31 protein-coding genes, 2 rRNA genes and 1 riboswitch (1 of these 34 running past the window's edge) are annotated in these 48,622 nt (G+C 60.2%); of the genes, 16 read left to right on the top strand and 17 right to left on the bottom strand.

Features of this window, described 5'->3' with window-relative positions:
* From VXJ24_RS03285 to VXJ24_RS03275, 3 genes are all read left to right on the top strand, one after another.
* Positions 1-2,865 (top strand): 23S ribosomal RNA (locus VXJ24_RS03285); it begins 64 nt to the left of the window's first position.
* 91 nt (positions 2,866-2,956) lie between these two features.
* Positions 2,957-3,072: ribosomal RNA gene (gene rrf / locus VXJ24_RS03280) — 5S ribosomal RNA — on the top strand.
* A 201-nt stretch (positions 3,073-3,273) separates the two neighbouring features.
* The gene (locus VXJ24_RS03275; RefSeq protein WP_330971494.1) at positions 3,274-3,759 is read left to right on the top strand and encodes a YbaK/EbsC family protein; all 486 of its coding nucleotides are present in this window, start codon (positions 3,274-3,276) and stop codon (positions 3,757-3,759) included.
* A gap of 64 nt (positions 3,760-3,823) precedes the next feature.
* On the opposite strand, the gene VXJ24_RS03270 is transcribed toward VXJ24_RS03275, so the two are convergent.
* From VXJ24_RS03270 to VXJ24_RS03245, 6 genes are all read right to left on the bottom strand, one after another.
* Entirely contained in the window at positions 3,824-4,753 is a 930-nt protein-coding gene (locus VXJ24_RS03270) for an aldo/keto reductase (RefSeq protein WP_330971493.1), read from the bottom strand.
* Positions 4,754-4,922: 169 nt separating this feature from the next.
* On the bottom strand, positions 4,923-6,539 hold the full coding sequence (locus VXJ24_RS03265) for a peptide chain release factor 3 (protein WP_330971492.1): 1,617 nt from the start codon (positions 6,537-6,539) through the stop codon (positions 4,923-4,925).
* Positions 6,540-6,655: 116 nt separating this feature from the next.
* Positions 6,656-7,456 (bottom strand): energy-coupling factor transporter transmembrane component T family protein, encoded by an 801-nt coding sequence (locus VXJ24_RS03260; RefSeq protein ID WP_330971491.1) that lies wholly within the window; start codon positions 7,454-7,456, stop codon positions 6,656-6,658.
* A 1-nt stretch (position 7,457) separates the two neighbouring features.
* Positions 7,458-9,239 (bottom strand): ABC transporter ATP-binding protein, encoded by a 1,782-nt coding sequence (locus VXJ24_RS03255; protein WP_330971490.1) that lies wholly within the window; start codon positions 9,237-9,239, stop codon positions 7,458-7,460.
* Positions 9,240-9,241: 2 nt separating this feature from the next.
* Complete coding sequence (locus tag VXJ24_RS03250; protein WP_330971489.1) at positions 9,242-9,823, bottom strand: ECF transporter S component; 582 nt, start codon at positions 9,821-9,823, stop codon at positions 9,242-9,244.
* A 7-nt stretch (positions 9,824-9,830) separates the two neighbouring features.
* Positions 9,831-9,974, bottom strand: a riboswitch (FMN riboswitch).
* A gap of 139 nt (positions 9,975-10,113) precedes the next feature.
* Positions 10,114-11,085, bottom strand: a complete 972-nt coding sequence (locus VXJ24_RS03245) for a hypothetical protein (protein WP_330971488.1) — start codon at positions 11,083-11,085, stop codon at positions 10,114-10,116.
* Positions 11,086-11,423: 338 nt separating this feature from the next.
* Between VXJ24_RS03245 and murB the strand changes: the two genes are divergently transcribed.
* Entirely contained in the window at positions 11,424-12,338 is a 915-nt protein-coding gene (murB, locus tag VXJ24_RS03240) for a UDP-N-acetylmuramate dehydrogenase (protein WP_330971487.1), read from the top strand.
* A 76-nt stretch (positions 12,339-12,414) separates the two neighbouring features.
* On the opposite strand, the gene VXJ24_RS03235 is transcribed toward murB, so the two are convergent.
* Together VXJ24_RS03235 and VXJ24_RS03230 are read right to left on the bottom strand one after the other, a co-directional pair.
* Positions 12,415-12,789, bottom strand: coding sequence for a P-II family nitrogen regulator (locus VXJ24_RS03235; RefSeq protein ID WP_330971486.1), 375 nt, complete (start codon positions 12,787-12,789; stop codon positions 12,415-12,417).
* A 15-nt stretch (positions 12,790-12,804) separates the two neighbouring features.
* Positions 12,805-14,052 carry an ammonium transporter gene (locus VXJ24_RS03230; RefSeq protein WP_330971485.1) on the bottom strand — a complete coding sequence of 416 codons (1,248 nt, stop codon included), beginning with the start codon at positions 14,050-14,052 and terminating at the stop codon, positions 12,805-12,807.
* 360 nt (positions 14,053-14,412) lie between these two features.
* Between VXJ24_RS03230 and VXJ24_RS03225 the strand changes: the two genes are divergently transcribed.
* The gene (locus VXJ24_RS03225) at positions 14,413-15,693 is read left to right on the top strand and encodes a coiled-coil domain-containing protein (protein ID WP_330971484.1); all 1,281 of its coding nucleotides are present in this window, start codon (positions 14,413-14,415) and stop codon (positions 15,691-15,693) included.
* A gap of 101 nt (positions 15,694-15,794) precedes the next feature.
* Here VXJ24_RS03225 and VXJ24_RS03220 read toward each other — a convergent pair whose 3' ends face one another.
* Positions 15,795-17,033, bottom strand: a complete 1,239-nt coding sequence (locus VXJ24_RS03220; RefSeq protein WP_330971483.1) for an SPFH domain-containing protein — start codon at positions 17,031-17,033, stop codon at positions 15,795-15,797.
* Between the two features lie 195 nt (positions 17,034-17,228).
* On the opposite strand from VXJ24_RS03220, the gene VXJ24_RS03215 reads away from it, so the two are divergent.
* The 5 genes from VXJ24_RS03215 to VXJ24_RS03195 all read left to right on the top strand — a co-directional run bounded on the left by VXJ24_RS03215 (position 17,229) and on the right by VXJ24_RS03195 (position 22,969).
* Positions 17,229-19,052: a hypothetical protein gene (locus VXJ24_RS03215; RefSeq protein ID WP_330971482.1), complete on the top strand. Its 1,824-nt coding sequence runs from the start codon at positions 17,229-17,231 to the stop codon at positions 19,050-19,052.
* The gene (locus VXJ24_RS03210) at positions 19,049-20,533 is read left to right on the top strand and encodes a sensor histidine kinase (protein ID WP_330971481.1); all 1,485 of its coding nucleotides are present in this window, start codon (positions 19,049-19,051) and stop codon (positions 20,531-20,533) included. Before VXJ24_RS03215 ends, VXJ24_RS03210 begins: the two co-directional genes overlap by 4 nt.
* Positions 20,530-21,171, top strand: coding sequence for a response regulator transcription factor (locus VXJ24_RS03205; RefSeq protein ID WP_330971480.1), 642 nt, complete (start codon positions 20,530-20,532; stop codon positions 21,169-21,171). The genes VXJ24_RS03210 and VXJ24_RS03205 overlap by 4 nt, the downstream gene beginning before the upstream one ends.
* Positions 21,172-21,337: 166 nt before the next feature.
* Positions 21,338-22,072 (top strand): DUF4428 domain-containing protein, encoded by a 735-nt coding sequence (locus VXJ24_RS03200; RefSeq protein WP_330971479.1) that lies wholly within the window; start codon positions 21,338-21,340, stop codon positions 22,070-22,072.
* A gap of 69 nt (positions 22,073-22,141) precedes the next feature.
* Complete coding sequence (locus VXJ24_RS03195; protein WP_330971478.1) at positions 22,142-22,969, top strand: hypothetical protein; 828 nt, start codon at positions 22,142-22,144, stop codon at positions 22,967-22,969.
* A 187-nt stretch (positions 22,970-23,156) separates the two neighbouring features.
* On the opposite strand, the gene VXJ24_RS03190 is transcribed toward VXJ24_RS03195, so the two are convergent.
* From VXJ24_RS03190 to VXJ24_RS03180, 3 genes are all read right to left on the bottom strand, one after another.
* On the bottom strand, positions 23,157-24,521 hold the full coding sequence (locus tag VXJ24_RS03190; protein ID WP_330971477.1) for a PFL family protein: 1,365 nt from the start codon (positions 24,519-24,521) through the stop codon (positions 23,157-23,159).
* 90 nt (positions 24,522-24,611) lie between these two features.
* Positions 24,612-25,265, bottom strand: coding sequence for a hypothetical protein (locus VXJ24_RS03185; protein WP_330971476.1), 654 nt, complete (start codon positions 25,263-25,265; stop codon positions 24,612-24,614).
* A gap of 179 nt (positions 25,266-25,444) precedes the next feature.
* The gene (locus VXJ24_RS03180) at positions 25,445-29,200 is read right to left on the bottom strand and encodes a phosphoribosylformylglycinamidine synthase (RefSeq protein ID WP_330971475.1); all 3,756 of its coding nucleotides are present in this window, start codon (positions 29,198-29,200) and stop codon (positions 25,445-25,447) included.
* A 377-nt stretch (positions 29,201-29,577) separates the two neighbouring features.
* Here VXJ24_RS03180 and VXJ24_RS03175 point away from each other — a divergent pair, with 377 nt between their 5' ends.
* A complete protein-coding gene (locus VXJ24_RS03175) occupies positions 29,578-31,110 on the top strand; it encodes an aminotransferase class I/II-fold pyridoxal phosphate-dependent enzyme (protein WP_330971474.1) in 1,533 nt (510 codons plus the stop codon).
* Between the two features lie 164 nt (positions 31,111-31,274).
* Here VXJ24_RS03175 and VXJ24_RS03170 read toward each other — a convergent pair whose 3' ends face one another.
* The gene (locus VXJ24_RS03170) at positions 31,275-31,856 is read right to left on the bottom strand and encodes a GNAT family N-acetyltransferase (RefSeq protein ID WP_330971473.1); all 582 of its coding nucleotides are present in this window, start codon (positions 31,854-31,856) and stop codon (positions 31,275-31,277) included.
* Positions 31,857-32,040: 184 nt separating this feature from the next.
* Here VXJ24_RS03170 and VXJ24_RS03165 point away from each other — a divergent pair, with 184 nt between their 5' ends.
* Complete coding sequence (locus tag VXJ24_RS03165) at positions 32,041-33,270, top strand: alpha/beta hydrolase-fold protein (protein WP_330971472.1); 1,230 nt, start codon at positions 32,041-32,043, stop codon at positions 33,268-33,270.
* A gap of 103 nt (positions 33,271-33,373) precedes the next feature.
* On the opposite strand, the gene VXJ24_RS03160 is transcribed toward VXJ24_RS03165, so the two are convergent.
* The 3 genes from VXJ24_RS03160 to VXJ24_RS03150 form a co-directional block, all read right to left on the bottom strand.
* Positions 33,374-34,249, bottom strand: a complete 876-nt coding sequence (locus VXJ24_RS03160) for an AraC family transcriptional regulator (RefSeq protein ID WP_330971471.1) — start codon at positions 34,247-34,249, stop codon at positions 33,374-33,376.
* Between the two features lie 1,597 nt (positions 34,250-35,846).
* The gene (locus VXJ24_RS03155) at positions 35,847-37,475 is read right to left on the bottom strand and encodes an Mbeg1-like protein (RefSeq protein ID WP_330971470.1); all 1,629 of its coding nucleotides are present in this window, start codon (positions 37,473-37,475) and stop codon (positions 35,847-35,849) included.
* A gap of 540 nt (positions 37,476-38,015) precedes the next feature.
* A complete protein-coding gene (locus tag VXJ24_RS03150) occupies positions 38,016-38,798 on the bottom strand; it encodes an SDR family NAD(P)-dependent oxidoreductase (protein ID WP_330971469.1) in 783 nt (260 codons plus the stop codon).
* A 1,014-nt stretch (positions 38,799-39,812) separates the two neighbouring features.
* Between VXJ24_RS03150 and VXJ24_RS03145 the strand changes: the two genes are divergently transcribed.
* The 4 genes from VXJ24_RS03145 (at position 39,813) to VXJ24_RS03130 (ending at position 47,160) form a co-directional block, all read left to right on the top strand.
* Entirely contained in the window at positions 39,813-42,632 is a 2,820-nt protein-coding gene (locus tag VXJ24_RS03145) for a Spy0128 family protein (RefSeq protein ID WP_330971468.1), read from the top strand.
* Entirely contained in the window at positions 42,629-44,227 is a 1,599-nt protein-coding gene (locus VXJ24_RS03140; RefSeq protein WP_330971467.1) for an isopeptide-forming domain-containing fimbrial protein, read from the top strand. Before VXJ24_RS03145 ends, VXJ24_RS03140 begins: the two co-directional genes overlap by 4 nt.
* 184 nt (positions 44,228-44,411) lie before the next feature.
* Positions 44,412-46,118: a SpaA isopeptide-forming pilin-related protein gene (locus VXJ24_RS03135; protein ID WP_330971466.1), complete on the top strand. Its 1,707-nt coding sequence runs from the start codon at positions 44,412-44,414 to the stop codon at positions 46,116-46,118.
* 130 nt (positions 46,119-46,248) lie between these two features.
* Entirely contained in the window at positions 46,249-47,160 is a 912-nt protein-coding gene (locus VXJ24_RS03130) for a class C sortase (RefSeq protein WP_330971465.1), read from the top strand.
* 83 nt (positions 47,161-47,243) lie between these two features.
* On the opposite strand, the gene VXJ24_RS03125 is transcribed toward VXJ24_RS03130, so the two are convergent.
* Positions 47,244-48,563 carry a prolyl oligopeptidase family serine peptidase gene (locus VXJ24_RS03125; RefSeq protein ID WP_330971464.1) on the bottom strand — a complete coding sequence of 440 codons (1,320 nt, stop codon included), beginning with the start codon at positions 48,561-48,563 and terminating at the stop codon, positions 47,244-47,246.
* Positions 48,564-48,622: the final 59 nt, after the last annotated feature.

Genomic DNA, 48,622 nt, shown 5'->3' with positions numbered 1-48,622 from the left:
TGCGATAAGCTGCGGCGAGAGGCACATGCTCTTCGACCCGCAGATCTCCGAATGGGCGAACCCGCGGGGGCCCATACCCCCGCACCTCCGGCAGAACGCATATGCCGGAAGGAGGCAACCCGGAGAACTGAAACATCTCAGTACCCGGAGGAAGAGAAATCAAACGAGATTCCCCCAGTAGCGGCGAGCGAACGGGGACGAGGCCAAACCGCGGAGCGCACTGCGCCCGCGGGGTTGAAGGGCCTGCACATATGTCCATGGATGCACGAGCGGAACGGCATGGGAAGGCCGGCGAGACAGGGCTAGAGCCCCGTACGCGTACATCCATCCATGGGCGGCAGGTGCCTGAGTACCGCCGGACACGTGAAACCCGGTGGGAAGCAGGGGGGACCACCCTCCAAGCCTGAACACTCTCCTGTGACCGATAGCGGACAAGTACCGTGAGGGAAAGGTGAAAAGCACCCCGGGAGGGGAGTGAAACAGTACCTGAAACCGTGCGCCTACAAGCAGCCGGAGCGGACAGGATCCGTGACGGCGTGCCTTTTGTAGAATGAGCCAGCGAGTTGCGGTGCGCGGCGAGGCGAAGCACAGGAGCCAGCCGCAGCGACAGCGAGTCCGAACAGGGCGACACGAGTCGCGCGCCGCAGACGCGAAGCCAGGTGATCTATCCATGGGCAGGCTGAAGCGGGGGTAAGACCCCGTGGAGGGCCGAACCCACTTAGGTTGAAAACTGAGGGGATGACCTGTGGATAGGAGTGAAAGGCTAACCAAACCTGGAGATATCTCGTTCTCCCCGAAATAGCTTTAGGGCTAGCCCCAGGCATTTACCGCTGGAGGTAGAGCACTGAATGGTCGCGGGGGCCTCACCGCCTACCAACACCAATCAAACTCCGAATGCCAGCGGTCCAGAGCCTGGGAGTCAGAATATGTGGGCTAAGCCGTGTATTCGAGAGGGAAACAGCCCAGACCGCCCGCCAAGGTCCCCAAGTCCATGCCAAGTGGCAAAGGATGTGCGTCTGCCCAGACAACCAGGATGTTGGCTCAGAAGCAGCCACCCATTCAAAGAGTGCGTAACAGCTCACTGGTCGAGTGGACATGCGCCGACAATATACGGGGCTAAGCATGGCACCGAAGCGGCGGGCTGCGCCACAGGGCGCAGCGGTAGGGGAGCATCCCGTCAGGGGCGAAGCCGGAGGACGACCTCCGGTGGACCTGCCGGGAGGGAGAATGCTGGCATGAGTAGCGAGAGCGGCGTGGGAAACGCCGCCGCCGCAAACCCAAGGTTTCCTGGGCAAGGCTAATCCTCCCAGGGTCAGTCGGGAGCTAAGGCGAGGCCGGAAGGCGTAGCCGATGCACAGCAGGCAGACATTCCTGCACCCCCGAAGGGGCGCTATTACCGATGGGGTGACGGAGAAGGGCAGCTCGGCGGGGTTCTGGACGTCCCCGTGATGCCGCGTAGGCCGGAAGGCAGGGAAATCCGCCTTCCAGGGAGGCCGAGGCGGCTGACGAAGCCACAAGGCGAAGCGAGTCATCCCATGCTTCCGAGAAAAGCCTCTAGGGAGCCCCGAGGGGCCCGTACCGCAGACCGACACAGGTGGGTGGGTAGAACATACCAAGGCGATCGGGAGAACCATGGTTAAGGAACTCGGCAAAATCACCCCGCAACTTCGGGAGAAGGGGTGCCGCTTCGGGTGATGGGGCATGCCCCCGGAGCCTGGAGCGGCCGCAGTGGAAAGGTCCAAGCGACTGTTTATCAAAAACACAGGACTCTGCTGAAGCCGCAAGGCGACGTATAGGGTCTGACGCCTGCCCGGTGCCGGAAGGTCACGAGGAGCTGTCAGCGCGAGCGAAGCAGCGAATCCAAGCCCCGGTAAACGGCGGCCGTAACTATAACGGTCCTAAGGTAGCGAAATTCCTTGTCGGGTAAGTTCCGACCTGCACGAAAGGCGTAACGATTTGGACACTGTCTCGACCATGGGCCCGGCGAAATTGCACTAGTCGTGAAGATGCGACTTACCCGCGGAAGGACGGAAAGACCCCGTGAACCTTTACTGCAGCTAGACATTGGCTGCCGGTTCGCCGTGTAGAGGATAGGTGGGAGACTTCGAACCAGGGGCGCCAGCCTCTGGGGAGTCGCCCTTGGAATACCACCCTCGGCGCTCTGGCATCCTAACCCCTCGCCGTGATCCGGGAGGGGGACCGTGTCTGGTGGGTAGTTTGACTGGGGCGGTCGCCTCCTAAAGAGTAACGGAGGCGCGCGCAAGGTCTGCTCGGGATGGTCGGCAACCATCCTCATGAGTGCAAGAGCATAAGCAGGCCTGACTGCGAGGCAGACAAGCCGAGCAGACGGGAAACCGGGCTCTAGCGATCCGGCGGCACAGAGTGGAATGGCCGTCGCTCAACGGATAAAAGGTACTCCGGGGATAACAGGCTGATCTTCCCCAAGAGTCCACATCGACGGGAAGGTTTGGCACCTCGATGTCGGCTCATCGCATCCTGGGGCTGGAGCAGGTCCCAAGGGTATGGCTGTTCGCCATTCAAAGCGGTACGCGAGCTGGGTTCAGAACGTCGTGAGACAGTTCGGTCCCTATCCTCCGTGGGCGCAGGAAGACTGAGGGAGGCTGCCCCTAGTACGAGAGGACCGGGGTGGACGGACCTCCGGTGTGCGGGCTGTCGGCCAACGGCACTGCCCGGTAGCTGAGTCCGGTCGGGATAACCGCTGAAAGCATCTAAGCGGGAAGCCCATCCCGAGATGAGTCTTCCTTCTGGTAAGGCCCCATGCAGACCACATGGTAGATAGGCAGCAGGTGCAAGCGCCGCGAGGCGCTCAGCCGAGCTGCACTAATCGGCCGAGCTCTTCATCTCCGATGCCCGGAGCGTGAGGATGCTGGATGGATGGTTGCCGAGCGCTGTGCGGCCCCCAGGGCACGGATGGACATATGAATGCCCTGTGCCGGCCAGCGGCCATGGCAGGGGAGGCACACCTGGTCCCATTCCGAACCCAGAAGTTAAGCCCCCGAGCGCCGATGGTACTGCGGAGCGAGTCCGTGGGAGAGCAGGACGCCGCTGGCCAGCAGAGGGCATTCGTGCCGGAGAGGGAGGGGAGCGCATCCGCGCTTCCCTCCCTCTGCCTCTATATGCGCAGCCTGGCAGAGGGGCCCCTGCATCATGCGGGGGCCCTTCCTGCATATATCTGCACTTCTGTGCTGGTAACAGCCTAGCAACTCTTCAAAGCTATGCTGTGCTCCGGCAAACTTCAAGAAGGAGAAGCATATGTCTGTCGAAGCAGTCAGGAACTATCTCAAGCCGTTTGGCATAGCGGACCACATCATCGAGTTCGATGCATCGTCAGCTACCGTAGAAGAGGCAGCCGAAGATCTGGGATGCAAGCCGGCTCTGATTGCAAAGACCATGGCATGCATGGTGGGAGAGAAGGCGGTGCTTGTCGTCTGTGCGGGCGATGCAAAGCTCTGGAGCTCTGCCTTCAAGAAGGAGTTTGGCACGAAGCCGAAGTTCGTTCCTGCCGATGAGCTCACAGATATCGTCGGCCACCCTATGGGCGGCGTCTGCCCCTTCGCGGTGAAGGACGGCGTCGAGACCTATCTCGACTGCTCGCTCAAGCGCTTTGATACGATATTCCCTGCTGCTGGCAGTGCGAACTCTGCGGTGGAGATCACGCTTTCTGAGCTTGAGGAGTGTTCGCAGGCTGAAGGCTGGGTCGATGTGTGCAAGGGCTGGCGCGACGAAGCTGCTGAATAGAAGACAAGCATGAATGGGGGACGCAGATGCGGCCCCCATTTCATATGCACAGGAGATGCATCTATCAGGGAAGCTGCCTTCCTGCTGCCATGTAGAGCTCATACCATTCCCTGCGTGTGAGCTCGATATCGGCACCCTTCGCCAGGTCGGCAAGATGCTGCTCATTTGTCGTGCCGACGATGGCCTGCATCTTGCCGGGATAGCGGAGGTTCCAGGCAATGGCTATGGCGGCAGGCGTCACGCCGTGCTCCTCGGCAATGCGCTTCAGGACCTTATTGAGCTCTGGGAACTTCGGATTGTCCAGGAACGTGCCTTCGAAGTAGCCATACTGGAGGCTCGACCAGGTCTGGATGACCTGGTCGTGGGCGAGGGCGTATTCGAAGATGCCGCCGTCACGCATGGTGGCATCATTGCACTCCATGTTCGCATTGAGGACGGTCTCGAAGGCAGGGGCAAAAGCGATAGAGAGCTGTACCTGGTTGGCGGCAAGCGGGAAGGGGCAGGCAGCCTGCAGGCGCTTCATGGTGGCCGGGTTCTCGTTCGAGACGCCGGAGTCCTTCACGAGCCCTTCCTTGCGGAGCTCTGAGAGGGCTTCTGAGACCTCGTTGGCATCCATCAGGATATCGGGACGATGGAGAAGAAGAGCGTCCACCTGATTGACTCCCAGGCGCTTCAGAGAGGCATGCGTGGCATCCAGGAGATACTGCTTCGAGAAGTCATAGTAGGTAAGGCCGTTGTCCCTATGGATGCCGACCTTCGTCTGCAGGAACAGCTTGTCGCGAAGGCCTGGCTCCTTTGCAAAGACCACTCCCAGAAGGCGCTCTGAGTCGCCTCCTGCATAGATGTCTGCGGTATCGATTGCATTGATTCCAAGTTCGAGGGAGGTGTGGAGGAGATGGGAGAGAGCCTTTGCATCCATCTTGTCCACACGCATGAGGCCAAGCATGACAGAGGAGACCTTCGTTTTGCCTGGTCCGAATTCCGTATAGCGCATAGATTTCCTTTCAAAGCGGAATTGCTTCCATCAAGCATAGTGGAGTTGGGCTCGAGAGAAGAAGATGCACCAGCAAGCGGCGGACATCGCCTTTCAATAAGAGAGGAACCAGAAAGCTTCTGCCATCTGGTTCCTCAGACATTCTTTGTATCTATTGCCTATTCATTGCCTATTCGAAGGCGATATTGCCAAACTCGGAGAGCTTCAGGGTCTTGTTGTTCTCTTCTGCCCAGTTCAGGTTCCACTGGCTTGTGAAGAGCAGGAGCCTGCCGCCTCGCATATCTTCGACGCGGCAGGTGTCGCGCGTGAGGTTCAGGGTCTTGAGGTCGAGCTCGTCAGGCGAGTTCTGGATCCACCGGATGATCGAGTAGGGAAGAGGGGTCCTGCGCACGGCGACATGGTATTCGCTCTGGAGACGCTGCTCCAGGACATCGAACTGGAGGACGCCGACGGCACCGACGATCACGGACTCCATGCCGGAGCCGATTTCGCGGAAGATCTGGATGGCGCCTTCCTGGGCAAGCTCCTCCATGCCCTTCACGAATTGCTTGCGCTTGAGCGTATCGACCTGCGTGATGCGGGCGAAGTGCTCGGGAGCGAATGTCGGGATAGGCGGATACTTGACAGGCGTCTTGCCGGCGCAGACCGTATCTCCGATCGAGAAGATGCCCGGATCGAAGAGGCCGACGATATCGCCTGCATAGGCCTCGTCCACGGTTGCGCGGTCGTCTGCCATCATTGCGGTGCCGGTCGCGAGCTTGATATGGCGGTCGCCCTGCACATGATAGGCATCCATGCCGCGCTCGAACTTGCCGGAGCAGATGCGCACGAAGGCGATGCGGTCGCGGTGCCTCGGGTCCATGTTTGCCTGGATCTTGAAGATGAATCCGCTGAACGGATTCGTGGCAGGATCGATGGTCTCGCCGGAGATCGTGTCCTTGTAGGCAAGAGGGGCAGGGGCAAGGCGCAGAAAGTCCTTGAGGAACGGCTCGACGCCGAAGTTCGTGAGGGCGCTGCCGAAGAAGACCGGCGTGAGCTTGCCGTGGCGCACGGCATCGAGGTCGAACTCGTTGTCGGCTCCGTCGAGGAGCTCGATATCATCGATCAGGTTCTTGTGGTTCTCTTCGCCGACGAGATCGTCGAGCGCCGGGTCGCCGAGCTCCGCCTCGATCTCTCCGACCTTCTTCGTCGCATTGGCGCGGCCGTTGCCCTCGAAGGCAATGACATGGCGGGAATTGCGGTCGAAGACGCCCTTGAAGTTCCTGCCCGATCCGATTGGCCATGTCATCGGATAGGTCCCTATCCCAAGCACGTCCTCGATCTCCTCCATAAGGTCGAAGGGGTCGCGGGTGTCGTGGTCGAGCTTGTTCACGAACGTGAAGATCGGGATATGGCGGAGGGTGCAGACCTTGAAGAGCTTGATCGTCTGCGCCTCGACGCCCTTGGCGCCGTCGATGACCATGACAGCAGCATCGGCAGCCATGAGGGTACGGTAGGTATCCTCGGAGAAGTCCTGGTGGCCCGGGGTATCGAGGATGTTGATGCAGTGGCCCTCATACGTGAACTGGAGGACGGAGGACGTGACGGAGATGCCGCGCTCCTTCTCGATGTCCATCCAGTCGGATACGGCATGCTTCGAGCTCGACTTGCCCTTGACGGAACCGGCAGTCTGGATGGAGCCGGTATAGAGGAGGAGCTTCTCGGTCAGGGTCGTCTTGCCCGCATCCGGGTGGGAAATGATCGCGAAGGTGCGGCGCTTCGAGATCTCGTCAGACACATTGCTCATGCTTTGCCTTTGGGTATGCCGATGCAGAGGCATCGGAACTAGATTCTTGAACCCATACATTCTAAAGGCGCAGGGGGCCTGCAGGGGCAACTGCACAAGAAGAGCAGGTGATTGGGCTAGATGAGGCCTACAAGGAAGAGGCCTAAAAGGGCCGCAGCACAGACGGCAAGCGCTGCCCAATCCTTCTGCTCCATATGGAGCGAGTGCCACTGCGTGCGGCCCGCTCCGCCCTCATAGCAGCGGGCATCGAGGGCGCGTCCCACATTGTGGGCATGGCGGACAGAGCTTGCAAGGAGGGCTATGACAACAGGGCCGATGCCGTGGATGCGCCGGGAGATGGAGCCCGAGTCCCAGCCGCCGCCACGAGCACGCTGCGCATCGATGATGGCAGAGGCCTCATCAGCAATCGTCGGGATGAAGCGGAGCATGAGGGAAAAGACCATCGCAAGCTCATGCCCCGGAAGGCCAAAGCGGCTCAGGGGCGCAAGCACGCCGTCGAAGGCATCGGTAAGCTCCGTCGGTGTTGTCGTCATGAGCAGAAGCGCTCCTGCAAGGATCGCGACCGTGAAGCGCAGGGGGTAGAGCACGGCGTCCCAGAGGCCGGCCGAGGTGATCTCGATGGGTCCGAGCGTGAAGACAGGCGTGCCTGTACGCACGAAGAACAGGTTGAAGATGCCGAGGAAGACAAGGATGAGGACAAGCGGCTTTATGGACTCGGCAATCTTCTTCGCAGGGATCCTGCTTGCAGCGATGAGGGCGCCTGCAAGCACATAGACATAGAGGAGCTGGAGCGGCGTCTGGATGAAGAAGATGACAAGCATGACCGCAAGGGCGCAGCCTGCCTTCACGCGGGGGTCGAGCCTGTGGAGGAAGGAGGGGTGCGGATAGTACTGGCCAATGCCTATCCTCATTGTCATGCTATTCCCCTCCTTCCGAGAGCATTGAAAGGATGGCCTCAGCAAGGGCATCGATCGTGAGCGGGTTTCCTGCCGAGGAAGCTATGCAGCCGTCTTGGCCGAGGCGCTCTTCGAGTGCGAGCGCGAACGTCAGGGCAGAAGGAAGGCCGAGCCCCCGCTCGTGCAGGAGCTGGGCATTCTGTCCGCAGAAGATATCTTCGGGCGTGCCGGACATGAGGAGCTCAGACTCGTCGAGCACAAAGATATGGTCGGCACGTGCGGCATCGTCCATCGAGTGCGTGATCTCGATGGTCGCAGTACCTTCTGCATGCACGGCATCGAGGATATGTGAGAGCTCATGCCTGCCTGAGGGGTCGAGGCCGGCTGTCGGCTCGTCGAGTACGAGGATCTCAGGTCCCATTGCGATGACACCGGCAAGGGCGCACTTCCTTTTCTGGCCGCCGGAAAGCTCGAACGGGGAGACATCCCTCTTCTCTTCGAGGCCGACGAGGGCAAGGGCATGTTCGACGCGGCGGGAGACTTCCGTATCGGAGAGCCCCAGGTTCTTCGGCCCATAGGCGACATCTTCTGCGACCGTCTGGGCAAAGAGCTGGCGCTCGGGATGCTGCATCACGTAGCCGATCTTTCCATGGAGAAGGCGGCGGCCGCGCCTTTTTGCCGTCGAGATGCCGAGGACGGAGATCTCTCCTTCATCCGGCACGCCGAGGGCACAGATGAGGCGGGCCAGGGTCGACTTGCCCGATCCGGTCTGGCCGACGATCGCACAGGACTCGCCTGCCGAGACAGCAAGGCTCACGTCCTTGAGGGCGGGCACCGTCTGCGCGGAAGAGTCCGTGTAGCGAAAGGTCACATGGGAGACGGAAAGTGCGGGTGCACCATTTGCGGGGATGTCTGCACGCTTCTGTGGCAGGGGACAGATGCCTGCCGAAGATGCCGGGATGCACGCCGCCAGCTCGTCCAGGAGCTCCGTCTCGGACGGGGTCCAGACGATATCGGATCCGCCCGCGCGCAGACGGCGGGAAAGCCTTCCGGCAAAAGGCTCTTCGAGGCCCAGTGCCGCTATCTCATCCTCGTGGGAGAAGACCTCGGCAGGTGTGCCGTCGAGCGCGATTCTGCCGCGGGAGAGGACGATGACGCGGTCTGCCGCGAGGGCCTCTTCCATGAAATGGGTGATATGGATCACAGTCCTGCCGGCATCCCTGAGGGCAGAGATGACCTTCATGATGGAGCGTCGGCCGCGGACATCGAGAAGCGCTCCTGGCTCGTCGAAGACGAAGAGCTCGGGGTCCATAGCAAGGGTGGCGGCAATCGCGACACGCTGCTGCTGTCCTCCGGACATGCGGGTAGGGTCGCGCCTTGCATAGTCTTCGAGCGCGACCTTGTGGAGCGAGCGCTTCACGCGCCGGTCGATCTCATCGGGCGCAAGTCCCAAGTTCTCGGGACCGAAGGCGACATCGTCCTCGACGACCGTCGTCACGATCTGGTCGCCGGGATTCTGGAAGACAAGGCCACACTTCCGCCTGGCTTCGCGGTAGGCTTCGAAATCGGCCGTTCCGTCCTCGAAGACACGCTTGCCTGCAATCTCGACCGTGCCCTCATCGGGCGCAAGAAGGCCGGAGATGACGGCAGCAAGGGTCGACTTGCCTGAACCGTTCGCGCCGAGGATGCAGAGATGCTGACCTAAGGGAACATCGAGCGAGAGATCATCGAGTGCCTGTATGCCATGCTCGAATCTGAGCGTGACGCCGTCGAGGCGAATTTCGGAAGTGCGGCTTTCCTGCATCGCTACTCGCTATCTGCAAGCGCCTTCGTGACGGGCTTGTAGATGAGGCCGCACACGACGCAGTTGATGAGGACCTTTGCAGCATTGAAGGGAAGAAGGGCAGGAACGATGAGCGCTGCCACCTGCTCTGTCGTCATGCCTGCATAGATCGGCGTGACGATCAGGTTGCCGACGATGCAGCAGAGGACAGAGACGACGGCACCTACGACCATTCCTGCGATGGCGCCCTTCATCGTCGTGTGCTTCTGGTAGATGAGGCTGGCGGGCATCACGAGCGAGAAGGTTGCAAGCATTGCCATGACCATGCCCCAGAAGCCGGAGGCCGTCGCGATATGCGGCAGGTAGGAGATGATGGAGACCGTGGCGCCGACGGCAGGGCCGAAGGCGAAGCCTGCGACGAGCGCGACGATGCCGGAAGGATCGTACTGGAGCCAGGGCACACCCGGCAGGAGAGGAATCTCGATGAAGAGCGTGCAGACAGCAGCAAGCGCGCAGAAGAGTGCCGTGACGGCAATCCTCTTCGTGCTCCAGCCTCCCTGGGCTGTCGTCGAATGCGTGTCATGGTGAGAAGTGGCTTTGGCCATAATAGGCCCTCCGTTTCTTCCATCCGGACTGTAACCGTTGGTCCTGGATTCTCACCAGATCAGCCGCTCTTTTCTTCGCGGCGCGCGGACTTGGGAGCACGCATGCTCCGTCACCACCAGTGGGGAATTGCACCCCGCCCTGAAACTGACACTCGAACAGTAGCACTCCAAGGAAGAAAAGGGAAACATATCTTCGCTGAGAGCCATTCCCGTCATGCAATCGTTACAGGAAGGCCCTCCTGGCAGTCTGGCGTGCCAGGAGGGCCTGATGTGCAGATCTCTGCCTGCCCTTATGCATGCTCCTCGATGACGCGCTCCTCGTGCGTCTCACGGGAGGGACGGATGCCATCGAATCCCCAGATAGCCACAGCGACCCAGACGGCAGCGCCCGCCGCAGCCTCGAGGCCATACATGAGAGGTCCATGGTAGGGGACGAGGAAGGCAAGCAGCAGCCCTGCCCCTGCAGGAGGAAGCCAGCACCTGAGGCCGTTCCAGATGAGGATGAGGCCCACGAAGGCAAGGGCGAGGGCAAGCTCGAGCGGAAGCACTCCTGCCTCGACGGCAGCACGGGCAAGCGAGCCTGTCATGGCAGCGCCCGCAAGGGCGCACCAGCCCTTCCAGGGGCGCAGGCGCAGCGTGAAGTCAGGACGTGTGAGCTCCGTGTAGGCAACGAGCAGGGGCGGCACGGCGAAGAATGGCTGGTTCAGGAAATAGGCAGGGGCAGAGATTGCGGCAAAGACAGCGAGGCGCTTCATCCAGCTCGTGAATGCCTGGTCCTTCGGAAGCCGGAAGGGATGGTAGTCAAGAGGCTCCCTGAGCCCTGCGCGCTCGAGCGCTATCTGGCCCAGGCAGACCAGCGAGACGAGCACGATCACGGCGACAGGATAGACCCACTCCCTCGTGCCGAGAAGCACGGGCAGGATTGCAGCCGAGAGCATCGGCGTCATGTCCGCTGCCACGATGTTCATCATGAGGGCACAGAAGGCATAGCCGAGGACGGCACGCGCCCACATCGGTCCCGGCATGAAGAGGTTCAGGAGCACTCCGAAGACAGCACCCGATCCCATGAGGAGGAGCATGCGGGGACGGTCGATGTTCCAGGCCTGGTGAGGCTGGATCCAGGCGCCGCAGACGATAGCGGTGATCTCCGGGAAGAGGATCTCCGAGCAGGAGGTGATGTCGGAGACGGCTGCCATTGCGACGACGAAGATGCCGCTCAGAAGAATCGGAAGCCATCTCTGCCTCAGTGTCATGCTTGCCATGCTCTATCTTGCCTTCCTGCCGGTAGTCTGCGCAAAGAGACATTCTAGGCCGTACAGGGCGCATCTTGGCGGGTGAAAGCGCAGGAAAAGACAGGCATTGCAGAGACCATTGCATGAAAGGCAGGATGTGGCGGAAAAAACGGGGGCGCATTCCGCCCATGCGGGATGCGCCCCTGCAAACCCGAAGGCTTTTCATCCAGACACATGCGCCAGCTCGGTGCATATGCCGAATGCGTGCTTCACAGCAAGACTATCTGCTGCTGGGAGGCGCTCCGTTATACTCGGGAATGATAAACAGGTGGCGCATCAGGCTTCCGCCGGAGCGGAAGGGAGACCATATGGGACAGAACAGCGATGCACAGAAGCTGGCAGAAGAGCTCGAGTCGGTGGTGGGAAAGGGCAATATCGTCACGGACGAGCCGATGAGCGAGCATACGACCTTCAAGATCGGCGGTCCTGCCGATCTCTTCGTGCTGCCAGGAAACGCCGATGAGGTGAAGAAGACGCTTGAGGTCCTGAAGACGGCTGGCATGCCGTACTTCATTCTGGGCAAAGGTTCCGATCTCCTCGTCGACGATGCGGGATACCGTGGCGCCATCGTCTCGCTCGAGCGCTTCTGCGAAATTCATGTCGAGGGAACGAAGCTTCGCTGCGGGGCAGGGGCGACCTTGAAGGATGTATGCGCTGCGGCTGAGGCAGCAGGCCTTTCGGGCCTCGAGTTTGCCTGCGGCATCCCTGGCTCTGTCGGAGGCGCTGCCTTCATGAACGCAGGAGCCTATGACGGGGTGACGGCCGATGTGCTCGAGTCGCTTGCGGCGCTCGATGCAGACGGCAATATGCGTACCTACCAGAACGCTGAGCTCGATTTCGGCTACCGCAGGAGCCGCGTCCGCACGGAGGGCCTCATCGTGCTCGAGGTCACCTATGCGCTCAAGCGGGGTGACAAGGCAGAGATCCAGGCGAAGATGGACGATCTCACGCGCAGGCGCGAGGAGAAGCAGCCGCTCGAGTATGGCAGTGCAGGCTCCACGTTCAAGCGCCCTGAGGGCTTCTTTGCCGGCAAGCTCATCACCGATGCCGGGCTCAAGGGCTACCGTGTCGGCGATGCAGCCGTCTCCACGAAGCATGCCGGCTTTGTCGTGAACCTGGGCCATGCGACAGCGAAAGATGTCCATGCGGTCATCGGGCATGTGCAGGATGAGGTGCTGAAGCAGTTTGGCGTCTTCCTCGAGCCTGAGGTGCGCTTCCTCTAGAACAGGCAGTACAAAGACAAGAAAAGAGCGGGCAGAAGCTGTCTTCTGTCCGCTCTTCTGCTGGAGAGGCTCTGCCTCAGAGGGCTTCGAACTTAGCGTTGGGGCTCGGGGTGATGGCCTCGGTATCGCGCTCGCCAGTCCTGATGCGTATTGCATGGTCAATGTCATACCAGAAGACCTTGCCGTCGCCTGGCTCGCCGGTGTGTGCCGCCTTCACGATCGCATTGACGGTCTTCTCTGCCCAGTCCTCGTTCGAGACGACGATCTCGAACTTCGCCTTCGGCAGCATGTTCATAGCGACCTTGTTGCCACGGACCATGTGGGTGTAGCCGAGCTGGGTGCCGCAGCCCATGACCTGGGAGACCGTGATGCCACGAACATCTATGGCACGCAGGGCTTCCTTCACGTCCTCGAGGCGCTCTTCACGCACGATTGCTTCTACCTTGATCATATTGCTGCCTCCTGGCTAATCGTCGAGACCGGTGAAGGACGGATAGGCACGCTCGCCGTGCTGCGTGAGGTCGAGGCCGATGTGCTCCTCGTGCTCTGTGACACGCAGAGATCCGCAGATTGCCTTCGTGAGGGCAATGCAGATGAGCGAGCCCACGATAGCAAGCGCTATCGTCACCAGCATGGCAATGATCTGGGCGCAGATGAGGCCCGTATCGCCGAAGAAGAGGCCATTCCACTGGAGAGCAGGGTTTACGGCCTTGCTTGCAAAGAGGCCTGTTGCAATGCCTCCCCAGATGCCTCCGATGCCATGGCACCCGAAGGCATCGAGTGCATCGTCGTAGCCGAAATGCGCCTTCATGCGGGAGCACGTGAAGTAGCAGATGACAGCACCGATGAAGCCGATGGGAAGCGCTGCAGCAAGAGGCACGAAGCCGCAGCCTGGCGTGATCGCCACAAGGCCGATCACGAGGCCGGTGCAGGCACCGACAAGCGTCGGCTTGCGGTCGAAGAGCACATCCATGAGCATCCAGCCAAGCTCCGCTGCAGCTGCAGAGAGCGCCGTCGTCGCGAAGGCATGGACCGCGAGGCCGTCAGCAGCAAGGGCAGATCCTGCATTGAAGCCGAACCAGCCAAAGAGGAGGATCGTCGCGCCGATCGCGACAAGCGGGATGTTGTGGACGCGGTAGTTCACATCCGAATAGCCGCTCCTCTTGCCGAGCGCGAGGCAGAGCACGAGCGCCGAGATGCCGGAACTGATATGGACGACATTGCCGCCGGCAAAGTCGACTGAGCCGATTGAGGCAAGAAGGCCGCCCTGGCCCCAGACCATGTGGGCGATGGGGTAGTAGACGACGAAGGACCAGAGCAGGATGAAGACAAAGAGCGCCTTGAAGCGCATGCGTCCTGCAACCGAGCCCGTGATGAGGGCAGGGGTGATGACAGAGAACATCATCTGGAAGAGCGCATAGGCAAGGAATGGGATTGTCGCTGCATAGGGGCCTGCCGCATCGGCAGAGACGCCCTGCATCATGAGGTAGTCGAAGCCGCCGATGATGCCTGCGTGGTCGGACCCGAACGAGAGCGAGAAGCCGACGCAGATCCACAGGACGATCTCGAGGCCGATCGTGAAGAGCGATGCCAGGATGTTGTTCACGACATTCTTCCTGCGCCCCAGCCCGCCATAGAAGAAGGCGAGTCCTGGTGTCATGAAGAGCACCAGCGCGGCCGAGAGCAGCACGAAGGCTGTATCCGCATTGTTCATATGAAAGCTCCTTCCCTGAAGCATGCACACTGAAGACGGTACGGGGCGTCTGTTGCGGGGCCGTGACAGGGCGATTTCAGGAGCGCAGTATTGGTATTACGATATGCGGACCACAAGACCAGAGGACACTATCGAACCAGAGGCAGACAACTGCGAACAGATGCATGATTTCATTCAGGCGCGGCTCAGTGCGGTCTCAGGGACAAGCAAGCTCCATAAAGGCTGTTCAAGGCTTCTTAAGGGAGCGGCTGTTTCTGTGGAGTGTCGATGAGTCCTTCTGTTAGGCGTATAGTGTTGAATGCGCTATCTGTACTCACTTGCAGTTATTGCAAAACGTAGCATGCCCCGTAAGGAGTGAACGTGACACCTATAGATCAGAATACCGACGAGACGAGGCGCACGCCCTCCCTCTCACGCCGCAGCGCATTGAAGATGATGCTGAGCGCTGCTGGCGCCCTTGCCGTGCTTGGCAGCCCGCTTCGCGCTTTCGCAGACGATGTGGCCGATGCAACGGCTGCCGCCAATGATGCAGCGAACCAGCTTGCGGAGACGCAGTCCCAGCTCGATGCTGCCCAGTCTGAATACGATTCGATCTCAGCCCAGCTTACGCAGATTCAGAACGACTATGAGGGCCTTGCAAAGCAGCAGGCAAACACCCTCTCCCAGATCGAGGATGTCCAGAAGCAGATCGATGCGACGCAGGAGGACATCGACGAGAAGCAGGCCGATCTCGACCAGAAGCGCCAGGTGCTTGGTGCACGCATGGCATCGTCGTACAAGGCAGGAAACGACAACCTGATCTCGATTGTCCTGAATTCCGATTCGTTCGAGGACCTGTTCCAGAACGTCTACTACCTCGACAAGATCACGGCAGCAGACAATGCGATGATCCAGGAGGTCAAGGCCGCGAAGGATGAGCTCGATGCGCAGAAGGCTGCGCTCGAGGACCAGAAGTCCCAGCTCGATGCCCTGAACCAGCAGCAGACCGAGCAGATGAACCAGATGGCCCAGAAGCAGCAGGAAGTCGCAGACCTCCTCGCGAATGCAGACTCTGCCGTCCAGCAGCTCCTTGCCCAGAAGGATGCCGACCTCGTTGCCTACAACAACGCCGAGCAGGCACGCCAGCAGGCAGAGGCGGCAGCAGAGGCCGAGCGCCAGCGCCAGGCAGCAGCTGCAGCAGCTGCCGCAGCAGCGTCGTCAGGCTCGTATTCCGGCTCCTATGCCGCTTCCGGCGCGGGTGCCATCAGCACGGGCGGCGGCAACGGTTCGCTCTCGTCGGTGCTGTCTGCCTGCAGCAGCACGCCATCACCGGGCTATGGCTACTGCGCTGCCTGGGTCACGAACGTGTTCCAGAATGCCGGTGTCGGCTACTTCGGTGGCAATGCCTGCGACATGTATGCCTCATGGTGCGGCAGCTCGAACAGGGGCGACCTCCAGCCGGGCATGATTATCGCTGTCTCCTCGCACAACCTCGACGCCGCAGGCAGGATCTACGGCCACATCGGCATCTACGTCGGCAACGGCACCGTGATGGACAACATCGGCTATATCAGGAGCACGAGCGTCGATTCCTGGATTTCTACGTTCTCGGGCGTCGTCCCGGCACGCTGGGGCTGGCTCGGCGGTGTTGTGCTCGCCTAGGTTCATCATTCAGATCCGGCAGCCCAAGGGCCGGGAGGAGCAATCCTCCCGGCCCTTCTGCACCAGAGGCAGCCACTTTTTCGGGGGAGCGGCATCGGCGGCTAGGGACGGGGTTTGCCGCAGTTTCCGCAGAAGCGCCCGGTGTTCGTGGCCCCGCAGGAGCAGGTCCAGGGGCCATCCTGCGGCTTCGGACGGGGGCTTCCGCAGTTTCCGCAGAAGCGCCCGGTGTTCGTGGCCCCGCAGGAGCAGGTCCAGGTGTCTGATGCCGAGGAGGGCGCGGAGGCTCTGCTGGCTGCAGGGGCAGGCTGGCCTCCGCCTGTGCCCATGCCATACAGCCCCTGCATGTTCACGTTGCCACCCATCGCGTTTGCCATCCCCATGCCCATGAAGCCTACCGCCGCACCAGCCGTATTGGAAGCGGCCATACGCATCGCATCTGCCTGCGAGGCAGCTAGGTTCGCTGCGGCCATCGTGGGGTCGCGCATGACGGCAGCCCTCTGGAGCTCCTTGATCATTGCCTCGTCTTCGGGCGAAGCGACGATGGAGTTTACGCCGAAGGCGGCTATCTCGATGCCGCGCGTCTGGCTCCATGACTGGGAGAGCTCTTCGTTGAGAGCCTGCGCAAGCTCTGCCGTGTGTGCCGGCACTGCCGAGTAGCGTATTCCCATCTCGGAGATACGGGCAAAGGCGGGCTGCAGCGCCGTGAGAAGCTCGCTTTTCAACTGCGAATCGATGCGGCTTCTTGTAAAGGGCTCCTCGACATTGCCACAGACATTCTTGTAGAACATGAGCGGATCGACGATCCGGTAGGAATATTCGCCGTTGCAGCGAACGGCAATATCAATATCGAGTCCGATATTGCTGTCGACCACACGGAACGGCACCGGCGCTGCCGTCCCATATTTGTTGCCCACAATCTCCTTTGCATTGAAGAAGTAGACGCGCTGGTCCTTGCCGGTGTCGCCGCCAAAGGAGAAGCGCGTGCCTGCGCGCTCGAACGACGCCAGGATCCTTTCGCGCACTGTCTGGCCTCCGCCGAACAGAAGGCTCGGCTCTGTCGAGCTGTCGTAGACGAACTCGCCCGGCTCGCCAGAGGCTTCGACGACGGCACCCTGCTCCACGATGATCATGTACTGCCCTTCATTCACCGCGATCACGGAGCCGTTCGAAATGATGTTGTCCTCGCCGCGGGTATTGGACGAGCGTCCCTGCGCCGATATGCGTTTGCGGCCCTTGGCGACGAGAGTGTCTGCATCGAGCGAGTCGCAATAGAAGTAGTCCCGCCAGGAATCGGCAAGAACGCCGCCGACGGCACCCATGCCAGCCTTCAGAAGTCCCATGGCAATCCCTTCTCCCGTGCGCGCATGGCGCGCTGCCTCTCTCAGAGCGTGGCACAACTGCAGCAGCAGGAAAATTGCCAGACGTCTCATAACGCTCGGCGAAGCTTGGCCGCCAGACCAATTCTGCCGCCCATGTCTTCGATAGAATGTAAAGAAAGGAGTCCTTGGAGCGCTGCCGAAAGGAGCTGCTCATATATGGGCCAGCATGCAGACACGTTTGGGCGCAGGATCCTTGCCTCATGCTGTGCCGGCGGCGCTGTGCTCTGCCTTGCCCTGCTTGCCCTCGAGGCATTCGGCAGCGCCACCCCTCCTGAAGCTGGGACGCCTCTTGTGCTGCCGGTGTTTCCCTTTGCGGCGCCGGGCGCCTATGCCGTGGGGCCTTCTTCCACCTCGGGGTTCATGATCCTTTGCGCCCCTGCGGCTGCCGCATGGGGCTTTTCGGTGCATATCCGCTGCTCCGATGCGCAGATCCGCCATCATCTCAAGACCATAGCAGCTCTTGTGGGCCTCTGGATGCTCGATGTGCTCATCAAGTACCGCTATCCGATCCAGGACAGCCGGATCATCGCTCTTCTGTGGTACCTCTACTATGTGCCCATGACAGCAATCCCGGCGCTCTGCCTTCTCTGTGCCATCCGGGCGGCAGCGCTTGATTCCCGTCCATGGGCCACTGTGCTCAGCCGCGCGCTTGGTGCAATCAGCATCGTGCTTGTCGTCCTCGTGCTCACCAATACCTGGCATCTTCAGGTCTTCCGCTTTGACATCTCGAAGCCGGACTGGCAGAGCGCCTATAGCTATGGGTGGGGGTACTGGCTTGCGGTTTCTGTCTATGCGGCAGAATATTTGGCCTTCTTCGGCTTTCTGCTGTTCTCGTCGCGCCGCCAGCTCCATGGTATCATCGGCCTTCTCTTCATGGCGGCCGTGCCCTTTGCGGTCTACGCGCTGCAGTATGCGCTCCGGTACGAGCATGCGTACAAGACAAACTTCTCGCTCAACTACTGCCTGATTGTGGTTGTGCTCCTGGAGCTGGCGCTCGATTTCGGCCTGCTGCCATCATATGCCTGGTATAGCGAGGCCTTCCAGCGTCTGCCGCTCGACCTCAAGATCCTGGAGCGCGATGGCACTGCTGCATATGCGACAGATGCTGCAGGACCTCTGCCCCAGGAAGTGCTCGGGCTTGTCCTGGAGGCTGCGCAGCCGCGCGCTGATGCGCAGGTGATCCGTCTCAGGACATCGGCCATTCCGCATATGCTTTTCAAGGCATATGGCGTGAGTGGGGGAGCGGCGCTTCTTTCAGAGGATGTGAGCTTCCTGGATCGGCAGCATCAGATGCTCAGGGAACGGCAGGAGCGTCTCCGGAGAAGCAACCAGGTCCTGCGGCATGAAAGCGGCGTGCGCCACGAGCTGTGGCGTCTCGAGAGCGAGCAGCGCCTTCTGTCAAGCATCGAGGCATCCATCTCGAACAAGGTAAGCCGCATACAGGAGCTGCTGTCCCAGCTGCCGAAAGGCACAGGCCCTGACGAGCGTGCAGCACGCTGGGATATCCTTACCGAGGTCAAGCTTCTGGTTGCCTACTGCAAGCGCAAGGGCGCGCTGGTCCTTTCCGTGAAGAGCAGTTCTGCCTTCGAACGCGACCGGCTCCAGCTTGTCTTCAACGAGACGGCCTCCGACCTGCGCTCCATCGGCGTGGACTGCGCTGCTTGCGTGGATGTGAAGAGCGTGCTGCCTGCAGGGACGGTGAGCGTGCTCTATGACTGCCTTTACGATGTGGCATCCGCTGCCCTGTTCGCAGCCGACCCCATCCTTATGATCTTTGTGTCTGAGGAGGGAACAGACGTCGTGATGCGCGTGGCGCTCGAAGCGGCCCAGGTGCCGGCAGGACGTCTCGAGATGGCTGCCAGGAGCCTCAGAAATAGCCTCGATGCCCAGGGCGGGGACCTCTCGCTCGAGACATCTTCGGTCTCGCTCAATGCTGCCCTGCGCCTTCGGGTGCCAAGGACGGAGGGAGAAGGCGGATGAGCAATATCTTCTCGATGCGCGCCTCGACGCTGATTGCCCTCTGCGCGCTGTCCTACCTTCTTGCCGCGGGACAGACGGTCCATGCGTGCTTCTGTGCCATGAGGCGCAGTGCCGTTCCGCGATTGCCCGCTGTCCTCTATGAAGCGATGCTTGCCCTGCACCTTGTATTGGCCTGCGCAGCATCGAGTTCTGCCATTGAGAACAGGGGGCACATCCTCCTCTGGCTGCATCCGATGCTTCTGCCGATCGAGCCGCTCCTCTGGGTGCATGCCGTGGCGGCTGTTGCCGCCATCCTGTATGCCCTGCGGCTGAGGCGGTGGAGCGGACTGGCGGAGGCGGTGCTGTTTCTGTGCAGCACACCGGCAGGCATCGCCCTGCTTGGGCAGCATATGGCTGTGCTCCTCGTCGTCGATGTCTCGTATTTTGCTGCGCGCGTCGTAGCTGCGCTTGCCTTCGATCTGCATGAAGCCAGGACATCGGTCTCGCGCCTCTCAATCATCGATGCCCTTGATGCCTTGCCGGAGGGCGTGATGTGGATTAATGCGCAGCGCGAGGTTCTCTTCATGAATGATGCCATGCGCGGAAGCCTCACTGCGCTCGGCTTCAGGACAGACCTTGCCGATGCCACAGGGCTCTGGGAGCGTCTTGAAGCCTTTGCCAGCGAGACGGCGCCCGATCGCCTGCTTGTCGAGACCATGCCGTCTTCCACATGCCTTTTCGTGCGTGATGAGGCGGTGCTGCGCGGAAGGTGCTGCCAGCAGATCATGGCGCTCGATGTGAGCGAGGAGGCTGCCCTGGGCAGGCGCCTTGCCAGCGTCAACAGGCTGCTCGAGGCCGCCAACGAGGAGCTGGGTGCCTCGATGGCACAGGTGAGAAGGGTTGCCGAAGAAGAGGCTGTGATGCGGATGAAGATCCGTGTCCACGATACGGTAGGCTCGCGTCTGTCGATCCTCCATCGATATCTCGAAGACGGACGCGACGACCCCGAGACGCTTGAAGAGATCGCAGGGCTTCTGTCGAATATCGCAGACGACTTGGCCGATTCAGGTCGTCCGGCCGAGAATTCGGGACTGGTATCCATCGTGCGCGCCTTTGCGCTCATAGGTGTCGAGGTGCAGGTGACAGGCGAGCTGCCCGCCGACAAGGCGGTGGCTGCTGCCTTTGTCGAAATCGTCCTCGAGGCAGTGACCAACGCGGCCAAACATGCCCAGGCAACCTGCGTCGCGGTACAGATGGAAGGGGCAGGCGGAGCGGAAGGCGCATCGCTTACCGTCACCAATGACGGCGCCTCTCCTGCAGAGGTGGTGGAAGGCACGGGCATTCCGGGCATGCGGCGGGCGGCAGCGGAGGTGGGTGCCACCTTTGAGATATGCTCCACCCATCCCTTCACGGTCAGGGCAGTGCTGCCTCCGCAAGGGGATGGCGGGAAGCTGCCGGATGTACCTCCCGGGGCTGCTCCGGATGGAAGGGGGGAGCCATGATCTCGATCGTGCTCGTCGAGGACCAGGCAATGCTTCGGGATTCGCTGGCCTGCACCATCAATGCGCAGGACGATATGGAAGTCGTTGCCTCTCTCTCAGATGCTGCCGATGCGCTTGCTGTGACGAAGAGGACCGGGGCTGCCTGCGCGCTTCTCGATATCTGTACCGAGAACGACTCGAGCGGCATCGTGGCGGCACGCCTGATTAAGGGCGAGCTGCCGGGCGTGAAAGTGGTGGTGATGACCGGGCTTCCTGAAATCACCTTTGTCGAGCGTGCCCGCGAGGCCGGTGTGGACAGCTTCGTCTACAAGAACGTTGGGACAGGCGAACTCCTTGCTATCATCCGCTCGACCATGGAGGGATACTCGACGTTTCCTCTCGCCCGGCAGCGCATCATCCCCGACGGTGTGGAGCTGTCCGAGATCGAGGTAGATATCCTGCGTCTGGTCTGCGAGTCGAAGACCAGAAAGGAGATAGCCCAGGAGCTCTATCTCAGCGAAGGGACGGTCAAGCGGCATATCTCCGAGATCCTTGCCAAGACCGGCTACGACAATATCCTGCGTCTGGCAGTGCATGCGGTCGCCCATGGTCTCATCGTTCCGGGCATGGGCGCTCGAGACGAGCGGAGCGGGCTCTAGTGCGACGGAGCTCCTCCAAAGACCTTGCGCGTTTGGACCTCATGGCGCACCCCGCGGCTTCGGATGGGCCGCGGGGTGCTTCTCTGTGGAGCGTCCTTCAAGCAGAATCATGGTGACAGCAAGGCAGCGAGGCAGAAGGCCACACGGGCGGAAAGGGGAGACGGCTATGGGACTGTTCGGCAAGATGTTCGAGAAGAAGATCTGCAGCATCTGCGGTGGCGAGATAGGGCTTCTCGGCAACCGCAAGCTCGAGGATGGCAACCTCTGCAAGGAGTGTGCCAGGAAGCTCTCGCCCTATTTCAGCGACAGGAGGCGCTCGACGGTCGAGGAGATACGCGAGCAGCTTGAGTGGCGCGAAGCCAACAAGGAGCGTGTCGCCGCCTTCCATGTCACCAGGACACTGGGTCTGGATATCAAGGTGCTTCTGGACGAGGATGCGGGCCGTTTTCTGGTGACTTCCTCTTCGCGCTGGCGTGACGCGAATCCGGACGTGCTGGACTTTTCGCAGGTCACGGGCTGCGATACCGAGACAAGGGAGACACGTTCCGAAATCAGGTGGGAGGACAAGGAGGGTGTGGAGCACAGCTACGAGCCCCCGCGCTACGACGTGGACTACGACGTATATGTGACCATACACGTGAATGTCCCGTACTATGACACGATCGCTTTCAGGGTGAACGACAGCCGCATCGAGGAGCGCAGTTCGGTGGAGTTCCGCGAGGCAGAGCGGCAGGCGCAGGATATCCGTGCGGCACTGACAGAGCTGCGCGAGACCGAGCGGGGAAAGGCTGCAGCTGCTGCCGCACCCAAGACCGCACGTACCTGCCCGTTCTGCGGCGCGACGACCATACCGGATGCCAATGGGCGCTGCGAATACTGCGGCGGCGCTATGGGGGCGTAGCGCTTTGCGCGATGCAGGAAGCAGCTGGTGCAGCACGCCGGCCGAAGAAAGGAGAAGGGGGTGACGAGAATGGAGATCGGGAAGAAGAGATGGGTGGCCCTGTTCATGTCGATGATTGCACTCTGCCTCGTGCTGGCAGGATGTGCATCGGGCGGTGCAGGAGGAGGCGCCGATGCGGCCAAGAGCTTCATCGGCGACTGGAAGCTCGTGGGCATGGAGGAAAACGGCGAATCCACCAGCTCCGAGGACATCGCGCTCATGGAGCAGATGGGCGTGACGGTCACGCTGAGCTTCAAGGAGGACAAGAGCTGCGCGCTCAGCGTCTTCGGCGAAGAGACGTCGGGGACCTGGGAAGCAAAGAGCCCTTCCGAGGCAGCCATCACGATCGAGGGACAGACAATCACTGCGACCCTTGCGAATGAGATGCTGACCCTCGAGGATAATGGCACCAAGATGATGTTCGGGAAGGGCGTGCCCGAGCCCAGCGCAAAAGCTGCTGATCCTGGAACCGCTGCTGTCGAAGAAAGCGCCGAAGAAAGCGACGAGACAGCAGTTCCTATCGGTCAGACCATCGCAGACGATGAGATATGCACGATTGAGGTCATCGACAAGAAGGTCGACTGGGCAGACGATCCTGGCTATACCTTGAAGATCACGAACAAGTCCGACAAGGCCATACGGGTCTCGGCCAAGTACGACACATTCTCTGTCAATGGGAAGATGGCAGATCCTGAGCTGTATGAGACTGTCCAGAGCGGGAAGTACGTCGAGGGCTTCATGTGGTTCAGCGGAGACGATGTGGAAGGAGTCGATGCGCTGACAAACGTCGAAGGCACGATCGAGGTCATGGACGACGCGTCCTATGAAACGCTCAGGGAATATCCGTTTGCCCTGTAGCGTGCCGGCAGAGCTTGGTCCCCGGGCCTTGAGCCCGGGGACTTTCTGCTGCGTGCATGAAATCCTGCAGCAGCTGCTGCGTAGGACAAGAGGCGATTCCATGCATTGCATATGAAGGCCAGCAGGCAAAGAAAAGTCCGGCCATCCTGCAGGGTGGCCGGACTGCATGCTCTCTGGGGAGCTGGGCTCAGTTCTTGAGGGAGTTGAGCGGTGCCGGGAAGCGGCCGCCGCGATGGGCAAAGACCTTGCCGGCATACTTGTTGACGGGCATGACAGGGGCAGATCCGAAGAGGCCGCCGAACTCGAGCATGTCGCCTTCTTCCTTTCCGATGGCAGGGATGAGGCGCACGGCCGTCGTCTTCGTGTTGATGACGCCGATGGCCATCTCGTCTGCGATGATGCCTGCCATGGTCTCGATGGAGGTATCGCCCGGAATGGCAATCATATCGAGGCCGACCGAGCATACGCTTGTCATGGCCTCGAGCTTCTCGATCGAAAGGGCGCCCTTCTCGGCAGCCTCGATCATGCCAGCATCCTCGGAGACCGGGATGAAGGCGCCGGACAGGCCGCCCACCGAGCTTGATGCCATGACCCCGCCCTTCTTGACGCAGTCATTGAGAAGCGCGAGGGCGCAGGTCGTGCCAGGGCCGCCACAGGTGCCGACACCGATAATCTCCAAAATCTTTGCGACGGAGTCGCCGGCTGCTGGCGTCGGTGCCAGCGAGAGGTCGACGATGCCCTTCGCGACGCCGAGCCTACGTGATGCCTCGCGGCTCATGAGCTCGCCGGCACGGGTGATCTTGAAGGCGGTCTGCTTGATCTTCTCTGCGACGGTCATGAGGTCTGCATTGTCGGGGAGCTGCGAAAGCGCTGCTGCCATGACGCCAGGGCCAGAGACGCCGACATTGATCACGGCATCTGCCTCGCCGACGCCGTGCACGGCTCCTGCCATGAACGGGGAGTCTTCGACCATGTTCGCGAAGCAGACGAACTTGGCTGCACCGTAGCAGTCGATATCGGTCGTTGCCTGGGCGCAGGCACGTATCGTCTCTGCGGCACGCAGGACTGCATCCATGTTGATGCCGGCACGGGTCGAGGCAACGTTCAGGGACGAGCAGACACGCTCGGTCGTGGAGAGGGCATCAGGGATGGAGTTGATGAGGCGCTGGTCGGCGCTTCCCATGCCCTTCTGCACGAGGGCAGAGAAGCCGCCCATGAAGTCGATGCCCAGAGTCTCGGCAGCCCTGTCCATCGTGCGTGCGATCGGGGAGAAGTCCTCATCGGCGCATCCTGCTGCGACCATAGCAATCGGCGTGACAGAGACGCGCTTGTTCGCGATGGGGATGCCGTATTCGCGCTCGAGGTCCTCGGCCGTCTCGACGAGATGTTCTGCCTGCGTCACGATCCTGTCGTAGATCTTGTCGCACATGCGGTCCATATCCTCGTCGGCGCACCCCAAGAGCGAAATTCCCATCGTAATCGTGCGCAGGTCGAGATTTTGCTCTGATACCATGGCCAGAGTCTCTGCGACCTCATTCGGAGTGATGTCCATGCTGCCCCTTATCGTCTGTGCTGGTATGTCCCAAGTATGGCAGAGAAGGGACGCATGTACGTCCCTTCTCTGCTGTAGATGCATCAATTTTTACTTTCCGGCTGCTGCTGTGCCGTCCTTCTCGGCCTGCTTCTCCTGCATAGCCTTGAGGCCTTCCTTTGCCATGTCCTCGAGCATGCCGGTGTAGATCTTGGCCTTCGTCTGCTGGCCGCGGTTGCCGTACTGAAGCGCTATGAGGGAGAGGAGCTGGGCCTTGCGCTCGCCCTTGGCATCCGGGAGCTCCTCGAGCATATCGTCGAGGTAGACAGAGCTCCTGTTCGCGATGATCTCATACATCTGGCGGCAGGACTTCTCGTAGGCTTCATCCTCGTCGCGTGCCTCGATGAGCTTCAGCATCTTCTTGGCATCCTTGTACTTGCCGGCATCGAGATAGAGCGTGAATGCCTTGTCCTCGGCGGCAGCGCGCTGCTTCTTGTTGAGGCGGGCATTGAGCAGACGGTCGCAGACCTCGAGGGCATGCTCGTCGTCGCCCTTTGCGATATAGGCATTCATGCGCACGAAGTCGCGGTTGAAGGGGTGCAGGTACATCTTCGCAATGAACGAATCCATGTACTTCAGGAGCTCGTCGTAGGAGCCCTGCGCGAAGTAGCGCGTGATGCGGTCGGAGGCGACGCGGCGCATGATGAAGTCGATGAGGATGAGGACGATAACCAGGATGAGGGTTATCTGCATGGGCGTGCTCATGATCAAATCCTTTCTGGGCTTGAGGCCCAGTGTCTGCGTACCTGTTGCGTCCTTGGGGGAGGGGCGCATGTAGCTACCAGTATACGGATTGGGAGCGCTCGGGCGCCATAAGGATGGCAAAAGGCGCAGGCCCCTGGAGGAACCTGCGCCTTTGAAGTGCTTATGGCTGCCTTCTGCTGTTATGCGAAGTAGGCGACGCCGCCCTCGAGCAGCGGCTGGAAGCGGTTGCCCGGGATGTTCTGGTAGCAGCCCTTGCTCACGCGCTCTGAGTGGCCCATCTTGCCGAGGACGCGGCCATCGGGGCTCGTGATGCCCTCGACTGCCATGAGGGAGCCATTCGGGTTGAAGGCAAGGTCCATCGAAGGCGTGCCTTCGTCGTCCACATACTGCGTGGCGACCTGGCCCTTTGCGATGAGGTCCTTGAGGACTTCGTCAGAGGCGACGAAGCGACCCTCGCCGTGGCTGATCGCGATGCGGTGCAGGTCTCCGACCTCGCACTTGGAGAGCCAGGGGGAGAGGTTCGAGGCAACGCTCGTCGTGACGATGCGGGACTGGTGGCGTCCGATCGTGTTGAACGTCAGGGTCGGGCTTGCAGCGGTCGTGTCGACGATATCGCCGTAGGGAACGAGACCGAGCTTGATGAGGGCCTGGAAGCCGTTGCAGATGCCGAGCATGAGGCCATCGCGCTTCTGCAGGAGGTCGCGCACCGCCTCCGTGATCTGCGGGTTCCTGAAGAAGGCATTGATGAACTTTGCGGAGCCATCAGGCTCGTCGCCGCCGGAGAAGCCGCCCGGCAGCATCACGATCTGGGATTCGTTGATCGCCTTTGCCATGGCCTCGACAGACTCTGCAACCGCCTCGGGCGAGAGGTTGTTGAGGACCAGGGAGCGCGGAGCGGCACCTGCACGCCTCCAGGCACGCTCGGAGTCATACTCGCAGTTCGTGCCTGGGAAGACCGGGATGATGACACGGGGCTTGCCGAAATCGACGCCGCCGGCAGGGGCTGCGAAGTGCACGGGCTCGTAGTCGTGCTCCTCTGCCTTCCAGGCAAGCTTCTCGAGAGCTGGCCCTTCAGCGACGCCGCGGTACGGATAGACATCCTCGATGCCGTGCTCCCAGGCCTCCTGGAGCGTGGCGCCGGCCAGGGTCTCGCCGCAGGCACGGATATGGTAGTCAGCGGCCGTCTCGCCCAAGGGAGCGACAGAGACATTCTCGGGTGCCTTTGGCACGATGCAGCCGTCTGCAAGCTCGACGATATAGGAGCCATAGGCAGGCGTGAAGAGGCTCTCGACCGTATAGGTATCAGCAACATCGACGCCGATCTGGTTGCCCAGGCACATCTTGAAGAGGGCTTCGGCCACGCAGCCATAGCCCGGCGTCGAGACAGCGACGGCGTCCTTGTCGGCAATGAGCTTCTCCACGAAGGAGGAGGCAGCAAGGAAGGAGTCTGCCTCGGGCACAAGGCCATCCTCGTGGTAGGCAGGGACGACAGCGATGACGCGAGAGCCTGCGTGCTTGAACTCGGGAGAGACGATTGTGTCGATCGTGCCCAAGCCTGTCGCGAAGGAGACAAGGGTAGGCGGCACGTCGAGGTCCTCGAAGGAGCCAGACATCGAGTCCTTGCCGCCGATCGAGGCAAGGCCCAGATCCATCTGCGCCATGAGCGAGCCGAGAAGGGCTGCTGTCGGCTTGCCCCAGCGCTCAGGCACGTCGCGGAGCTTCTCGAAGTATTCCTGGAACGTCAGGTAGAGGTCCTTGTGGGCAAAGCCCGTGGCCACCATCTTTGCGACAGACTCGACGACGGAGAGATAGGCGCCGCGGAACTGATCTGCGCTCATGAGGTAGGGGTTGAAGCCCCATGCCATGCCCGAGCAGGTCGTCGTCTCGCCCATGACGGGGAGCTTTGCGACCATGGCCTCGGCAGGCGTGAGCTGGGTCTTGCCGCCGAATGGCATGAGCACGGTCGAGGCGCCGATCGTGGAGTCGAAGCGCTCGGAAAGGCCCTTGTTCGAAGCGACATTGAGGTCGCGGACAAGGGAGTCCATCTTCTGGCCGAAGGTCGTGCCGTCCCAGTCATGCATGTAGGGCTTCTGGGCCTCCACATGCACCTTCTGGTGCTTCGGGGCGCCGTTCGAGCTCAGGAACTCGCGGGAGACATCGACGATGGTCTCGCCGTCCCAGACCATGCGCAGGCGTTTCTCTTCGGTCACGCGGGCAACGACCGTGGCCTCGAGGTTCTCCTCGTGGGCAATCTTCAGGAACTCGTCGACATCCTCAGGCGCCAGGGCAACAGCCATGCGCTCCTGGGACTCGGAGATGGCAAGCTCGGTGCCGTCCAAGCCTTCATACTTCTTCGGGACGCGGTTGAGGTCGATGAAGAGCCCATCTGCAAGCTCGCCGATAGCGACAGAGACGCCGCCTGCGCCGAAGTCGTTGCAGCGCTTGATGAGGCGGCAGGCGTCCTTTCTGCGGAAGAGGCGCTGGAGCTTGCGCTCGACAGGAGCATTGCCCTTCTGGACCTCGGCACCATCCTGGGCCAGGGACTCCACATTGTGAGCCTTGGAGGAGCCGGTGGCACCGCCGATGCCGTCTCGTCCCGTGCGGCCGCCGAGGAGGACGATCTTGTCTCCCGGAGCCGGGCACTCGCGGCGGACATGGTCAGCGGGCGTGGCACCGACGACAGCGCCGATCTCCATGCGCTTTGCCACATAGCCTGGATGATAGAGCTCGGAGACCTGGCCGGTTGCAAGGCCGATCTGGTTGCCGTAGGAGGAATAGCCTGCTGCAGCCGTGCGGCAGATCTTGCGCTGCGGAAGCTTGCCCTCGAGCGTCTCGGATACCGGCTGCGTCGGGTCGCCTGCGCCGGTCACGCGCATGGCCTGATAGACATAGGAGCGGCCGGAAAGCGGGTCTCTGATGGCGCCGCCGATGCAGGTGGCAGCTCCGCCGAACGGCTCGATCTCGGTCGGGTGGTTGTGTGTCTCGTTCTTGAAGAGGAAGAGCCAGTCCTCGGGCTTGCCGTCCACATCGACCGTGCACTTGACGGTGCAGGCATTGATCTCTTCGGACTCATCGAGGGTCGTAAGTATTCCTTTGTGCTTCAGATACTTGGCACCGATCGTGCCCATGTCCATGAGGCAGAGCGGCTTCTTGTCGCGGCCAAGCTCGTGGCGGGCGTCAAGGTAGCGCTGGAAGGCCTGCTTCACGACCTCGTCGTCGATCTCCATATCGTCGAGGTTCGTGCCGAATGTCGTGTGGCGGCAGTGGTCGGACCAGTAGGTGTCGATCATCTTGATCTCGGTGATGGTCGGCACGCGGCCTTCGCTTGCAAAGTAGCGCTGGCAGAACTTGATGTCGGCGAGGTCCATGGCAAGGCCACGCTCGTCGATGAAGGCCTGAAGACCCTTCTCGTCGAGGTCGAGGAAGCCTTCGAGCTTCTCCACCATCTTCGGCTTCGGATACTCGGTCTTGAGCGTCGCCTTCTTCTCGAGCGATGCCTCGCGGGCCTCGACCGGGTTGATCACATAGCTCTTGATCTGGGCGATATCGTCATCCGAGAGCTTGCCTTCAAGCACATAGACCTTGGCAGAGCGGACAAGGGGGCGCTCGCCCTTCGAGATGAGCTGCACGCACTCGCTTGCAGAGTCTGCACGCTGGTCGAACTGGCCGGGGAGCGACTCGACGGCGAAGACATAGGAGCCTTCTGCGACCGGAGGCATCTCCTCGAGGCTGGTGTCGTCCACCTGCGGCTCGCTGAAGACGGTCGGGATGCACTCGTGGAAGAGTGCGTCCGTGATGCCTTCGACGTCGTAGCGGTTGATGATGCGGAGCTTTTCGAGGCCGGCAATGCCGAGCATGTGCCTCAGCTCATGGGAAAGGTCTTTTGCCTCTCCGTTGTAGCCGTCCTTCTTCTCCACGTAGATGCGCTGGACCATGGTCCTACCTTCCCGGGGGTGTGGTGGCACGTACAGCTCAATTCTACGTCTCGGCCAGGGGAGGAGAGCCCACCTGTTTGCCTGCTGATAACACTCCCTGCAAATACCGCATACGGAAGGGATGGGTGTCCAGAGCAGGGGTGGGTCCCGTGCAGGCAGCCGGCGTTCTGTTTCCACCCGCTTTCCGGAAGCAGGGAAAGGGCCTCAAGAGGGACCGTCTGCAGGCAGCTGCTGTGAATTGAACCTACTTCCTGGAAAGTTCAACGATTGGTGCATACAAGCTGTGCTATGCTGCCACTTGCATTGAACATACGGCAGCAGATGAATTGAACTTCTCATAAAATTGAACTTGTTGCGCATGCAGGGAAGGAGCGCGCATGGAAAGCAGGACTGCAGCGGAGCCCCAGGCCTTTGCCCGGCGTCTGGAAGATGCGATGCAGGAGCGCCACCTCAAGCAGGTCGACCTCATCCATATGGCAGAGGATGCCGGCGTGAAGCTCGGCAAGAGCAAGCTCAGCCAATATGTAGGAGGAAAGACCTACCCGCGTCCCGAGATGCTCGATTTCCTTGCCCAAGCACTTGATGTGCCGTCTGCATGGCTTGGAGGAACGGAAGCCTCCGATCCTGCAGCAGCACAGAAGGCACCTGAACCCAGCACAGACCAGAAGAGCACGACAATTCCGGAAGGACGTCCGATGCGCGAATTCACGAAGTCCCACAAGCTCGACAATGTCCTCTACGACGTGCGTGGCCCCGTGGTCGACGAAGCCAACCGCATGGAGGAGGCGGGCACCCATGTCCTGAAGCTCAACATCGGCAACCCTGCTCCCTTCGGCTTCCGCACGCCGGACGAGGTCGTCTACGATATGAGCCGCCAGCTCACGGAATGCGAGGGATATTCTGCCAGCCGCGGCCTCTTCAGCGCCCGCAAGGCCATCATGCAGTATGACCAGCTCAAAGGCCTGCCCAATGTCGAGATGAACGATATCTATACCGGCAACGGCGTCTCCGAGCTCATCAACCTCACGATGCAGGCGCTGCTCGATGACGGGGACGAGATCTTGATCCCGAGCCCCGACTACCCGCTCTGGACGGCATGCGCCACGCTTGCAGGCGGCCATGTCGTGCACTATCTCTGCGACGAGAAGGCCCATTGGTATCCTGACATCGAGGACATCAGGAAGAAGGTCACGCCGCGCACGAAGGCCATTGTCATCATCAATCCGAACAACCCCACCGGCGTCCTCTATCCGAAGGAGGTCCTGGAAGAGATTGTCGAGGTCGCACGCGAGCATCAGCTCATGATTCTCTCCGACGAGATCTATGACCGCCTTGTCATGGACGGCAAGACACACGTTTCCATCGCAAGCCTGGCGCCGGACCTGTTCTGCATCACCTACTCCGGCCTCTCGAAGTCCCACATGATCGCCGGGTATCGTATTGGATGGATGACGATGTCGGGCAACAAGGACTGCGCACGCGACTTCATGATGGGCATCAACATGCTTTCGAACATGCGCCTGTGCTCCAATGTGCCGGCTCAGTCCATCGTCCAGACCGCCCTCGGCGGGCACCAGTCCGTGAACGACTACATCGTGCCGGGCGGCCGTGTCTATGAGCAGAGGAACTTCGTCTACGACGCCCTCAAGAGCATCGACGGCGTCGAGGCCGTGAAGCCGGATGCTGCCTTCTACATCTTCCCGAAGCTCGATCCGAAGAAGTTCCATATCACCGACGATGAGAAGTTCGCGCTCGACCTGCTGCGCCAGAAGAAGGTGCTGATCGTCCACGGCAAGGGCTTCAACTGGGAGACGCCGGGATATTTCCGCATCGTCTATCTGCCGCGCATCGAGACCTTGCGCGAGGCCATGAACAAGCTTGCCGACTTCCTGAGCTACTACCACCAGTAGGAGGATTCGCAGATCCCAGAGATGTCCAGAAGCGCCGTGTCCTGAAAATGGGGTGCGGCGCTTCTGTGCTGTTCCGGCGTCCTTGCCAAGGCTCTGGGGTCTCTCTCGAGATCTGCGCTATCGGCACAGACCCATACGTGGCACCGGAAAGCGCTGTCCGGTGCCTAGGACATCCAGGGAAGTGCAGGCGCCGGTGTCGGGTGCGTGCCGATCATGCGCTCCATCCACACCACGTCGTACCACTGGCCGAACTTGTAGCCGCATCTTGCGAAGCGGGCACAGAGCGCATACCCCAGCCTCTCGTGGAAGCGGATGCTCGCATCGGTGAGATAGGGGTCCTCGGTCCGGTCTTCAGGAAGCGCCGTGATGCAGGCGTACATGTTCTGGATGCCCATCTGGGAAAGTTTCTCTTCGAGCCCGGCATAAAGCGCCCTGCCGATGCCTTTTGCGTGTTGGGCCTCGTCTACATAGATCGAGGTCTCCACAGACCAGGAGTAGGCGGCGCGTCCATGATAGACGCCCGCATAGGCATAGCCCAGAAGATGGCCGGGCTCTTCTGCGCCTGCTGCCACAAGGTAGGGGTAGCGCTCGAGCGTATGGGCAATGCGGGAACTGAACTCCTCGGCTGAGGGAGCCTCATATTCGAACGTTATCGCTGTTCCCTCCACGTAGGGACGGTAGATGGCGGCAAGCGCTGCTGCGTCGTCGGGGATGGCAGGGCGGATGAGGATGCCTTGTTCGGACATGGAAGCTCCCAGGTTTCGAGAAGTCGGTTCATAGACAGTCTATGGCAGGAGGGACCTTTCGGCATGAGTTGCCGCAGGCTTGTTACGTTGCTGCATTTGCCGAGAGGCGTTGTGGTACAAATGCTGAAGGGGTATACGAGACACGAGACGTGCTTCGGCGCATTCGCTTCCGAGGAGGCCTGCCATGGAAGAGGACTTTACCGTCCACAGCGACGCGATGGACAGGGATTTCGATGTTGAGGTCTATGGAGCGGGCGGAGCGCCCCTCATCGTGCTTCCGGAAGGCAATGGCTCCTGTTCGAGCTGGAACGACCATGGCATGGTCGAGACGCTCTCCGACCGCATCGACGACGGGACGATACAGCTCTTCTGCGTCGACTCGGCAGACCCTTCCGGCTGGTACTTCGCAGAAGGCGCTGCACGCTACCGCAAGAAGGCGGCGCTTTCCTACATCAAGTTCCTCTGCCAGGAGTTCGTGCCGTTTGTGCGTACGAAGAACCAGGGCCTTCCCATCCTTGCCGGCGCCGGCATCGGCGCCCTCAATGCCGCCATCGCAATGCTCCAGCACCCTGAGCTCTTCGGCGGCCTCCTTGCGATGTCGGGCACCTATGATGCAAGAAACATCGTCGGGGAGAGCTTCGACGATGTATGGGAGCAGCTCTCGCCGGTCGATATCGCACAGCATCTGACGGCGGCCCAGAAGAAGTCTTTGGCTCCCCGCCATCTTGCCTTCGTGTCAGGCCAGAATGTATCCGAGGACGGAGTCAAGACGCAGCATGCCCTCGAGGCGATCTTTGCAGACCAGGGCATCGACGCCACATTCGAGTACTGGGGCGAGGATGTCACGCACAGCTGGATGTGGTGGCAGGAGATGGCACGCCAGATGGTGCCCTGCCTTCTTTCCAGGGATGGTCTCGAGGAACGGAAGAGATGCGGCATCCTCTCCCGTGCAGAGATAGCAGCTTCCGAGGCAGAAGATGTCTTCGAGGCAAGAAGGCAGGACCTTGCCGGAGCGCAGGCCTGGCTCGACAATGCCTCCGAAAATGCGGATGCCACCTCGAAGCGGCTTGACGCCGAAAAGGCCAATGTCGCTGCGCGCGCAGACCGTGCACGCGCGCTCCAGGAGAGCGCCAATGCGCTCTGGAGCGCGCGCGATGCAGCGGCACAGGCGCTTGCGGAGGCAGAGGCCCGTGCCCGCGCTGCGCAGGACGAAGCGGACAGGGCAGCCCATGCCCTCTCCGATGCCCAGTGGATCGAGGGCGAGGCCAAGGCCGCCCAGGCATCTGCCATCGAGGAGAAGAGGCGCGCGAAGGAGTCGGTCGCGACGCAGAAGGATGCGCTCGAGCGTGCCCGCTATGCAAAGACGCGTGCAGAAGCGGCGCTCAAGGCAGCTGCTGCCCAGAAGAAGGCATAGCGCTGCTCCCGGACCGGGCATGGTAGGAAAACTGAACTGGTTGGCTTGGATTGCATGAAGGGGCTGGTATCGTACAGATGCCAGCCCGGTACATACGGCTGCTCTACCCCGGCTGCACTTCACGGTAGAGGCGGGGAGCGCCTGCGCGGTAGGCGCTCGGGCTCTGTCCGCACATCTCGCCGAAGCGGTAGCTGAAGTTCGATTCGCTCGCAAAGCCTACCTGGCGGGCAATCGTGGCGACGGGTATCGTCGTCTCTGCAAGGAGCTCCTTTGCCTGCGTGATGCGGTAGCGCAGAAGGTAGCTATGAGGGGTCGTTCCGAGCTGGCGCTTGAAGAGGCGGATCAGCTGCGAGGTGGAGATGGCAGCCTCCCGGGCTACATCGTCCACATGGAGGTCCTCTGCGTAGTGCTCTTCCATGTAGCGGCGCGCCACCGATACGGCATCGAACTCGACGAAGGATCCTCTCGAGTCAGGAGCAAGCGCAATGGAGGTCAGGAGCCTGTCCACGGCAAGCGATGTAGTCAAGGACTCTATATATCCTTCCTTCTTCATGTTCTCGAAGATCGTCTCGAAGATGGGCTTCACGTCTGCAAGGGGCAGGCTTACCGGCTGGAGCTTCGGGAGCCCCATGGCCTGGGAGATGGCATCGGCACCGGCGCCGTTCACATGGGCCCAGAGATGGTACCAGTGGTGGCGTACGGGATCGGTGACATAGCGCTGGGGTGCCCTGCAGTCCATAAGGAGGGCCTGGTTCTGGCCAAGCGTCACAGACTGGCCTCCCTGCTCGATGATGCCTGCGCCTCCGAGCGTATAGAAGACAAGATAGGCATCCTTGTGGGAGCGTTCCGTCACAAAGCGCTCGCGTGCGTAGAACGTGCCTGCCTCCGTGCAGAAGAAAGGGAGGGAGCGGCCTGTCTCGCTCGGCGTGGACCTGAACCAGGTGCTCCTCTTCTCGATATCCATGGTGTAGGTGAGCATGGCATCTCCTGGGAAAAGACGTCGCAAAGGCTTACTCGGAACAGCTTATCATGACAGGGGATGGGCATGCGCAAATATCGAAACACAGCATTGGCTGGCAGTGTCGGTCCGTATATATGTGCAGCATATCCTTCGTTTCAATGAAGCGAGGAAGCAGGCGCAGATAGGGAATCTGCATCATGCCGAGGACGGGCTTGCCTGAGGCCATGCTATCTGGCGATATCGGGCGACAGACACTGCAGGCGGAAAGGATGCTTTGGGCGAGATTGCGCACATGAAGGCCTGGCGCCTGCAGATCGGGATGGGGGGAGAGCAGGTCCCGTCTGGAATCTGCAGAGCCTTTCCGTGAGCGAACTGCCCTGCATATGCCGTTTTTTCTGGCCCATCTGGCCGAGAATGGTGCAGGCATCGGCGTGATGCCGGCGGGGCTTTCCCGGCTGGTCCTGCTTGACTCTTTCCATGCCCTGAAGACTCTGGGCTGCCGGGTTCTTCCGCCCATGACGGGAGAATTCTGCAGGCTCGGGGCAGCGGCTGCCAAAGGAGGGGTGCGCCATAGTGAAGACAGGTCCTGTTCCAGAAGAGGCGACAGCTGCTCGTCTTCCTGCCTTCCACACAGAGAGGGCGTCCGTAGGAGACGACTTCCTCGATGGAATCTGCGAAGGGCCAGGAGCTCCAGGCCGTCTCATGCGTCTGGCCGGACCTCTTGGCTCTGGCAGGGCCACGCTTCTGGGGGATCTGGCACGGATTGCAAGATGATGAAGGATGGCAGGCAATATAGATTTCCGGCACAGGCCTTCTGAGGGATGCTGTAGATGGACTTGCTGCATTGTCTGAGGGCTTGGATGATGGATGTCTGCCTGATGGCCTCCGTCTCCGCCATCTGCTTGAGCGCACCACTGCCTATCTGAATGGCGGAGGCAGGGGTCTCGTGCTTCTGGTGGATGACGCGCGGAAAGCAAAGAAAGACGAGCTTGCGCTTCTGGCTGAATGTGTGCAGTACGAGATCAGGAAGAGACATGACATAGCGCTCGTCCCTGCAGGGACACGCGAGAGCATGCTTGCATGTGCAGATGGCGCTGGCATGGGCTCTCTTTCGCGTGCGAAGGCAGAAGATCTGCGTGTGATTCCTGAGGACGAATCTGCGCCTGCCCTGGAAGAGGCGCTCTTGGCAGCTGGCCTTGTAATCGAAGGTGGAGTGCTGTCGCAGCTGCTGGATGAGGCACAAGGACATGCAGCCCTGCTCCAATGCATCTGGCACAGCCTTGCATCCCTGCCTTCGGGTACGAGCATCACTTCAGAATGCGCACGGCGCTGTGTCCAAGAAGCGCAGACAAGGCTGTCACGAAAGCTCCTTGGGGGGTGTCTCAGTTCCTGATCCTGCACTCCTCTCTGTCCTGGCCAAGAGCAGAAAGCTGCAGGCGCTTGGCTCTGTGGCAGCGGAGCTGCATGGGGACGAAGCTGCGGCTGTCTCTGCTGCAGATGGGCTCAAGGAACGCCAGCTCCTGGAAGAGACCTCCCCGGGCTGCGTGGCGCTGGCGCATCCCTTTCTCGGGATCTATCTGCTGGAGCATGCAGGCAGCCTCGCTTCTGCGGCGTCCTAGAGGCCTGATGCTGCGCTTGCCTCATGGCGCCAGTCGAGGAAGGTGGCTATGGCACAGATGAGCAGCAGGTAGCCGAGAGAGGTTGCATAGGCTGCAAACGTCGAATAGGGTGCCACAAGCACGAAAGCAGCAGAGAGGGCCAGGGCGATGGCGCAGAAGCCATTGAAGATGGGAGAGGTGCCTCTCTCCTTGCCGCTTCTTGCCTTCTTTGCATAGGACCAGGAGCCAAGGCCAAGGATGATGCCGAAGAAGAGGCTTGCATAGATGTAGAGGGCTTCTGACTTCACGATGGTGAGGACAAAGATGAGGGAAGCGGCAATGAGCGCTCCGATGCGCAGCTGTTCCTTCCGGAGGTCTGCGCCCTCTGCCTTGAGGCGGAAGACGAGCTCTGCTGCAAGCACGACCACGACAGCAAAGAGCGCAAGAGACAGCGCCATGGGAATCGCTATCTGGTGCAGGGCGATGAGGAGGATGCCTCCTGCCAAGAGCTCGATGCAGTGTGCCAGCCCATCAACCAGGAACCACTGGATAGGGACATGCTCCTTGAGAGAGTCCGATACAGCGCCCGCAAACATGCGGAGCGGCACCTTTGCTGCGGTCTTCCTGGCTCCGGGTCGCGAGCCTGCAATCCCTTCCAGGATGAGCGGCAGGCTCTCGTTCAGAGAGGCTGCGATATCGGAAGTCTTGGAGCCGGCTCTGCCGATTGCATTGAAGACATCATCCGTGAACTCCTGCCGCTCCTTCAGCGAGACATTGTCCATCCACTCATGGAAGACCTCTGCACAGTAGTCGCTCTCAGGATCGGGCTTTGCTGCAAGGTCGAGCTTTCCTTCCCTGAGCTGCCAGGAGAGGAGCTCATGCTGGAAGATGCCACCGCCTGAGCTATGCACGACGAAAGGTGCCAGTGCAGGCTCGAAGAGCCTGCCGAAGACGCTGAAGGACGGGATGATGCGGATGGTCTTGGCTATCCAGGCGCGGGAGGGCTTGCCCGACGCAAGCTCGGGAGCTATGCCAGGGCCATCGAGGAGATAGATGGCATCGATCTGGGAGAGCTCCTTGCCGGTGAGCTCGGCTGTTGCATACTGTGCGAGATTGGCACCTTTCGAGTGTCCACCGACCAGAAGATGCGTGCCTGATTCCTCTGCATGTCTGAGTGTCTCGGCAAGATAGCTCCGGGCACGCTTCTGCGCTTCTGTCTCCTTGAAGGAGAGCTCGAAGTCTTCCTTCCAGCCAAGGATGGTCGAGTCCGTTCCCCTGAAGGCGACAAAGATCCTGCCGTCAGGCAGACGGAACTCTTCAGCAGAGAACTGGGTCCTTTCCAGCGAAGGCTCTGTATCCACATAGCGGCAGACGCGCACGTCGCCAAAGCGCTTCGTTGCAGCAGTCTTCTCGAAGAATCCTCTTCCTTCGCTGCTGAGGCCCTTGGGAGCAATGAGGCCAGATGCTTCCTCTGTGCATTCGGCAAGGCTCAGGCCTGCCTCTGTCTTCGCTTCATCCAGAGCCGCAAGGTCATAGTAGGCAAGCTTGCAGAGGACGATTGCATCGATCTCCGAGAACGGGGAGACGGAGAAGGGAATATCCCCGCGCCACCCGAGGTAGCTCTCGATGTTCGTCCCATAGTCCATAGCATGCTCCTCGTATCGGATGAATCCATTGTAGGTGCATCTGCTGGCTGACGGCGCTGTGCTGCTCAGCGCTTGGGGATGTCTTTATTCCTGTCGGGAGCGGGAGATAGCATGAGCATGGCAGAGAAAGCTGCTGCCAAGATCTGGAGAAAGAGGTTGCCATGCTGAGGCTTCTCAAGGGCATTCCCTATATCACGCCGATTGTGCTTCTCCCCCAATCCTGTTGCTGTATTTCCTCGTCAGAGGGCAGAGGCAAGCCGAAGACTTGCAGAAAGAGGCTTCGGACTGGCGAGATGCTTATCGGGATGCAGATAGCGGAGTGCTGGCCTGCAATGGATACGACTTGCGGGCTCTTGCCATAGCGTCAAAACCTCACCATATCCGGCAAGGCTTTGACAGCACACACGGGTGGCTGGCTTGCCGGACACTTCCTTTCTGCTGAATATGCCTTCATATATAGACAGAGAGAGCCTGGCTCCACATGGGCCAGGCTCTATGCTGCTGCATTGCTCTTGCGATGCGGGCGATGCTGACCGATACCTAATGGCTGGGGACGATGGCATCGAGATTGAAGCCCATGCCGGTCGTGTGTGCCGTGACGTCTGATGCCATGACCAGCACGGCATTGGCTACTTCTTCAGGCTTGGCATAGCGCTTGTCGAGGGCTGTAGAGGCAAAGATGGCCTCTGCCTCCTCATGCGTCTTCGTATCGCCGAAGGTATCCTTCTCGATGCGGCGCATCATGTCCGTATCCACAGGACCCGGGCAGATATAGTTCACATGGATGCCTTGGGGCATGAGCTCCTGGGCAACGCACTTCGTGAGGCCTGCAACAGCATACTTGGAGCTCACATAGGCCTGCATCGTGGCGGTCGGCGTGTAGGAGCCGGCAGAGGCGAGGACGACGATAGAGCCATGCTTCTTCTCCTGCAGCACAGGGGCGGCATACTTCATGAGCCACATGGGAGAGTAGACGTTCAGGGTATAGACCTTCGTGAACTCGTCTGTCGACTGCTCGGCAATCGGGCAGACCTTTCCTTCGTAGCCTGCATTGGCTACGACGATATCGATCGTGCCGAAGGCTTCCTTCGCGCCTTCGACGAAAGCCTTGACCTCTTCTTCCTTCGTGGCATCGACGACGAAGCCCTTGGCATGGTCTGCATCCACGCCGAGCGTCGGGATGAGGCGGTCAAGCTTCTCCTGGCGGGTGGAGGAGAGGGCGAGCTTTGCGCCTTCTTTTGCAAAGGCGCGAGCGATGGCAGAACCGATGCCTCCGGTGGAACCGGTAAGGAGCACGACCTTGTCTTTGAGATTCAGATCCATGGGGATACCTCTCTTGTAGCGTTGGGTAAATGCTGCTTGTAGAGTACACATTCCTGCATATGGCCCAGGTCTCGTTTCCACCATGAGCCACAATGGCACGGCGTGTGGTACGCACTGAGACAAAGAGCGCTGCTAGATGCGCTGTTAATGAAACTGTTTACGAAAATCTTTCAAGGATATTGCGGGAAACATGCCACTTACTGACAAAAATGTACCGCTCACGGCTGAAGTTTCAGTAAGTATTGAAACTACTGGAACCAACCCATATGGTTGGAAACGGTTCCGGAAGCGCTATCAGAAAAGATAATCAGCTATCAGGAATAAAGCTGAATTGGCGGAAGATCTCTGTCCTGCCATTCGGCCAAGCATTGGTATAGAGCAGTTCTGGGGCAGTGGGCTGGGCCCGCCGCTGATGGCTGCATGCCCATGAGCCAGAGCCTCATAAGCCCTGGTCAAGGGAATTTTTCTCTCGAAGTCGGAAGGGGTGGACGCGTCGTGGCGGACAAGAACCGCACACAGCAGAAGGCGCCCCATGGCAGGGCAAAGGCCTGTATGACGGGAAAGAGGGCACTTGCCTTCACGCTTTCCGTGCTTCTTGCATGGATGCTCGCTATGCCATCTGTCACATCCGCAACGACTGACGATGGTACAGGCGTAGAAGAAGTTGCTGCCGCCAGCGTGCAAGATGAGAGCTCTGTGTCTTCCAAGACTGAGAGTGCTGATTCGTCTGCAGCAACTACAGCTGATGCATCTGACAAAGACAGCAGCAATGCTGCTTCGGATCCTGCATCCAAGACCAGCGCCGATAGCAAGGCCTCCGATACCGCACAGAACAGCGCTGCAGCTTCTGAAAATGTGTCGGGGGGGGGTACCTCCGAAGCAGAATCTGAGGATGCTTCCGCAGCTGAAGAGACGTCTTCTGTAGTTGAGGAGTCTGCTGCTGCAAAGGCAGCGCCAGTACTCAGGGCAGCGAATGGCGCAACCCAGATAACCGATAGCTCTTCATTTGCTGACATGGCAAATGGCGGAACATACCAGCTGGCGAATAACATTACGGTCAGCAGTACGGTCTTCGTCTCGAAGGCTGCATCTCTTGACCTCAATGGCCATACAATCAACTACACCGGCAGCGAGAGCCTGTTCCACGTGCAGAATGGCGGCACGCTGACCATCACGGATTCCCACACTGTGACTGATACTGTTGCAAGCACTAGCACTGTTGACGCGCAGAACAATGTGTCCTCGATCGGGAAGATGGCAAGCATCGAGTGGGATGGCAATGCACCCACCAAGCTCACCTACTACGTGACGAAGTCGACCGTCAACAGCGATGGAATCAGCACAACCGAGTCCTGCGAGGAGCACGAGGTCACTCCGGGTGGCGTTATCAATGCCACGAACGGGAGCGGTGCCAACTCCGTCATCTACATGGATGGCGGCGAGCTCGACCTCCAGGGCGGCTTGATCACGATGGCGCATGCGGACAAGTACCAAGGATCTTATGGCCATATCATCGACGTCAATGGCGGCACGTTCAACATGTCTGGTGGCTACGTCTGTGGTGGCACGTTCCAGACTGGCAGGAACAGCAATGACCATGGTGGTGGCGTTCTCGTCCGCGGCGGTTCCATGACGCTCTCTGGTGGTGTCATCGCTGCCAACAGCGACGGCGAAGGCGGCGGCATCTACAATTCCGCGACCCTGACGGTCAGCGGCGGTGTGATCAGCGGGAACTGGGTTCCTGTCAGCAGCTATGGTGGCGGCATCTCCTCCGTCAATGGTACGCTGACTGTCTCAGGTGGCTATATCACCAACAATGTTATGAGCCGCTATTGTGGCCACGACGGCTGGGGAGACCATGGTGGAGGCGGCATTGCTGCTAGGAGCGGTGGATCGCTCAGCATCACAGGCGGCTACATCACGGGCAACAAGTCCCAGGAAGCTGGTGGCGGCATCTACGCTGGTGCCAACAATGTTGGACTGAAGAGCTTCACCATTACCGGTGGAACGATTGCCTCGAATGCATCGGAGAACTCTGAGGGCGGTGGCGTACGCGTCTCGCAGTACACCAAAGCTGTCTTTGACGCTGCAAGTGGAAAGAAGATCTATATCACCAACAATGCCTGCAACTCCACCTTTGACTGGGGTGGTGGCGGAGTCTTCGTGCAGGCAGCCAACAGCGTGCAGAACAACGGAGATCTTGTTGCGAAGAATGCCTTGATAACGAACAATACCGCAGGTGGTTATGGTGGCGGTCTCGCGGCGTGCCCTACGGGCGAGACCGTGGTGACTCATACGCAGGGTGCGGCAATCTATGGCAACCATGATGCTGGCCAATCGACTCCGAATTTCTACCAGGGCACTGTCAAGAACATGGACTCCACAGTGGCCTATCCCAACAGCACTTTCCGCTACAACGGCCACGCAGACTACTTCCTCGTGCGCGGGAGTGACAACAGCAGCTATATCTCCGTCATTACTGGCCGCATGCTGGGAGACGGCGCCGCAAAGTGGTCCGGCTCTATAGATGGAGTTAAGACCGATATCGACCCCAACTCGGGCGCAGAGGCCAAGTACATGGTGGGCCTTACGGCGAATCCGGATCAGGCTGCCAAGACTGCTGCCATTGGAGCGGCGACGCTGATCATCAGCGGCAACTACTCGCACAATCACGGTGGCGGCATCATGACCAATGGTGGCGTCACGCTCGGTGACGTGAAGAATATCGACATCTATCCTGGCCTTTCGTTCAACGCAAAGAAGTCGCTCACGCAGGATGGAGCAAGTGCCCAGCTGACCGATGACGAATATACCTTCGTGCTGCTGAGCCCTGCATCTTCGACCAGCGCTGCTCCATCTTGGAATAGTGATGGCACGCTGAATTATGGCGGCTGCACGGAGTCTGAGCGTACGAAGAATGATGCCAACGGCAACATTCACTTCAACGTCAGCAGCGAGTATTCCCAGGCGGGCGAATATCGCTACTACGTAGCAGAGATTCCAAACTCTGGCGATACTACGACGAAGACGTATGACAAGACGATTTACCGGATTGATGCTGATATCCGCGAGGATACAAGCCAGCGCACCACGCTTCTGGGCATCACGTTCAAGCACTACACCATCTCTAATCTGAGGGTGACGCCCATCACAAATGGCGTGGACGGCACACCCTATAAGCCGAGCACTACAACTGCCGACTCCATTACGTCATTCACGCTTACGAAGGATGGCAACAGCAGCAATGCTGCCTTCACGAATACGCTGAAGCCGTACTCTACGACTGGTTCATTCGCTCCTAAGGTCACAAAGACCGTTACAGGTGGCGAAATGAAGACATTCACGTTCAAGCTGTATAGCAAAGATGGACTAAAGAGCGATGGCACTTGGGACGACAGCAAAGTTCTCGATACCAAGACTAATGACGCTGACGGCAACGTGAATTTCGATTCCATTACTTACACCCTCGGTCTGAAGGATCTCGATACCAAGGCTCGTGGAGGTAAGACGACCTACGACTACTATATCCGCGAGCAGTCTGGCGCTGAGTCTGGCTACACGTACGATTCCGGCTATATCAAGGTCCATGTCACGGTTATTGATAACTCGAACGGAAGCCTGACGGTGGATCCGGCCTATACCTACTGCGAAGCAGATGGAACGGCAACGAAAAAGGGAGCGGAGTTCGATAACAAATATGCTCAGTCCCTTCCCAATGCCGGACAGGCGGGAATCGCCTTGGTCTACGTCGCTGGTGGCGCAGCCCTTGCATACGGCCTCTGGAGGCTCGCCAAGAGCCGCCGCGATGCCCGGAAGGGAGGCGATGGGCGATGATCGAAGCTATTCGTGAACGCTCTTGCCGCATCCTCGCCCTCGCCGCCTGCGTCCTCATGGCCCTTATGCTTACTCCAGTGAATGCCTTTGCAGGTGAGGTGACCATCTCGGGGACCAATGCCAGGGCCTACAAGGCCTACCAGGTATTCGATGCCGATGTCGCATACAGTGCAGAGCAGCAGAAGGACGTCGCATCTAACATCTCCTGGGCATCCGATGCAGCCAGGTCAGCTGCGGAGTCTGCAGCAGGCAGGAGCTTCGCCACGGCGCAGGATGCAGCTGGCTGGATGCAGCAGAGCCTGAGCGACGGCAACGAGGTAGACTACGCCCTTGCCAAGGCCCTCATCGCGAGCGGCGCCAAGGCGACAGACCTCACAGCAGGAACTTCCGCAGAGCTCTCAGAGGGCTACTGGCTTATCGTCACGGACGACTCCGCCCTCGGCGTATCCGAGGCAGGCACGGCACCGGTCTTCGTGCTTGTAGGGACAGGCGCAAAGACCATCGAGCCCAAGTCCTCGGTGCCTACGGTAGAGAAGCATGTCCAGGAGAACAGCACCGGGAAGTGGCAGAAGGCAGCGGATGCCACGGTGGGCGACGACGTCTACTGGAGGCTCGAGGCCACGGTCCCGGCAGGCCTTCAGGGCTATAGCTCCTACAGGGTCTGGTTCGAGGACGAGATGTCCCAAGGCCTCGACCCCAGCAGGGTCGCCTCCTCCGCGAAGGTGTACCTCGTAGCCGGCACCAGCTCCAGCTTCGATGACGCCACATCATGGACGGATATCACCAGCCAGTGCACTGTTAAGGTCTCCGGCCAGACGTTCGAGGTGGAGTCTCCCGACCTCGTGTCCGCGCTCGGATCCGACGTGCTCGCGAAGCAGGGCGCCCAGGTCTGCGTCGTCTACAGCGCACCTCTGAACCAGAAATGCAATCACGGCGCTTCCGAGGGCAACCCCAACACGGTGCACCTCGAGTATCCGAAGTCTCCGCTCTCGGGCGACGAGCGCTCGAAGACGCCCGACAGCAAGGCTACCGCCTACACGTGGGACCTCCAGCTGACGAAGCGCTCCAAGGACGGGGACCAGGTCCTCTCCGGCGCGGTGCTCGATGTCACGGATCCTTCCGGAAGGCATCTCGCACAGGACGGCTCCTGGACATCTTCGGATTCCACCGTCACGACCGACGGGCAGGGCCATGTGACCCTCTCAGGCATCGACTCCGGCACGTACCTCGTATCCGAGATCCAGGCTCCGGAAGGCTACGAGCGCTTCGAGGGGACGAGGAGGATCGTCCTCTCCGTCTCGGGTCTGGATGTCAAGCAGGTGGCATCCGCCCACCCGGAGCTCTCGATTCAGGCAGAGGATCCTCTCCGAGCCGACGCTATCGATCCCTCCACGAGCCTCCTCCGGGCAAGCATCCTCGATGCGCCGACGCCTCCCGGAGAGACTCCGCCCGGAACGACGCCTCCCAAGGAAGGAAACCCTGACATGGGCGATATCTCCGGGATGGAAGTGGCGGCGCTCCTCGCAATGGTAGGCATCGCACTTGCAATCGTTGCCTGGCAGATGAGAAAGCACACCAAGAACGACCGGAACTAGGAAAGCACTACAGCACTGACATCAGCCGAATATCCCTGTGGGCACGCGGATGACAGCCTTATCCAGCAGGCTGCAGGGAGAGCTCGGCACAAAAGCAGGTTTTGTTTGGGGAACCAGGGGCCAAAGGCGCCTCGTGACCATACAGAAGGGGACGGAGAGATCCGTCAAGAGGAAGGAAAGCATCATGAAGAAGCACAGCATCGCACGCGCAGCCGTCACGGCCGGCCTCACGATCGCAATGAGCCTGGGCGGAGCGCTCGGACCTGCGACCATGGCATTCGCAGCAGAGGGAGACAACACCATCACCATCAGCAATGTCCAAGGCAACGAGACCAGCTTCAAGGGCTACGAGATCTTCAAGGCCACGGTCACGGATAACACTGATGGCACGAAGTCGGTTTCTAATATCTCTTGGGCCAACGACGACGTTAAGGCTGCCGTCGAGGGCGTCATCAGTGCACAGGACACGAGCTATGCCGGCACGACCGCACAGGATGCCGCCGACTGGATCACAGCTAATGTGACGAGCACGACAAATATCGACGCATCCAATCCTGTTGCAGAGGCTATCGCTAAGGCTGTCATGGGCAAGACCTCCCAGACGACCGTCGAGGGCGGCAAAGCAAGCTCCGCTCTCAACAACGGCTACTGGCTCTTCGTAACGGACGGTACCACTGTGGATCCGGGCTCCAGCACTAAGGCCAGCGAGTCCTACACTCTGCCTATCTTCGCTGTCGTCGGCGGCTCCGCCTACACCGTGACCGAGAAGGCGAGTATACCGACGGTCGAGAAAAAGATCGTCTCCGATGCAGACAACACTGAGCACGATGCCGCTGACTCCCACATCGGCCAGGATGTCAGATACAACCTCTACGGCACCGTCGCTCAGGACTTCGCGACGTATGACAGCTACTCCTACAAGTTCACGGATACGGTCTCACAGGGACTCACGATTGATTCGAACAGTGTCAAGGTCTACATGTATGCCAATTCGGGAGTGGCAAAGGCTGATGTGCTTCACAGCTCGGACTCGAAGGTTGATGTGACCAACTACTTCACTTCTGGTGTCACTGATGGTACGAACGGTGCGCATGTCCTGACGGTGAATGTGAATAGCAAGACTGCTCCGAAGGGCCTCAAGTCCATCACTGGAGCAACAAAGGACTCCGTCTTCGTTGTTTCCTACACAGCAAAGATTAATTCCAGCGCCGTGATTGGTAACGCGGGCAACCCGAACACCGTCTATCTCGAGTACTCAAACAATCCGAACGGTGAGGGTACCGGCAGGACCATTGACCGCCATGTCACGGACTTCACCTATGGCCTCAATCTTGTGAAGGTCGACCAGGGCACCGAGCAGGCACTTGCTGGCGCCGTCTTTACCATCCAGGTGAGCAGCGCCGACGATACGGCCACTACGAACAAGTATGTCGCAGCAGATGGCACGCTCAGTGATACCGCAGTAAATCTGACCACCGACGCGAACGGCAAGATTGACGTGACCGGCCTCGATGCAGGCACCTACAAGGTGCACGAGGTCTCCGCACCTGACGGATACTCCACGGTGAGCGACTTCACGTTCACGATTACGCCGACAATCAACCAGAACGACCAGACCGTTACGCTCGCCAGCACGCTCAACACTACCGATTCTGCTCATGTTATCGCCGGCCTCTCTGACGGCACCACAGGCGACAACACGCTGACGGCTCAGACCGGCTCTGGCGTGACCGACAACAAGACCGTGAACATCACGGTCGGCGATACCAAGTCCGTGGGCCTGCCTCTCACCGGCCAGGCTGGCGTGACGCTGACGTGGGTCGCAGGCGGCCTCGTGCTCGCCTTCGGCGTCTCCCGCGTCGTCCGCAATCGCAAGCAGGATAACGAGTAAGATGTAAGAATACAGTTCTTAATCCGAGATAGCGCGGAAGGGAAGGGGCTCTGTTTCGTGCAGGGTCCCTTCCTCTTGCTGCGGCATATGATGAGTGCCCGAGTACTTGAGACCTCGGGAGGAGGGGACGATGAAGAGCAAGAAGGATATGGCTGGTGAACAAGGCAAAGGAAAGAAGAAGGCCAAGAAGAAGCGCCTGCCCCGCTGGGCTGACCGCCTGATCACGATCCTCGTTATCCTCTTCGGTGTTGCCCTCATGGTCTGGCCCTGGGTGCTCGACAGGATAGAGGCATCGGGCGTCCTGAACCAGATCTCGACGGTCTCGAGCACGGTCGATGCGATGGACCAGGAGCAGAAGGACTACTACCTCACGCAGGCTTGCGCCTTCAACGAGGTACTTGCGGGAGAGGCTCCTGAGATCGATGCAGACTCCATCCTTCCCTATGAGCAGCAGCTTACGTTCGACCGCGACCCCATGATGAGCTGGATCGAGATCCCCTCCATCGATGTCAGCATGCCGATCTACCACGGCACATCGGATGCTGCCCTCATGGCAGGCGTAGGGCACCTTGAAGGGACGTCGCTTCCCGTGGGAGGCACATCCACCCACTGCGTCCTCACTGCCCATTCCGGCATGAAGAACCTCTCCATGTTCGACGATATCCGCGATCTCGTGCCGGGAGACATCGTGCTCCTCCATACGATGGGGGAGGTGCTTGCCTACAAGGTGGACTCCTCCGAGGTCGTATGGCCCGATGAGATGGACTCCTTGGGCATCCAGCAGGGCAAGGACCTCCTCACCCTTGTCACCTGCACGCCCTACGGCGTGAACGACCACAGGCTCCTCGTACACTGCGAGAGGACGGAATATGTCCCCGAGGAGGCGGAGGCCCAGGGAGACCTTGCCAACCGCCACTGGGGCATGCGCGAGTGGGCTGTCCTCATCGTGGCTGTCGTCCTCCTCCTCGTCGTCCTCGATGTGGTCGTCCACCGCATCCGTAAGAAGCGGAAGGCAAAGGCTACCCCCAAGCACACGGAATGAGATCTTCATTCATAGGCAAGAAAGAGCGCCCCGGCTCATTGCGAGCCGGGGCGCTTGCTTTGCAGGCTGTTGTTCCTTGATGCCTAAGCCAGATGATGGAGACCAACCCACTGCCAGAGGGTGACGGGGCAGCCATCCACAAGCACATTTGTGCCATCGAGCTCCGTCTTCACGAAGTCATGGTAGGCAGGAATCCAGACGAAGTGGCCTATGTAGCGTTGCGGCTGTCCATCCTTGTCGTGGTACCTGCCGGTCTCGTCCTGGATGTGGTCGAAGCAGGTGATGTGGACGTCTTTCGCACCAAGCTCCTTGAGCTTCTTGTAGTCAGCAAGCGCATGGTCCTGTGCCGTTACGATCGGGTCGTCAGCAGACTGCACGAACCAGAGCGGGGTCTGGGCGATTGCATTCATTTCCTCGCCTGTGGCAAGCGATGCGACCCACGGTGCACAGACAGGCACGCCTGCTGCAAAGAATCCCGGATAGTCTGCCACCAGCCTCATTGTCATGAATCCACCGTTGGAGAGACCTCCCACATAGATGCGCTTGCGGTCGATGTCGGGGTGCGCCTCGATGAACTCATCGATCAAGGTCTTCAGGGCCTTCGTATAGATCGACTTGTTGTCGTCGGCAATCTGACCATTGCCGGAGTCCATCCAATAGGTCGGGCTTGAAGGAGCCAGGATATAGGCAGCTCCGCCGAGCTCCTCCTGAATCTCAGGGGAGGAGAGAAGCGTCACACGGTTGCCCATGACGGTACGGTAGGGCTCCTGTCCCTCTCCTGCACCGTGGAGCCAGACAAGGAGCGGCACGGACGCAATCGGCGGCAGTGGGTTGAAAGGACGTGCTGCGCGTGCGGCATTGACGGCGTCCAAGTCAGGCGTGAAGAAGCCGTAGTTCATATCGATATCGTCGAAGATGCCAGAGCCCGTGAGGTCCCAGCCATTGAGGTCAGGGCAGATGTCCCCGGTGTCGATATCGAAGACCAGGCCTGTGAGCGGAGCCTCGCCCGGAGTCTCAGACGGTATGGCTTTCGTCTGCGTGATACGGAAGTCCAGCACACGGATGTAGCCACGGGTGAGCGCTCCATCGATCCTCTTCGTGAGGCGGACCTCGGGCAGCTCGAGCGCGATATAGGAACCCTGCTCCTGCGGGTTGCCTTCGCCGTCAGAGGCATAGGCAGAAAGCACAGGGACATAGCCCTTCGAGGGGTAGGCACGCTTGTCTGCATGATGCTCCTTGGCGAGAACGACCTCCCCGGTCTCGGCGTCCTTGCGCTCCACATAGACGCTGAAGCCAGCCTTGTCCACGAATTCCGTACGCACCTTCTCGGGGAGCTCGAGGATGAGCTTCGAGACATAGGGCCCCATGTCGGCGGCCGAAGTGAACGTCTTGTATCCAGCCATGCATATCCCCTTTCTTGTGCAGCAGGGGCCAGCATCTGCTGCCCTGCAATGTCTTTCCG

This window comes from Olsenella kribbiana, assembly GCF_036408795.1.
GTDB lineage: Bacteria > Actinomycetota > Coriobacteriia > Coriobacteriales > Atopobiaceae > Olsenella_L > Olsenella_L kribbiana.
This window is presented reverse-complemented; position numbering and strand designations above follow the sequence as displayed.

Bases quoted from the DNA above. Each gene is read 5' to 3' on its own strand.
- VXJ24_RS03155 (WP_330971470.1), bottom strand. From the start codon at position 37,475: ATGGACTATGGGACGAACATCGAGAGCTACCTCGGGTGGCGCGGGGAT.
- murB (WP_330971487.1), top strand. From the start codon at position 11,424: ATGGGACAGAACAGCGATGCACAGAAGCTGGCAGAAGAGCTCGAGTCG.
- VXJ24_RS03230 (WP_330971485.1), bottom strand. From the start codon at position 14,052: ATGAACAATGCGGATACAGCCTTCGTGCTGCTCTCGGCCGCGCTGGTG.
- VXJ24_RS03140 (WP_330971467.1), top strand. From the start codon at position 42,629: ATGATCGAAGCTATTCGTGAACGCTCTTGCCGCATCCTCGCCCTCGCC.
- VXJ24_RS03125 (WP_330971464.1), bottom strand. From the start codon at position 48,563: ATGGCTGGATACAAGACGTTCACTTCGGCCGCCGACATGGGGCCCTAT.
- VXJ24_RS03265 (WP_330971492.1), bottom strand. From the start codon at position 6,539: ATGAGCAATGTGTCTGACGAGATCTCGAAGCGCCGCACCTTCGCGATC.
- VXJ24_RS03130 (WP_330971465.1), top strand. From the start codon at position 46,249: ATGAAGAGCAAGAAGGATATGGCTGGTGAACAAGGCAAAGGAAAGAAG.
- VXJ24_RS03235 (WP_330971486.1), bottom strand. From the start codon at position 12,789: ATGATCAAGGTAGAAGCAATCGTGCGTGAAGAGCGCCTCGAGGACGTG.
- VXJ24_RS03220 (WP_330971483.1), bottom strand. From the start codon at position 17,033: ATGGGACTTCTGAAGGCTGGCATGGGTGCCGTCGGCGGCGTTCTTGCC.
- VXJ24_RS03185 (WP_330971476.1), bottom strand. From the start codon at position 25,265: ATGAGCACGCCCATGCAGATAACCCTCATCCTGGTTATCGTCCTCATC.
- VXJ24_RS03210 (WP_330971481.1), top strand. From the start codon at position 19,049: ATGAGCAATATCTTCTCGATGCGCGCCTCGACGCTGATTGCCCTCTGC.
- VXJ24_RS03260 (WP_330971491.1), bottom strand. From the start codon at position 7,456: ATGACAATGAGGATAGGCATTGGCCAGTACTATCCGCACCCCTCCTTC.
- VXJ24_RS03165 (WP_330971472.1), top strand. From the start codon at position 32,041: ATGGAAGAGGACTTTACCGTCCACAGCGACGCGATGGACAGGGATTTC.
- VXJ24_RS03145 (WP_330971468.1), top strand. From the start codon at position 39,813: ATGGCAAATGGCGGAACATACCAGCTGGCGAATAACATTACGGTCAGC.
- VXJ24_RS03270 (WP_330971493.1), bottom strand. From the start codon at position 4,753: ATGCGCTATACGGAATTCGGACCAGGCAAAACGAAGGTCTCCTCTGTC.
- VXJ24_RS03170 (WP_330971473.1), bottom strand. From the start codon at position 31,856: ATGTCCGAACAAGGCATCCTCATCCGCCCTGCCATCCCCGACGACGCA.
- VXJ24_RS03180 (WP_330971475.1), bottom strand. From the start codon at position 29,200: ATGGTCCAGCGCATCTACGTGGAGAAGAAGGACGGCTACAACGGAGAG.
- VXJ24_RS03250 (WP_330971489.1), bottom strand. From the start codon at position 9,823: ATGGCCAAAGCCACTTCTCACCATGACACGCATTCGACGACAGCCCAG.
- VXJ24_RS03200 (WP_330971479.1), top strand. From the start codon at position 21,338: ATGGGACTGTTCGGCAAGATGTTCGAGAAGAAGATCTGCAGCATCTGC.
- VXJ24_RS03190 (WP_330971477.1), bottom strand. From the start codon at position 24,521: ATGGACATCACTCCGAATGAGGTCGCAGAGACTCTGGCCATGGTATCA.
- VXJ24_RS03175 (WP_330971474.1), top strand. From the start codon at position 29,578: ATGGAAAGCAGGACTGCAGCGGAGCCCCAGGCCTTTGCCCGGCGTCTG.
- VXJ24_RS03135 (WP_330971466.1), top strand. From the start codon at position 44,412: ATGAAGAAGCACAGCATCGCACGCGCAGCCGTCACGGCCGGCCTCACG.
- VXJ24_RS03275 (WP_330971494.1), top strand. From the start codon at position 3,274: ATGTCTGTCGAAGCAGTCAGGAACTATCTCAAGCCGTTTGGCATAGCG.
- VXJ24_RS03215 (WP_330971482.1), top strand. From the start codon at position 17,229: ATGGGCCAGCATGCAGACACGTTTGGGCGCAGGATCCTTGCCTCATGC.
- VXJ24_RS03160 (WP_330971471.1), bottom strand. From the start codon at position 34,249: ATGCTCACCTACACCATGGATATCGAGAAGAGGAGCACCTGGTTCAGG.
- VXJ24_RS03195 (WP_330971478.1), top strand. From the start codon at position 22,142: ATGGAGATCGGGAAGAAGAGATGGGTGGCCCTGTTCATGTCGATGATT.
- VXJ24_RS03245 (WP_330971488.1), bottom strand. From the start codon at position 11,085: ATGGCAAGCATGACACTGAGGCAGAGATGGCTTCCGATTCTTCTGAGC.
- VXJ24_RS03150 (WP_330971469.1), bottom strand. From the start codon at position 38,798: ATGGATCTGAATCTCAAAGACAAGGTCGTGCTCCTTACCGGTTCCACC.
- VXJ24_RS03255 (WP_330971490.1), bottom strand. From the start codon at position 9,239: ATGCAGGAAAGCCGCACTTCCGAAATTCGCCTCGACGGCGTCACGCTC.
- VXJ24_RS03205 (WP_330971480.1), top strand. From the start codon at position 20,530: ATGATCTCGATCGTGCTCGTCGAGGACCAGGCAATGCTTCGGGATTCG.